Origin of the sequence: Pontibacter pamirensis, from assembly GCF_010015475.1 — a bacterium.
GTDB classification, from domain to species: Bacteria; Bacteroidota; Bacteroidia; order Cytophagales; family Hymenobacteraceae; genus Pontibacter; species Pontibacter pamirensis.
This window is the reverse complement of sequence record NZ_ML974110.1, coordinates 1-51,817: the sequence shown is the minus strand read 5'-3', so window position 1 is coordinate 51,817 and position 51,817 is coordinate 1. Positions and strand designations below refer to the sequence as shown.

At 49.6% G+C, this 51,817-nt stretch carries 37 protein-coding genes, 1 tRNA gene and 1 riboswitch; of the genes, 10 read left to right on the top strand and 28 right to left on the bottom strand.

What is annotated here, in order from left to right:
* Window positions 1-363 precede the first annotated feature (363 nt).
* Entirely contained in the window at window positions 364-555 is a 192-nt protein-coding gene (locus E1919_RS00670; protein ID WP_237143931.1) for a hypothetical protein, read from the bottom strand.
* 67 nt (window positions 556-622) lie between these two features.
* On the opposite strand from E1919_RS00670, the gene E1919_RS00665 reads away from it, so the two are divergent.
* Genes E1919_RS00665 through E1919_RS00655 form a run of 3 tightly spaced genes read left to right on the top strand, consistent with a single transcriptional unit; the run spans window position 623 to window position 4,238 of the window.
* Window positions 623-1,678: a hypothetical protein gene (locus E1919_RS00665; protein WP_237143930.1), complete on the top strand. Its 1,056-nt coding sequence runs from the start codon at window positions 623-625 to the stop codon at window positions 1,676-1,678.
* A gap of 17 nt (window positions 1,679-1,695) precedes the next feature.
* Complete coding sequence (locus tag E1919_RS00660) at window positions 1,696-3,366, top strand: BCCT family transporter (protein ID WP_202915825.1); 1,671 nt, start codon at window positions 1,696-1,698, stop codon at window positions 3,364-3,366.
* Window positions 3,363-4,238, top strand: a complete 876-nt coding sequence (locus E1919_RS00655) for a universal stress protein (protein WP_162051425.1) — start codon at window positions 3,363-3,365, stop codon at window positions 4,236-4,238. Before E1919_RS00660 ends, E1919_RS00655 begins: the two co-directional genes overlap by 4 nt.
* A 29-nt stretch (window positions 4,239-4,267) precedes the next feature.
* Here E1919_RS00655 and E1919_RS00650 read toward each other — a convergent pair whose 3' ends face one another.
* From E1919_RS00650 to E1919_RS00630, 5 genes are all read right to left on the bottom strand, one after another.
* Window positions 4,268-4,879 carry a MarC family protein gene (locus E1919_RS00650; RefSeq protein WP_162051424.1) on the bottom strand — a complete coding sequence of 204 codons (612 nt, stop codon included), beginning with the start codon at window positions 4,877-4,879 and terminating at the stop codon, window positions 4,268-4,270.
* Window positions 4,880-5,037: 158 nt separating this feature from the next.
* The gene (locus E1919_RS00645) at window positions 5,038-5,718 is read right to left on the bottom strand and encodes a site-2 protease family protein (RefSeq protein WP_162051423.1); all 681 of its coding nucleotides are present in this window, start codon (window positions 5,716-5,718) and stop codon (window positions 5,038-5,040) included.
* A gap of 109 nt (window positions 5,719-5,827) precedes the next feature.
* Window positions 5,828-7,396 carry an ISL3 family transposase gene (locus tag E1919_RS00640; RefSeq protein WP_202915824.1) on the bottom strand — a complete coding sequence of 523 codons (1,569 nt, stop codon included), beginning with the start codon at window positions 7,394-7,396 and terminating at the stop codon, window positions 5,828-5,830.
* Between the two features lie 189 nt (window positions 7,397-7,585).
* Window positions 7,586-7,661 (bottom strand) — tRNA-Met (locus E1919_RS00635).
* A gap of 83 nt (window positions 7,662-7,744) precedes the next feature.
* Complete coding sequence (locus tag E1919_RS00630; protein ID WP_162051422.1) at window positions 7,745-9,565, bottom strand: BamA/TamA family outer membrane protein; 1,821 nt, start codon at window positions 9,563-9,565, stop codon at window positions 7,745-7,747.
* Window positions 9,566-9,747: 182 nt separating this feature from the next.
* On the opposite strand from E1919_RS00630, the gene hemW reads away from it, so the two are divergent.
* Both hemW and E1919_RS00620 read left to right on the top strand, forming a co-directional pair.
* Window positions 9,748-10,875: a radical SAM family heme chaperone HemW gene (gene hemW / locus E1919_RS00625; RefSeq protein ID WP_162051421.1), complete on the top strand. Its 1,128-nt coding sequence runs from the start codon at window positions 9,748-9,750 to the stop codon at window positions 10,873-10,875.
* A 277-nt stretch (window positions 10,876-11,152) separates the two neighbouring features.
* Window positions 11,153-11,935 carry a DUF3575 domain-containing protein gene (locus tag E1919_RS00620; RefSeq protein ID WP_237143929.1) on the top strand — a complete coding sequence of 261 codons (783 nt, stop codon included), beginning with the start codon at window positions 11,153-11,155 and terminating at the stop codon, window positions 11,933-11,935.
* 232 nt (window positions 11,936-12,167) lie between these two features.
* Here E1919_RS00620 and metF read toward each other — a convergent pair whose 3' ends face one another.
* From metF to rplU, 4 genes are all read right to left on the bottom strand, one after another.
* A complete protein-coding gene (metF, locus tag E1919_RS00615) occupies window positions 12,168-13,121 on the bottom strand; it encodes a methylenetetrahydrofolate reductase [NAD(P)H] (protein ID WP_162051420.1) in 954 nt (317 codons plus the stop codon).
* Between the two features lie 288 nt (window positions 13,122-13,409).
* Window positions 13,410-17,120, bottom strand: coding sequence for a methionine synthase (gene metH, locus E1919_RS00610; protein ID WP_162051419.1), 3,711 nt, complete (start codon window positions 17,118-17,120; stop codon window positions 13,410-13,412).
* Between the two features lie 72 nt (window positions 17,121-17,192).
* Window positions 17,193-17,299, bottom strand: a riboswitch (SAM riboswitch).
* Between the two features lie 147 nt (window positions 17,300-17,446).
* Complete coding sequence (rpmA, locus tag E1919_RS00605; RefSeq protein WP_162051418.1) at window positions 17,447-17,719, bottom strand: 50S ribosomal protein L27; 273 nt, start codon at window positions 17,717-17,719, stop codon at window positions 17,447-17,449.
* A gap of 70 nt (window positions 17,720-17,789) precedes the next feature.
* Complete coding sequence (gene rplU / locus E1919_RS00600) at window positions 17,790-18,101, bottom strand: 50S ribosomal protein L21 (protein ID WP_162051417.1); 312 nt, start codon at window positions 18,099-18,101, stop codon at window positions 17,790-17,792.
* A 634-nt stretch (window positions 18,102-18,735) separates the two neighbouring features.
* Here rplU and E1919_RS00595 point away from each other — a divergent pair.
* The 3 genes from E1919_RS00595 (at window position 18,736) to E1919_RS00585 (ending at window position 24,058) form a co-directional block, all read left to right on the top strand.
* Window positions 18,736-19,704, top strand: a complete 969-nt coding sequence (locus tag E1919_RS00595) for a ribonucleoside-diphosphate reductase small subunit (RefSeq protein ID WP_162051416.1) — start codon at window positions 18,736-18,738, stop codon at window positions 19,702-19,704.
* Between the two features lie 362 nt (window positions 19,705-20,066).
* On the top strand, window positions 20,067-22,448 hold the full coding sequence (locus E1919_RS00590; protein WP_162051415.1) for a ribonucleoside-diphosphate reductase subunit alpha: 2,382 nt from the start codon (window positions 20,067-20,069) through the stop codon (window positions 22,446-22,448).
* 74 nt (window positions 22,449-22,522) lie between these two features.
* Window positions 22,523-24,058 carry a P-loop NTPase fold protein gene (locus E1919_RS00585; protein ID WP_162051414.1) on the top strand — a complete coding sequence of 512 codons (1,536 nt, stop codon included), beginning with the start codon at window positions 22,523-22,525 and terminating at the stop codon, window positions 24,056-24,058.
* A 72-nt stretch (window positions 24,059-24,130) separates the two neighbouring features.
* On the opposite strand, the gene E1919_RS00580 is transcribed toward E1919_RS00585, so the two are convergent.
* From E1919_RS00580 to E1919_RS00535, 10 genes are all read right to left on the bottom strand, one after another.
* Window positions 24,131-25,933, bottom strand: a complete 1,803-nt coding sequence (locus tag E1919_RS00580) for a hypothetical protein (protein ID WP_237143928.1) — start codon at window positions 25,931-25,933, stop codon at window positions 24,131-24,133.
* Between the two features lie 14 nt (window positions 25,934-25,947).
* Entirely contained in the window at window positions 25,948-28,140 is a 2,193-nt protein-coding gene (locus E1919_RS00575; protein WP_162051412.1) for a DUF4175 family protein, read from the bottom strand.
* 2 nt (window positions 28,141-28,142) lie between these two features.
* Window positions 28,143-29,645: a BatA domain-containing protein gene (locus tag E1919_RS00570; RefSeq protein ID WP_162051411.1), complete on the bottom strand. Its 1,503-nt coding sequence runs from the start codon at window positions 29,643-29,645 to the stop codon at window positions 28,143-28,145.
* Between the two features lie 81 nt (window positions 29,646-29,726).
* The gene (locus E1919_RS00565) at window positions 29,727-30,620 is read right to left on the bottom strand and encodes a DUF58 domain-containing protein (RefSeq protein ID WP_162051410.1); all 894 of its coding nucleotides are present in this window, start codon (window positions 30,618-30,620) and stop codon (window positions 29,727-29,729) included.
* Complete coding sequence (locus E1919_RS00560) at window positions 30,613-31,167, bottom strand: hypothetical protein (RefSeq protein WP_162051409.1); 555 nt, start codon at window positions 31,165-31,167, stop codon at window positions 30,613-30,615. The genes E1919_RS00565 and E1919_RS00560 overlap by 8 nt, the downstream gene beginning before the upstream one ends.
* A 25-nt stretch (window positions 31,168-31,192) precedes the next feature.
* Window positions 31,193-32,188: an AAA family ATPase gene (locus tag E1919_RS00555; RefSeq protein WP_162051408.1), complete on the bottom strand. Its 996-nt coding sequence runs from the start codon at window positions 32,186-32,188 to the stop codon at window positions 31,193-31,195.
* 73 nt (window positions 32,189-32,261) lie between these two features.
* The gene (locus E1919_RS00550; protein ID WP_162051407.1) at window positions 32,262-32,879 is read right to left on the bottom strand and encodes a DUF4159 domain-containing protein; all 618 of its coding nucleotides are present in this window, start codon (window positions 32,877-32,879) and stop codon (window positions 32,262-32,264) included.
* Between the two features lie 128 nt (window positions 32,880-33,007).
* Window positions 33,008-34,324: a TldD/PmbA family protein gene (locus E1919_RS00545; protein ID WP_162051406.1), complete on the bottom strand. Its 1,317-nt coding sequence runs from the start codon at window positions 34,322-34,324 to the stop codon at window positions 33,008-33,010.
* A 32-nt stretch (window positions 34,325-34,356) separates the two neighbouring features.
* Window positions 34,357-36,003: a TldD/PmbA family protein gene (locus tag E1919_RS00540; RefSeq protein ID WP_162051405.1), complete on the bottom strand. Its 1,647-nt coding sequence runs from the start codon at window positions 36,001-36,003 to the stop codon at window positions 34,357-34,359.
* A 238-nt stretch (window positions 36,004-36,241) separates the two neighbouring features.
* Complete coding sequence (locus E1919_RS00535; RefSeq protein WP_162051404.1) at window positions 36,242-36,880, bottom strand: septal ring lytic transglycosylase RlpA family protein; 639 nt, start codon at window positions 36,878-36,880, stop codon at window positions 36,242-36,244.
* 348 nt (window positions 36,881-37,228) lie between these two features.
* Between E1919_RS00535 and E1919_RS00530 the strand changes: the two genes are divergently transcribed.
* Window positions 37,229-38,137 carry a DUF72 domain-containing protein gene (locus tag E1919_RS00530; RefSeq protein ID WP_162051403.1) on the top strand — a complete coding sequence of 303 codons (909 nt, stop codon included), beginning with the start codon at window positions 37,229-37,231 and terminating at the stop codon, window positions 38,135-38,137.
* 258 nt (window positions 38,138-38,395) lie between these two features.
* Here the strand turns inward: E1919_RS00530 and E1919_RS00525 are convergent, their stop codons facing one another.
* The 8 genes from E1919_RS00525 to E1919_RS00490 all read right to left on the bottom strand — a co-directional run bounded on the left by E1919_RS00525 (window position 38,396) and on the right by E1919_RS00490 (window position 50,830).
* Window positions 38,396-40,480, bottom strand: a complete 2,085-nt coding sequence (locus tag E1919_RS00525) for a M16 family metallopeptidase (RefSeq protein WP_162051402.1) — start codon at window positions 40,478-40,480, stop codon at window positions 38,396-38,398.
* A 14-nt stretch (window positions 40,481-40,494) separates the two neighbouring features.
* Window positions 40,495-41,832 (bottom strand): M16 family metallopeptidase, encoded by a 1,338-nt coding sequence (locus E1919_RS00520; RefSeq protein ID WP_162051401.1) that lies wholly within the window; start codon window positions 41,830-41,832, stop codon window positions 40,495-40,497.
* Window positions 41,833-42,023: 191 nt separating this feature from the next.
* Window positions 42,024-43,235 (bottom strand): hypothetical protein, encoded by a 1,212-nt coding sequence (locus E1919_RS00515; RefSeq protein WP_162051400.1) that lies wholly within the window; start codon window positions 43,233-43,235, stop codon window positions 42,024-42,026.
* 11 nt (window positions 43,236-43,246) lie between these two features.
* Complete coding sequence (dgt, locus tag E1919_RS00510) at window positions 43,247-44,617, bottom strand: dGTP triphosphohydrolase (RefSeq protein ID WP_162051399.1); 1,371 nt, start codon at window positions 44,615-44,617, stop codon at window positions 43,247-43,249.
* A 22-nt stretch (window positions 44,618-44,639) separates the two neighbouring features.
* Window positions 44,640-45,560 (bottom strand): DUF3667 domain-containing protein, encoded by a 921-nt coding sequence (locus E1919_RS00505; RefSeq protein WP_162051398.1) that lies wholly within the window; start codon window positions 45,558-45,560, stop codon window positions 44,640-44,642.
* Window positions 45,561-46,334: 774 nt separating this feature from the next.
* On the bottom strand, window positions 46,335-48,167 hold the full coding sequence (locus E1919_RS00500; protein ID WP_162051397.1) for a T9SS type A sorting domain-containing protein: 1,833 nt from the start codon (window positions 48,165-48,167) through the stop codon (window positions 46,335-46,337).
* 207 nt (window positions 48,168-48,374) lie between these two features.
* On the bottom strand, window positions 48,375-50,435 hold the full coding sequence (locus E1919_RS27250; protein ID WP_202915823.1) for a M56 family metallopeptidase: 2,061 nt from the start codon (window positions 50,433-50,435) through the stop codon (window positions 48,375-48,377).
* A gap of 5 nt (window positions 50,436-50,440) precedes the next feature.
* On the bottom strand, window positions 50,441-50,830 hold the full coding sequence (locus E1919_RS00490) for a BlaI/MecI/CopY family transcriptional regulator (protein WP_162051396.1): 390 nt from the start codon (window positions 50,828-50,830) through the stop codon (window positions 50,441-50,443).
* A 469-nt stretch (window positions 50,831-51,299) separates the two neighbouring features.
* On the opposite strand from E1919_RS00490, the gene E1919_RS00485 reads away from it, so the two are divergent.
* Entirely contained in the window at window positions 51,300-51,611 is a 312-nt protein-coding gene (locus E1919_RS00485) for a hypothetical protein (RefSeq protein ID WP_162051395.1), read from the top strand.
* Window positions 51,612-51,817 lie beyond the last annotated feature (206 nt).

Here is a 51,817-nt window from a genome sequence, read left to right as displayed (position 1 = left end):
ATACCCTTCGTCCTCACATGAGCTGTGGTTACCTGACTCCCTCACAGGCCCACCAGGTGGAAGAGCCTTTAGTGAAGCAGTGGAAGAATAAGTCATTGGTCGGTAAAGCTGATGGCATATGAGCCAGAAAGCTGTGGATTTATGGATAACTCCTGCAGAGTTAACCACAAGTCAGTAGTAGTAGTAGTAGTAGTAATTAAATGAAAAAGAAACAGCGCTAGCGTCAAGCTAATTCCGTATTCAACTAGACAATCGAAGAGTAAATGAATACAGTTGACAAGCTATAGCCGGTATTGCTTTATTGATTTTATCATTCATTCAAAATCGTCAATTTTTTCCAGGACGAGACCAGCGTCAACCTATTTATGGACGAGGCACACAAGGTGCAGCGGGTTTACAACCATAAACTGCTTTTTCATAAATACCTACAACAGATATAAAAAGCACTTCTCGCACTCCTAACAACATTTCCGTTTTAAAACCGTCCAACTCATGAGGGATTTCTTTAGGTTCTAACATACCCTTACGAATGAGTAGAATACTTTTACTGTTCATTACTTGCTTCATCAGCACCTTATGCTACGCACAATACCCTGCAGAAAAGGTCGAGGAGAAACCGACTTTGAAAATAGGCGGGGCCCTGCGCTTTAACTACAACCTTTCCACCTGGAAAGAAGACCAGCTGGAGCGGGGCGGCGACTTTGGCTATGATGTATTCCGTATCAATGTGGAGTCAGAGTACAAAGGCATTAAGTTGAACGCTGAGTTCAGACATTACTCACAGGCCTTTGGCGGCGCTTTCCTGAAGCAGGGCTGGTTTCAGCATGACTTCTCCGAAAGGTCGCAGATACAGGTCGGGCTGAACCAGGTGCCTTTCGGTATTCAGCAGTACAACTCCAACAACTGGTTCTTTAACATCACCTACTATGTGGGTTTCGAGGATGACCATGACATGGGCGTAAAATACATACACGACAACGGCAGGTGGCAATGGCAGGCAGCCTATTATAAAAGCGCTGAGGAGTTTGTGTTTGGCTTGGCGGAGCCCAGCCCCAACCGCTACTCCTACGATATCACCGGGCGCAACAAAGAGAACAACCAACTGGACTTCAAGCTGGTGCGGCGCCTGGGCGACAGCCTTGCCCATGAACTGGGGGCTTCCCTTCAGGGCGGGCTCCTTTATAACCTGGACACAGAGCGAAACGGCACCAGGTACGCTGCCGCCGTACATTATGAGTACAAACCTGCCTACAGCCCCTGGAATGTAAAGCTACAGGCAATGCTCTACCGCATGAACCCACAATACGCAGCCGGGGAGGACCTGAATTTTGTAGAAATGGGGGCCTACGGCGCGAACTACAACGTGGCCTCCAAAGGTGAGATGTACACCGCCAGTTTAGCCTATCACCTGCCCCTCGACACGCGCCTGCTGCAGGGCATCACCTTCTACAACAACTATGGCTACTACAACAAGCGTGTAAGTGGCTTTGAGAACACCCATATGAACGTGCTGGGTGCCTTGTTCACCGCCGGTCCGATGTACATCTATACCGATGCAGCATTCGGGTATAACCAACCCTGGCTCGGCCCCGAGTGGACAAACGCCCTTGCCTTCGGCACACCCGGAGACACAGACTGGCACTTGCGCTTTAACATAAACATGGGGTATTATTTCTGATTTAAAATTTCTGATTGATGAGTAAAGTAACTAGAAGCGATACAAAGAAGTCACTGGGCCTGGAGGTAAATGGCCCTGTATTTTGGTCATCCATTGTTTTTCTGGTGATCAGCATCGCTTTGGTGCTTATTTTCCGGGAGAGTGCCGAGGCGATATTCAGCGATGTACAGACGGCTGTAACGGCTAACATGGGTTGGCTATTTATACTCAGCGTGAACGTATTTGTAGCTTTCTGCCTGTTTTTGGCCTTCAGCCGATTTGGTGGGATAAGATTAGGCGGCAAGGACGCCAAACCTGAGTTTACCACCTCCGCCTGGTTTGCCATGCTCTTCAGTGCGGGCATGGGTATCGGCTTACTTTTCTGGAGCATTGCTGAGCCAATCAACCATTTCCAGACACCCCCACTTGGGGAGCCTGGCACACCCGCCGCCGCCCGGCAAGCCATGAACTATACGTTCCTGCACTGGGGACTGCACGCCTGGGCTATTTATGCACTGGTAGCGCTAGCGCTAGCATACTTTACTTACAACCGGCAACTACCGCTAACAGTGCGCTCTGCCTTCTATCCTTTTCTGGGCGAGCGGATTCATGGTGTAGCAGGGCACATTATCGATACGCTGGCTGTAATTGCAACTCTTTTCGGTCTGGCAACCTCGTTGGGACTAGGTGTGCAGCAGGTGGCTGCAGGACTTAGCCATGTATTTCCAGCCATTGTAAACAACATCACCACCCAGATTATACTTATTGCTGTGATCACCGGTATTGCCACTGTATCTGTGGCAACCGGGGTCGATAAGGGTGTGCGCATCCTGAGTGAGTGGAATATACGCATTGCATTGTTAATACTGGTGGCGGTGCTGGTACTGGGGCCAACTGTTTTTATACTGGGCTCTTACGTGCAGAACATTGGCTCCTACATGGGTAACTTTATGCAGCTCTCGTTCTGGAATGAAGCTTTCTCCTCTAACAACTGGCAGGGCACCTGGACAGTTTTCTACTGGGCCTGGTGGATTTCATGGGCACCATTTGTGGGTATTTTCATTGCGCGGGTATCTAAGGGCAGAACCATCAAGGAGTTTATACTGGGTGTACTCATAGCCCCCTCCCTCCTCTCTTTCCTGTGGATGACCGCTTTCGGCAGCACGGCGCTGCGCGAAACACTGGCCGGCAACACGGCTATTGCCGATGCTGTGGCAGCAGATATTTCCACGGCCTTGTTCATATTCTTTGAACAGCTGCCCTTCTCCACCATATTATCTGTGATTGGAGTGCTGCTGATAGCCGGCTTTTTTGTTACCTCCTCCGACTCCGGTTCGTTGGTGGTGGTAAGCCTTACCTCGGGCGGTAATCCAAATCCTTCAGTGGGCTTGCGTATTTTTTGGGCATTGGCAGGTGGCGCTGTGGCCGCAGTACTCTTGCTTGGCGGGGGCTTACAGGCCCTGCAAACGGCTGTAATCATCACAGGTTTGCCCTTTGCGCTTATTCTGCTCTCGATGTGCTATAGCCTGTACAAGGGGCTAAGCGAAGAGATGGAAGAAGAAAACAAGCTGAATACAGCACAGCAACGGAAAGACTACCAGCAGTTAATGGCTGAGATGCTGGCGAAGCGAGCGACAAAGCAGGAGCACAGCGCATCTGAAAGGAAAAGAGATGTACCACCACCTTCAAAAACTGAACAAAACCTATGATTGCAATAGATGCCATGATGGTCTGCCTGGACCTAAGTGATATAGATGAAAAGCTGGTGGCCTTCACCCGCTCGGTATGTGAGCGCCTGCCGGTGAAAAAGGTCTATTTTGTTCATAATATCAAGACATCTGAGCTGAGCGAGGATTTCCGGGAAACTTTCGGTGATGTGGATCTGAGTCAAGAGGTGGAGGCTAATATAGCCGACATCGTCGCGGAGCATTTTGCCGGGGGCTGCGACCATGAGATACTGGTGAGCGAAGAGCCGAACACCGAGGTGATGATGGCTGACCTGGTAAAGCGGTATGATGTAAAACTGACACTGCTTGGCAAACGGATGAGCAATAAAAGCACAGGTGCCCTGGGTACTAAGCTGCTGCGCATCCTGCCCTGCAGCATTCTTGTTTTCCCGGAAACAGCCAGGTTCAATATAGAGCGGGTCCTGACACCGATAGACTTCTCTGACGCTTCAGTGCACGCGCTGCGGCTTAGCAAAAGCCTTTCAGACCAGCTCGGGCTGAACCTGGAGATTATGCACGTGTATAAACTGCCCACGCAGTACTTCCCGCTGATATCAGAGGAGAAGGCCGTTAAGAAAGCGGAAGAGGTGGTAAACGGAAGGTTCAGGGAGCTTCAGAAACGGCACAAGGAAGTAACCGGTGTTCCTTATACCCTGGTTCGTGCCGCCGGGAAAAGCACGGCCGAGCGGATTTCCCTGCAGCTGCGCAAAGGAAAGTACGATTTGCTGGTGCTCGGCCTGAAGGGAAGCAACCCCATACCGTCACTCAGCCTGGGCAGCGTGCCAACAAAGATATACAACATGGACATCGACACCCCGCTCTGGCTGGTGTATTCTGAGGCGGTGATCAAGTAGCGCAGTAGGAAGGCTTTAACAGGCCGTTCCTAGGCCTGCGCAGCAGTGATGAGGTTGCTGATGCCGGCTACCACCATGTCTACCCCGATGGCGCCGAGGAAAAAGCCGTTGATGCGCAAGAGCAGCTCCATGTTCTTGTCAAAGGCAGTCTGCACACTTTTGGAGCGCATCCCGCGGCGGATTTGCTTAAGGCCCATAATAATGATGAAGTTGGTAAGCATGATAAGTACCAGCGACACCACACCCTGCCACAGCTCCAGCTGCTCCGACATCAGGATAGTAAGGGAGATGGTGCCTGCGCCCACCATAAAAGGCAAGGCAATCTCAGAGGCCAGATCATGCAGGTCACCTTTGATCTGGATAAAGGCTTTTTTCCCCTGCACGATAAAAACATAGGCAAAGGAGAAGAGCACGATGCCGCCAAAGATCCGAAAGGATTCAAAGTTGATGCGGAACACCTTCTGAAACACGATGTCGCCGAAAAGCAAAAACACCAGGAAGATAAAAAAGGAGATAGTCGTTGCCTTCAGAAACACCGTCCGGAAATCTGTGTCCGACAAATCGTTCATCACAGGCTTCAGGTACAGAAAAAGCGCAAATGGGTTGAGCATAACGAGAAAACTGAAGATGGCTGCAATCATAAATCAAGTATAAGTTAGATATCTAATCCCTGTGGGACAGTACGAAGATAGAATTTTAGAAAGGTAAATTTTGTATAGCCTAGGCAAAGCCGTTATAGCCAGGAGGGCAAAAGCTTAACGTAAAGCAGTTGCTAGGGCCGTTGGCTTAAACTAAACGGTTACAGCGGTACTCTCGGATAGTTCTGCACCTCCACCTCCTTGCCGTTTTGGCTGTTAACCAGGCGGCTGGGCCGGTTGCCTTGTGCTACTTCATGTGCTTTGGCAAGCGCCTGCTCCTCATCATCGAACGCCTGTACCAGTTCCCCATCATGGTTCAGCACACACCATTGCTTCTTTTCCTCGTGCCACTGCACCCGAAATGTTTTCTCCTCTAAATTTTTTTTATTTCGGATTAGGTCAAGGATAATCTTTCCGTCGCTGTAGTTCCCGCCGGGATAAGGCATCGGCAGCAGCGCAAAGAAGATGTAGTACAGCGAAAAGTAGGTGAACTGGTAAGTAGCCATATTCGGCTCCATAGCGTTGTTCTCTATAAGGTAAATCACCACCACCGCCGCTATGGCATTGAAAAGTGCTCCCCCGGCAAAGATCAGGATGGTAGCAAGACGGTGATTGCGCTTCAGGTTATCAAAAGAACAGAGGCCGTACCAGAAATAGTACTTGCGCACCTCCAGCATCCCAACCCTAAACAGCACATCACCGGAGCCAATGGTTACTTTGATGTTCCTGCCCCCCATCAGCCAGGCGAAAAACACGTGCCCTGCCTCATGCACAAAAGAGATGACAGGAAGCACCAGAAAAAAGGCAAGAAAGAACTTCGGTATATCGCTTACTCCAAACATAACCCTACCTGTTACGAGATTTATGAAAGTAGCTTTGTGTTATTACTGTTCTTTTTTAGTCTAAGTGTATATTCCGGAGAAGATGGTTCAGCGTCAGATTTGGTGATTACTATGGTGAATTAGCCAGAACGCGCAGGCGCAGCAGTGCAAAGCTGGCCCTGCCATACATCTGGCGCTTTATATTTTTGAGTCGGTTAACCTGGCCTTCCGTTTGCCCGTTACTCCAACAGGAGGTCATCGCCTGATAGACTGCCTCATAGTCTTGGCGGATTCCCTGTACAAAGCTTTTGAATGGAGCATGTTGAACAGCTTTTTCGCACCAAGTCTCCAGATTATCTCCTCTCTTCTGCGCCATTATGCTTTTGAATTCCAGGTTCAGCTCCCACAGCTGTTTTAGTAAGGAGCTTTTCTCCAGTAGTTTCACCAAGAACGGCTTTTGCTTTTCAGCCCATTCTTGCTCTGTTTTGCAAAAGGCGACGCTTAAGCTACGAGTAGAGTAGTTCTCGATTTTTTGAGCAGGGGGCAATGAAGATGCTTCTCCTGTTCTGGGGTAGTGCGACAAAAAACCAGCCAAAATGGTGTAGGAGCCGTTATAGCCTCTTTCTTTGATTTCCTGCAGGAGCGCCTTTGCACACTGCTGGCCTTCCTGCCAACGCTGGCGCAGATAAGCTTCGTAGGCTAACAGGTTGGAGAGCCGTGGATGGCGTTTAGGCACAAAGCTCTGCTGAAGAAAATACTTTTTTACCGTATTTCTGGAAATGCCCAGGTGACGAGCTATGGCTTTGATAGAGTGGTGCTGACTTTGCAGTTGCTTGACCTGCTCATAGAGGGCATACCTTTTTTCCACACGTACACTGGTTATTTTCTCTGGCAGTGCTGGAGCAGCTTCAGGGCTTGCCTGCTCAAAAACTTCCTGGGCTGTTTCCCTGATCAAGGACCTTTGCCTATCCAGAAACTGGGTGGTGTTCTCTCCCAGGTTTTTGAGCAAATGCCAGCGATCGGCTACCTGTATAGCATCCGGACAGGCTCTGGTGATGGCATGGGCGTACACAGAAGAACGATCTCTGCTGACAACACTAACACCAGGATGCGCCAGCAGCCAGGCTTCTAAAGTTTTGCCTTCCCTATCCGGCAACAGGTCGATAGGCTTTCTTTTTTCCAGGTCCACCAGGATGGTGCCGTAGGTACCCCGCTTGCGAAAAGCAAAATCATCTACACCCAGAATAGTGGGAGTGTCTGGTTCACTTGCGGGGCACCCTTTGATGTTTCTTAGCACAGTAGAAGCACTCAATGGTAACCCGATAAGCCTGCAAATCCGAGCCCCCGGCTTAGCGCCCATTTCATATCCAATAGAGACCACCTGCTCACATACCCGAAGCAGTCTTCTGCCATAGCGCTTTAGGCAGCTTTCCTGCTGTTGAGCAAAGATTTTCCTGGGGCAACCCTGCTGTTGGCAGAAAAACTTGCGGGTGCAGAGTCGCAGCTCTACTACTTTACCACTGATGGGCAGATCCTGCAACTTCCGCTCATAACAACTGTGGATGCGAGTGCTTAAGCTGTGGCAGAGGGGACAGTAAGCGGTAGAAGCGGTAAACTGAAGCTGGAGGGTAATTTTCGCTTCGGTAACGGAAGTAGCTAATACTTCAAACTCAGGTGGTATAAGCAAGCTGGTTTCCATTCTTGCTTAACGTTATTCAACAGATTTTTGGCCATCTTCACCAAACCTGACGCTGAACCAATATGGATTCTCCACATTAATGATGAACAACACTAAAAAATAAAGGAGATTGAATTCTGTCCGGTATTTGTCCGGAGCTAAAAACAAAAAATCGCAAATCGTTAGAGATTAACGATTTGCGATTCTATTTGGTAGCGGGGACAGGACTCGAACCTGTGACCTTTGGGTTATGAGCCCAACGAGCTACCAACTGCTCCACCCCGCACTGTTATTATGATGCAAAAGTATACTAAAGAATTTTATGATGCAAGCGATGCGTCTAAAAAACCTCCAAAAATATGCTGATCCCTAAAATTTACTTGTTATCCCAAAATGTATCTTCGAATATTTAAATGATAGCGGCTGCTGATCTGATTTTCCTAAGGAGTACACCAATTGAAAAATACCGGCCCCGGTGCTAAAGCTAATACCGCCACCCACACCAAATGGCATGTCGCTTGTTGCAGACTGCTCCAAATCGCTGCGGTAGTAGCCCTGGTCATAGAATAGGAGCACATAGGAGTCGGCGGCGGTGAAGAGGCGGTACTCTAGTGTGCTGACGGCGTAGGAGGAGGCGTAAAAGAAATAATCGTCGAAGCCACGCAAAGAGGAGAGGCCGCCGATGCGGTACATGTCGTTCAGGAAGAGTTGGTCGTTGAGCAACGCCTGGCCCTGCAGGCGCGCGAGCAGGGCGCTGTTCTTGCCGAGCCGGAAAAAGTTCTCCAGGCGCAAGGCCAGGCCAAGTTGGGTTGTTTTCACATCCAGTGTATCGTAGAAGCTTTTCTCCATGCTTGGGTTGCGGAGCAGCTTCTTTGCTCCTGCTGATAACTGCATCTCTATTAAGCGGCCCCGCCTCGGAAAGTAGAAGTCATCCAAGTTGTTCCAGAGGTAGTTCAGCCCATAAGTGGTAGTCTGTGCATCGGCCAGGTCAAACTGCTGCAGGCTTTGCGGGCTGGCATCGGAGAGTATGCGTGAGTTGCGCCATTCTGTGAACACACTAAACTTACCGTACTTCAGTGTATAATAAGACAGCTGCATACGTGGCTGCACTGTAATGAAGGAGGAGTCTTGCTTGAGGAGGTTGAACTTGGCGCCCACCTCAAAAGGTGTTCCCAGCAGGTTCGGGTGCAGGTACTCGCCGTTCAGGATAACGGAACCTTTGTTGACGCGCCGCCACTGCAGCCCCAGCTGTTTGCCGGAGCCTTTTATGTTCCGGATGTTCAGGTTTGCTTCGCCCGTAATCAGCAGCTTATCTTTCCGCACCGGATCCGGCAGAAAGCCCACCACGCCATCTATCTGGTTTGCCTGCCTGTCGTCTATAAAATAATGAACTTGTGCCTTGTCGCGTGCGAAGCGCACCTGCGGTGGCCTTGCTACTTTAATATAAGGCAACGCGGACAGCATGCGCTGTGAGGCGTTGATCTGGTCCTGGTTGTAAGGCTGGCCGGGGAGCAGTTGCAGGTAGCGCATCAGGAACTTCGGCTGCGTACGCGTATCGCCAACTATCTGCAGCGAATCATAGGTGACCACAAAGGCTTTTTCCACCATCAGCGCCGCCTCTATTTTGTTGCCTTTAATCCGGATGGAGTCGAGCCAGACAGAGGCAAAAGGGTAGCCGCTGCGCTCGGCATAGTCCAGAATGCGCTGCTGCAGCTTTACATATTCGGCAGGTTTGAACGGTGCTTCATGGTAAAACTTCTCCCGAAACCCAGACTCCACCAGAATACCTTCGCTCAGGTTGCCGTTGCGTAATTGTGCCCATTCCAAAGGCTGCCCCACATGGAGTTTCACGTGAAGCGTATCATTGCGGAGGAAGGCCGTATCGGCAGATGCCATGAGATAAGAATCCTGCTGCAGCCGGTATACCAGCGCCTTTAGTTCTTTATGCGCTTCTGCGGAGTCGGCAAGGGCACTGCGGTAATTGTAGCGCCTGAGCACCTGCTTTCCCTGCTCTTCTGTGGCTCTCACAGATAACATAACTTTAGGCAGCGGCTTTTCAGTTTGCTGGTTCTGTGGTTGGGTCTGAGGCTGTACTTTTGACTGCTCTTTCAGGGGCGTCTGCTGGCTCTGGGCCTGCGCCAGGGGCAGCCACAGTAGAAAGCAGAAGAGAGAGACAGCTATTTTGTACATTTGCAGTGTAAACTGTTAAATGGTTTTATTGTTAAATGGTTATGGTGGCGTTTATCAAGCCTTACTTGCAGGCTGCATACTCGAACAGCAAATATCTGCCTCTGAGGTGGAAATAACTCAAAAAATCATAGCGAATAAACTCTTTAGCAATTTTAACCACCCAACAATTTAACAATTAATCTTTGTCCGGAATATACCTTCACATACCTTTCTGCAAGCAGGCCTGCCACTACTGCGATTTCCACTTCAGCACCTCTATGGGGCTAAAGGAGCAGACAGTGCAAGCCATTGCCCGCGAACTGGAGTTGCGGCAGGAGTACCTGCAGGGGCAACCGGTACACACTATCTACTTTGGCGGCGGCACGCCTTCACTGCTGAACCAGCAGGAGCTCCAACTGCTGTTGGCAACAATAAAGCAGTTGTTTATAGTTTCGGAGAATGCTGAAATTACGCTGGAGGCGAACCCCGATGACCTGACACCGGCCAAGCTGCAGGAGTTACGCGCGGCAGGAATCAACCGCCTGAGCATCGGCCTGCAGTCGTTCCATGCCCCGCACCTGCGCATGATGAACCGCGCCCACAGTGCCGCCGAGAGCCTGCAATGTGTAAAAGACGCCCAGGCAGCCGGCTTCGACAATATTACCGTAGATCTAATTTATGGTATTCCAGCCCCGGACCACAGCATCTGGCACCGCGATTTAGAAACACTGTTTTCGCTGGGCGTGCCGCATGTTTCCTGCTATGGGCTTACTATTGAGCCCGACACAGCCCTCGGCCGCTGGAGCAAGAAAGGCAAGTTTACCCCTGCAGAGGATGAGTATACGGCCCAGCAGTTCGAGATCCTGCTCGAGCAGATGAACAGGCACGGCTATGTGCAGTACGAAATATCTAACTTCAGTTTGCCCGGCCATGAGTCGAAGCACAACAGCAACTACTGGCGTGGCGTGCATTACTTGGGAGTAGGGCCAAGTGCCCACTCTTTTAACGGCCCTTCACGACAGTATAATGTATCGCACAACAAAAAGTATGTAGACGCTATTGCGCAGGGCCAGGTGCCTTTTGAGCTGGAAGAACTTACTCCGGCAGACCAGGCCAATGATTACCTGCTTACCAGCCTCCGCACCATCTGGGGCTGCGACCTCCATAAAATCAGCCAGGACTATGGCTATGATTTCAGGTTGAGCTATGCGCCATACTTGCAGGAACTGCAGGATAAGGACCTGGCAAGAATAGAGGAGGAGGTACTCTACCTCACGGACAAAGGCAAACTCCTAGCTGACCAGATAACGCTGGAGTTGTTTGTGGAGTAGCTGATGTTGAGTATAAAAGGCTTCAGCAGAAGGCTCCTTCTGCTGAAGTTTAGAAGGTATCCTGTGCTTTTATACTCAATGTCTGTAAACCTCTTGATAACATAAGAAATACTCAGAAGTAGGTATTTTTTATGTTATCAAGAATATTCATTATTGCAGAAATAATTATACTATAATGAAAATACTTTCTACTCTTATTATCACCCTGTTTGTACTACAATCTTTCGCGCAGACAAGTCCTGCAACTGGAGACGCAGCATCAGGTACGCTGCAATCTTTGCCAGCAATAACCGAAAAACAGAATACCCCGTTACCAGACACTACCAGAAAGGAGGTTTTCAGGAAGAATATTGTTAAGATTAATCTTACGTCGCTGGCCCTCTTCAATAACTACAGTTTCAGCTATGAGCGCTCTCTAACCCGTAAAATCACTTTTGTTGCCGGGTATAGCTCTGTGCCGGAAGCTAGCCTAGCCTCTAAATACTTAGTAGAAAAACATACTCCATCAATAGAACAGGCAGTAGAATCCTACATAGGTGAAGCGGTTGATATTACTAATTATCTGAACCTTGCCAATGTAGGAAGCAACAGTATTACTGGCGAGATTAGATTTTACGGCGGCACAAAGCCAGGAGCACGCGGCTTTTACTTGTCTTTGTACGGGCGCTACATGAATTTTAAGGCAAACTATCCTTATGAATACAAAACCACAGAAAACAGAACCTATACCCTTCCTTTTGATGGAACAATAAAAGGGTACGGGGGCGGAGCAATGCTCGGGTACCAGTTAATGATAGCTAATAGAGTAACAATGGATTTGTTCATACTTGGCGGCCATTATGGTAAAATGAAGATTGACATGCCAGCCATGGCGGACCTGAGCACCATGACACCAGGTGAAAAGAGCGGATTGCAGGAAGATGTTGAATCTGTGAATGAATCCACAAACGGAAAAATAGATGTTAAGGCAAGTGTTTCGGATCAGGGAGTAATTCTAGAAGGTAATGCGCCTTTTGTAGGTATCAGGAGTCTTGGCTTTAGCTTAGGCCTTGCTTTTTGATTTCCATTACTTTAATACACCAGAAAAGAGTAGAATCTTTACTATTCATGCTGGTGCTACTATTACTGCTGTACCTGCATTAGCTTTTAAGTATTTTCCTCCTTGTACTTGCCTAATCTTCAGGTCATGAGCCTATAATTGAAACAAGCGAAGACCAATGCAAGTGAATTCGTAGAAACAACAAAGCCGTGACCTAAACAGTCACGGCTTTGTTGTTATGGATCAGGTCTTTCTAAAACAGCGCCTCTGCTACCTTGCGCACGGATCCTGATTTGCCCATAGAGTAGTAGTGCAGGCACGGCACACCAAATTCCATCAGTTCTTTTGATTGCTGAATAGCCCACTCTACGCCTACCTGCGCGGCGGCTTTGTTGTCAGCGCAGGCCTCTACAGCATCCGCTAAATCGCAGGGAATGTCGATGTGGAAAATACCTGGCAGAATGGTAAGCTGAGATTTTGTTGTCAGTGGCTTCAAACCCGGTATAATCGGCACGTTGATACCTTCTGAACGACATAGCCGCACAAAGTCAAAGTACTTCTGGTTATCGAAGAACATCTGCGTGACCACATAGTCTGCTCCCATTTCTATCTTCTTCTTTAGCCAGCGCAGGTCAGCCTTCAAATTCGGAGCATCAGAGTGTTTTTCCGGGTAACCGGCTACGCCAATGCAGAAATCAGTTCCGTTGGTGTTGATTTGTTCATCGTCGAGGTAGCAGCCGTTGTTCATGCCTACTACCTGCTGCAGTAGTTCGGTGGCATAACTGTGGCCGCCCGGCTCGGGAACAAAGCGGGATTCAGTTTTCACGCAGTCGCCGCGCAGCACCAGTACATTGTGTATTCCCAAAAAGTGCAGATCGATGAGGGCGTTTTCTGTTTCTTCTTTGTTAAAGCCGCCGCAGATCAGGTGCGGCACCGTGTCTACTTTGTAATGGTTTTGAATAGCAGCACATATGCCAACCGTACCCGGGCGCTTGCGTGTGCTTATCTTCTCCAGCAGCCCGTTGTCGCGGTGTTTGTACACATACTCCTCCCGGTGATAGGTCACGTCGATAAACGGCGGTTTGAATTCCATCAGTGGGTCGATGTGCTCGTAGAGTACCTGCAGGTTCTCCCCCTTCAGAGGAGGCAGTATTTCGAATGTAAACTGTGTTTTATCAGCGTTCTGGAAGTGTTCCGTTACTTTCATCTATTTTTCGGGTGATGCTATTTTAATTGTTAAATGGTTGGATTGTTACATTGTTGGTTCACAACACCGGGTCCAACCACCCCTAGCCCCTCCTTGTCTAAGGCGGGGGATTTACCTCTCCCCAACCCTCTCCTAAAAACAGGAGAGGGAGGTCTGCTTTACCACTGCAAGACAGCTAAGAGTTATTCTTGGCTGTTTCGCAGTAAGGGCTAACAACAGATATATAACTTTACATATAGTTAGAAAGCCCCCTCTCCTGTTTTTAGGAGAGGGTTGGGGAGAGGTCATTTATACTACCTGCTGCGCCAGTGGCTGCGGCTCATAGTTGAGGTTAGGCGAGAGCCAGCGTTCGAGTTCCTCCAGTGACATACCCTTGCGACGGGCTATGTCAGCTACCTGGTCTTCTCCTATCTTGCCTAAGCCAAAGTAGCGCGACTCCGGATGCGAGAAGTACAAGCCACTTACCGCTGCTGTCGGGTACATGGCCAGGTTCTCCGTCAGGATAACGCTTGTTTCCTCTTCGGCCTTCAGCAGGTTGAACAGCGTGATTTTCTCGGTGTGGTCCGGGCAGCCAGGGTAACCTGGCGCAGGGCGTATACCCTGGTACTGCTCCTTTATCAGCGCATCATTGTCCAGGCTTTCCTGCGGCGCGTAACCCCACAGCTCCTTGCGGACTTTGGCGTGCATGAGTTCAGCAAAGGCTTCCGCTAAACGATCGGCTAGGGCTTTTACCATAATAGAGAGGTAGTCGTTATGGTCTGCCTCGTACTTCTCGATTAGCTTTTCGATGCCGAAACCAGTGGAAACAACAAAGCCACCAATATAGTCATGTATGCCTGTTTCTTTCGGCGCTACAAAATCTGAGAAAGCCATGTTCGGCACATTGCCGCCTTTCTTGCCCTGCTGCCGCAGCGTGTGGAACTCCGTCAGTACGTTTTCACGTGCATCATCGGTATATACTTCTATGGTGTCATCGGCTTCCACGTTGGCAGGGTAGAAACCTACCACCGCACGTGCCTCCAGCAACTGGTTGTCCACAATCTCCTGTAGCAGTTGCTGCGCATCGGCGAACAATTTGCGGGCCTCTGCTCCATATTCGGCATCGTCCAGAATTTTTGGATACTGGCGCTTCAGCTCCCAGGTATGGAAGAAGGGTGTCCAGTCGATGTAAGGCACGAGCTCCGACAGCGGATAGTTCTTAAACACTTTGGTACCCAGGAAGCTTGGCGTGGTTGGTTGTGTAGCCTCCCAGTCTACCTTGAACTTATTGGCTCGTGCTTCTCCGATGGTGGCAAAAGCACGGTCTTTGGTGCGGCTCAGGTGGTCTTCGCGTAGTTTCTGATACTCTGCTTTGATTTCAGCTACATATTCTTCCTTGTTGCTGCCCAACAGGCTGCCCACCACCGTCACACTACGGGAGGCGTCGTGCACGTGCACCACCGGCCCACTGTACTGCGGCGCAATTTTAACAGCTGTGTGTACGCGTGAGGTAGTGGCCCCGCCGATCAACAGCGGAATCTTCATGCCTCTTCGCTCCATTTCCTGCGCCACATACACCATCTCGTCCAGCGAAGGCGTAATTAAACCACTCAGGCCGATGATGTCTACCTGCTGCGCCTCGGCCTCTGATAGGATCTTGTCCAGCGACACCATTACACCCAGGTCGATTACCTCGTAGTTGTTACAGGCCAGCACCACGCCCACAATATTTTTGCCGATGTCGTGCACATCGCCTTTCACAGTAGCCATCAGAATAGTGCCTGCCGTTGATTTGGATGTGTCGGACGCAAGCTTCTCCTTCTCCATAAACGGCAGCAGGTATGCCACAGACTTCTTCATTACACGGGCGCTCTTCACTACCTGCGGCAGGAACATTTTACCGGCACCAAACAAATCACCTACCACCGTCATACCCGCCATCAGCGGGCCTTCAATCACATCAAGCGTTCGGGTGGCTTTCTGTCGTGCTTCTTCGGTGTCTTCTTCTATAAACTCTACAATACCTTTTACCAGGGCATGCTTCAGGCGCTCTTCCACAGGAGCTTCGCGCCAGGCAGTATCTGCTCCTGCGGCTGTTTTGCCTTTGCCTTTTATTGTATCCGCGTAAGTTACCAGCTTCTCAGTCGCATCCGGGTTACGGTTGAAGATCACATCTTCAATCAGGTCGCGCAGGTCCTTCGGAATCTCATCGTATACGCCCATCATACCGGCATTTACAATACCCATGTCCATACCTGCCTGCACCGCATAGTACAGGAAGACAGTATGCATGGCCTCACGCACTAAATCGTTGCCCCGGAACGAGAACGACAGGTTACTTACCCCACCACTCACCAAGGCATGCGGCAGGTTGGCCTTTATCCATTTTACCGACTCCAGGTACTCTACAGCATAATTATTATGCTCTTCTATACCGGTGGCAATGGCTAATATATTCGGGTCGAAAATGATATCCTGTGGCGGGAAACCTACTTCTTCTGTCAGGATGCGGTAGGCGCGCCCGCAGATTTCGATTCTTCGCTCCAGCGTATCGGCTTGTCCTTCCTCATCAAATGCCATGATAACAGCAGCGGCACCATACTGGCGCACCTTGCGGGCCTGCGCTTTGAAGTTTTCTTCGCCTTCTTTTAAGGAGATGGAGTTAACGATGGATTTTCCCTGCACACACTTCAGGCCCGCTTCCAGTACCGTCCACTTAGAGGAATCGATCATGATTGGCAGCTTAGAGATGTCCGGCTCGGAGGCAATCAGGTTCAGGAAGTTTGTCATTGCCTCCTCAGAGTCCAGCATGCCCTCGTCCATGTTCACATCGATGATCTGGGCACCACCTTCTACCTGTTGCTGCGCTACCGAAAGTGCTTCTTCAAACTCTCCGTTTACAATTAATCGAGCAAATTTCTTGGAACCAGTTACGTTCGTGCGTTCTCCCACATTCACAAACAGCAATTCTGGTGTGATGGTAAGGGGTTCCAATCCGCTGAAGCGCGAGTATGAAGGAAGCTCAGGAACTACACGCGGCTTGTGTTTGGCAGAAAGTTCCGCTATACGGCGGATGTGATCCGGTGTGGTACCACAGCAGCCACCTAATATGTTTATCAGGCCCTCTTTCAGGTACTCTTCTACAATAGCCCCCATCTCATCTGCCGTCTCATCGTAGCCACCAAAAGCATTCGGCAGACCGGCATTGGGATAAGCGCTGATGTGCACGTCCGCAATGCGGGACAGTTCCTGGATGTGTGTTTTCAGCTGGCGTGCTCCTAGGGCACAGTTAAAACCAATGCTAATAATAGGGGCATGAGAAATGGAATTCCAGAAAGCTTCCACGGTTTGGCCAGACAAAGTACGTCCGCTGGCATCCGTAATAGTACCAGACACCATGATCGGTAATTCTTTACCGCCATCCTGCACATACTGCTCTGCGGCAAAAAGGGCAGCTTTACAGTTTAGCGTGTCAAACACCGTCTCTATCAGCAGCACATCGCAGCCACCGTCAACCAAACCACGCACCTGCTCATAATATGCTTCCACCAACTGGTCGAAGGTGATGGCGCGGTAGCCGGGGTTGTTTACATCCGGAGAAAGAGAGGCGGTACGGTTGGTAGGGCCAATGGCGCCGGCTACAAAGCGCGGCTTATCCGGGTTCTGAGCTGTTACTTCGTCTGCTGCCTCACGGGCCAATCTTGCCGATTCATAGTTCAGCTCATACACCAGGTCCTCCATGTGGTAATCGGCCATGGCGATGCGGGTGCCACTGAAGGTGTTTGTCTCCACAATGTCGGCACCGGCGTTCAGGTACTCCACGTGTATGGCCTTGATGATATCCGGACGGGTAATAGAGAGCAGGTCGTTGTTGCCTTTCAGGTCGCTGGGGTGGTTAGCAAAACGCTCGCCACGGAAATCTGCCTCTGAAAGCTGGTAACGTTGAATCATAGTGCCCATCGCGCCATCCAGCACGAGCACACGCTCCTTCAGTATTCTATGAATGGGGTATTTTGTCATTTTCGGTGTTTTCTTTCTTCTCTAAGTCTGCTGTATTCGGCTTATCAAGAAAGACACCTGGGGAGGAGTACATTCTTATCTTTTCCTGCTATGTGGTGCAGGAAGGGAGTTAGCACCAAGCTTTTACATGGTTGCTAAGACGTCATGGGGCCCTGTCCCTCGGTCTTTCTTGATAAGAAGCTGCAAGTTAAGCATATATATGCTTAAAAACGAAACAAGTTGTTTAAAATATAGCAATGCAGCTTTAACAGGTATAAAAAAGAGAGGGTTGCCGTATGGCAACCCTCTCCCGCTAACGCTACTGCCGAAGCAGCCTGTCGTTTTGCTTACGCCTCAGCTTCTGTTGTTTTAGGAACTACAGAAACGTAAGAACGGTTCTTCTTTCCTTTTCTGAACTGCACGATGCCGTCAGTTAAAGCGAAAAGTGTATGGTCTTTGCCAATACCCACGTTTACGCTTGGGTGGTGTGCAGTACCTCTTTGTCTTACAATGATGTTACCAGCGATGATATCCTGACCACCGTAAATTTTAACACCAAGTCGCTTGGAATGCGACTCGCGGCCGTTATTAGAACTACCTGCTCCTTTTTTGTGTGCCATGTTTTTTTACTTTACTTCAGGTTGGGGGACCAAGCCTGAAAAGATTTTACGATTAATTTCTTCTTACTGCTTAACCAATGCTCTCGATAAGGACCTTCGTGAAGTGCTGGCGGTGACCATTCTTCTTGCGGTATCCTTTTCTTCTCTTCTTTTTGAAAACGATTACTTTGTCGCCTTTCACAGTGCTGGTCAGGATTTTACCTGTTACCTTAACACCGCTAACGAAAGGTGCACCTAAAGTAACAGTGCCGTTATCATCAGTAAGAAGAACATTGGTGAACTCAACGGCGTCACCCTCATTGCCGGAAAGCTTGTTAGCGTAGATGAACTTGCCGCTCTCTACTTTGGTCTGTTGACCTGCGATTTCTACAATTGCGTACATCAGCTTCAATGTATATTTAAAAGATTTAGTCCGCAAAGGTACGGGTCTTATTTTAAATTTGCAACGGCTTGTGCTACAATTTGTTTACTTACTGTACACGGTTACTCACATTTTTGTGGATAACTGTGTTTATATCTCCACTTGGATTTGGACGACTTGTTAAAAACCCACTTAATCTACTGAACACTAATCAATTGCACACATTTGTCCGCCCTCAGGTTTTCCACAAATTGCACTTAAAATACGATGGATTACCTCCATACATCTGGCAAACCACCTGCTGTTATCCTCTTTTCCACATTTATACACAAAATAGGGGATAAAAAGCTGTTTTTGTAGCCCTTATAAGCCAACAACAGGTCATATATGCATACATTTCAATATTTTAGCTAACCTATGTATGTTATCCACGGTGTGGATAACTATGTGCATTAACCCCTAAATATTGCCTTAATCACCTTCTGGGAGGGTGTGTATAAATTGAACAACTTTCGCCCTGACTTTCAAGTTCAATTCTATATATTTGAACTCCTGATGCTATGGTCGCCGCTGCATAGTCAGCCGCTGAACAAATACAGCGATCAGGAGTTTTTAGAGCAAAATGTTCTAAAGCTAACCCTTTAACTTTAAAATTATGCATGATATGGAGCCCATACTGAAAGAGAATCCAAACCGCTTCGTCTTGTTTCCGATTCAGAACGATGCTGTGTGGCAGATGTATAAGCAGGCGGAAGCCAGCTTCTGGACGGCTGAGGAGATTGATTTGAGCCAGGACCTGAAAGATTGGGAAAACCTAAACGACGGCGAGCGCCACTTCATCAGCCACGTGTTGGCTTTCTTCGCAGCCTCAGACGGCATTGTGAATGAGAACCTGGCCGTAAACTTCATGAACGAGGTGCAGATACCGGAGGCGCGCTGTTTCTATGGCTTCCAGATCATGATGGAGAACATCCACTCTGAAACGTATTCGCTCCTTATAGATACTTATGTAAAGAAGCAGAGTGAGAAAGACCATCTGTTCAACGCGCTGGAAACGGTGCCGGCTGTGGGTCGCAAAGGAGAGTGGGCACTGAAGTGGATCGAGAGTGAGAATTTTGCAGAGCGCTTAATTGCCTTTGCCGCTGTAGAGGGTATTTTCTTCTCAGGCTCTTTCTGCTCTATTTTCTGGCTGAAGAAGCGTGGTCTGATGCCAGGGCTTACCTTCTCTAACGAGCTTATCAGCCGTGACGAAGGTCTGCACTGCGACTTTGCCTGCCTCTTATATAATATGCTGAACAACAAACTGCCGGAAGAGCGCGTGCACGAAATTATCCGTGATGCGGTAACCATTGAGCAGGAGTTTGTAACAGATGCCTTGCCGGTAGACCTGATTGGTATGAACTCTAAACTGATGAGCCAGTACATCGAGTTTGTGGCCGACCGCCTTTTAGGAGAACTGGGCTGCAGCAAGCTTTACAACTCAACCAATCCATTTGACTTTATGGAGATGATCTCGCTGCAGGGCAAGACGAACTTCTTTGAGAAGCGCGTGGCGGAGTATCAGAAAGCAGGTGTTGGCGGCGACAAAGACAAAAAAGTTTTCTCGCTAGACGAAGACTTTTAGAATATATCTGAATTTTATTATATTTAAGGAGCCAAAGGGAAAAAGTACTTCTTTTTCCCCTCCTTATATTATGCTTACCAATAATTTACCGGGCAGCCGCAGACGCGCGTAGTAGCAGCCCCAACCAATTCATAGATGGCCGTAGCCATCTATCAGGGTATCTCTACCCTACTATATAGAAAAAGCATTTGGCTTAACTCATAATCGTTTGTACTACAACGGCTTATGTCTCTAAATGCGTATGGGCTGAAAGAGTACCGCACTTTAGCACAACCTGCGGCTGCAATGGCAGCGCTTGAACATATATACCTTACCTATTTTAATAACCCGGGCCTTTAGAACCCGCTAATTGTATAACGCCTATGTTAGTAGTTAAACGAGACGGCAGACGTGAATCCGTTAAATTCGATAAGATTACGGCACGCATTGAGAAGCTGTGCTACGGTTTGCACATGGATTATGTGTCGCCGATTGAGGTAGCCAAAAAAGTGATTGACGGCATTTACGATGGGGTAACCACCGTGGAGTTGGACAACCTTGCTGCCGAAACAGCGGCCTCCCTCACAACAAAGCACCCGGATTACGCGGTGTTGGCGGCACGTATTGCCATTTCTAACCTGCACAAGGTTACGAGCAAGTCGTTCTCCAACACCATGAAGCGCCTGTATACTTACGAAGACCCTAAAACAGGTGAAAACGCTTCGCTGATTGCCAAGGACGTGTACGAAATCATCCGGAAGAACGCAGCGCTGCTGGATTCCACCATCATCTACGACCGCGATTATAACTACGATTTCTTTGGATACAAAACTTTGGAGCGCTCTTACCTGCTTCGCCTGGACGGCAAGATTGTAGAGCGCCCGCAGCATATGTTAATGCGTGTCGCCGTGGGTATCCACAAGGAGGACATCGAATCTGCCATTGAGACTTATAACCTCATGTCTGAGAAGTGGTTCACCCACGCCACGCCAACATTATTCAACGCCGCCACACCAAAGCCACAGCTATCTTCATGCTTCCTGCTGACGATGAAAGACGACAGCATACCGGGCATTTATGATACGCTGAAGCAGTGCGCGCAGATCTCTCAAAGTGCCGGCGGTATCGGCCTGAGCATCCACAATGTGCGTGCGACCGGTTCTTACATTAAAGGCACCAACGGTACTTCTAACGGTATCATCCCAATGCTGAAGGTGTTTAACGACACAGCCCGCTACGTAGACCAGGGTGGTGGCAAGCGCAAAGGAGCCTTTGCTATTTACCTGGAGCCATGGCACGCCGATATCTTCGACTTCCTGGATCTGAAGAAAAACCACGGCAAGGAAGAGAATCGCGCCCGCGACCTGTTCTACGCCCTCTGGACGCCAGACCTGTTCATGAAGCGCGTGGAAGAGAACGGCGACTGGAGCCTGTTCTGCCCGCATGAGGCCCCTGGCCTGGCTGATTGCTGGGGTAAGGACTTTGAGCGCCTCTACGAGAAGTATGAGCGTGAGGGCCGTGCCCGCAAGACAGTGAAAGCACAGGAGCTTTGGTTTGCTGTGCTGGAGTCGCAGGTAGAGACGGGTACACCGTACATGTTGTACAAAGATGCCGCAAACGGCAAGAGCAATCAGCAGAACCTGGGCACTATCAAGAGCTCCAACCTGTGCACCGAGATCATGGAGTACACTGCTGAAGACGAGGTAGCGGTTTGTAACCTGGCATCGCTGGCCCTGCCGCGTTTCGTGAAAGAGGAGAACGGCCACAAAACGTTCGACCACCAGAAGCTTTTTGATGTAACTTACCATGTTACGAAGAACCTGAACAAGGTCATCGATATTAATTATTACCCGGTGCCTGAGGCACGCAACTCCAACTTGCGCCACCGCCCAATTGGCTTAGGAGTGCAGGGTATGGCCGACACGTTCATTCACCTGCGCATGCCGTTCGAGAGCGACGAGGCAAAAGGTCTGAACAAAGACATTTTTGAGACCATTTATTTTGCAGCCATGACGGCTTCCAAAGACCTGGCCAAGAAGCAGGGAGCGTACGAGACCTTCAAAGGCTCTCCGCTGTCTGAAGGCAAGTTCCAGTTCGACCTGTGGAACGTAACACCGGAGAGCGGCCGCTGGGATTGGGAAGAATTGCGCCGCGAGGTAGTGGAGCACGGTGTGCGCAACTCGCTGCTGTTAGCCCCTATGCCTACAGCTTCTACAGCGCAAATTTTGGGTAACAACGAGTCGTTTGAGCCTTATACGTCTAACATTTACCTGCGCCGCGTACTGTCCGGTGAGTTTATGGTAGTGAACAAGCACCTGCTCAAAGACCTGATCGCGCTGGGTATCTGGAACGACAAGATGAAGAACGACATCATCGCGGCCAACGGTTCTGTTCAGGACATCCCGAACATTCCGCAAAACATCAAAGACCTGTACAAAACGGTTTGGGAAATCAGCCAGCGTACGGTTATTGACATGAGTGCCGACCGTGGTGCCTACATCTGCCAGAGCCAGTCACTGAACCTGCACGTGATGAACGTGAACTTCGGTAAGCTGACCTCGATGCACTTCCACGCCTGGAAGCGCGGCCTGAAAACAGGTATGTACTACCTTCGCACCAAAGCCGCTGTAGACGCCATTAAGTTTACAGTAGAGAAACAAGCCGCCGAAACGCTGTCGCCGGTTTACAGCCAACAGGATCAAAACCGCAGCGACATGAGCTGCTCGTTAGATGACCCAGAGGGTTGCGAAGCTTGCGGATCGTAAGGTTAAAAATTTGAATAATATCTTAACATCAAAGGCCACTATGTAATGTAGTGGCCTTTTCTATTTTTTGTAGTATGACAACAGGAGATCGATTTGAAGTTCCTTTAGATAATCAAATGTCTCTTTTCAAGAGACACATTGACGATAATCTTAATGAGAGAATCATTTTCTCAGGTATTTTTGGAATAGGTAAAAGCTACTTCCTCGAAAAATTCTTTGAAAAGAATACAGATAAATATTTGGCGGTAAACCTTGCTCCTATAAACTACTCTATTTCTAATAATGATGACATCTTTAGATTGATAAAGTATGATATAATTTATGAACTCATACTCACACACAAACTTGAGCTCGAACAAGAAGTTATCAGCAGGCATATTGCATATGGCACTGTTTTCTCTAACAAAGCACACTCTCTTCTAGAAGGACTTCTAAGTACTGCTCCTTTACTAAACAAAGCTTTAGGAGGTAGCAATGAATTACCTGATCCTGCTCCGTTAGTTAATTTTCTGAAAAAAATCACTCCTGAAATAGAAAAGATAGAAAAACAAAGAAAGGACCCAAACTTGCATGAAAGAGTACTCGAGTTTATAAGAGATTTAGAAAAAACACCTGTTTTTGAATCAGATTTTGTAACAGGTTTCATTACAGAATCTCTTGATAAACTAGCTCCCCCAGATAATCAGAAAAAGAAAAAGGTACTGATCATTGATGACCTAGATAGAATAGACCCTGAACATATATTTAGGCTTTTTAACATATTTAGCTCACACCTTAGTTATAAAAGATCTGCAGGTAATAAGTTTGGGTTTGATAAGGTGATTTTCGTTTGTGATATTGAAAATATTAGAAATATCTTTTCAGCTAGATATGGAGCAAGCGTAGATTTTAGCGGGTACATTGACAAGTTCTACAATACAGAAATTTTTCACTTTGATAACATTGAGGAAGTTGCTGCAGTGACAAGCCAAATAATAGAAAGCATTAACTTCGGCAAGCATAATTTATTTATTAGAGAAAGCCTCTCCACAGAAAATGAACTTGGTCTTTTAGGTTTTCTTTTGAAACACTTTATATACAGTGGTTCATTGAATCTGCGACGCCTCAAATCTATATATAATAGAGATTATACCTTCACAGAAAAATACATAGTTATAAAAGGCGCTAAAGGCTCTATACCAAATTGGAATGTACCAGCTGCCATCGCACTTGAGTTATTAGTTTGGATTTTTGGCGACACAAGCTCTTTAGAAAAGGCTTTAACAAAAATAACTCTGTATGAAAATAGTAGAGAGCAAGAAGCGTTAAGAGACACAAGAAAAAGAATCAGAATAGCTGGATATTTTGTCACTATAACAGACGCTCCCATACATAACTTTGAAAATAAAATGAGTAACGGGAATGGTTCTAGTGGTTCAGAGTATGAGTTTAAGTTGGGAGGAAAAAATATATCTTATGATTTAATAAGGTGGGGTAGACGTAGAGATGAATATTATGCAGAAATCAAGCCCAAATCTGACATAGAATCTAGCATCATAAGCAACAATGTCTTCAAAATAATTAATGATGCATTGAAAACTCTTCAAGCTTCTGCATATTTTGGAAGATAAATTTCTTACAAGCAAAGACCTCGCAGCGTGCGCAGCTCCTGCGAGCGTCTGCACCAAAGGCTGCTATAAACCTCAGAACTTCTCCTCCAGCCACAGAAAACCGCTACTCAACACAAACAGCAGGAAGAACCAGATAAGCGGCACCGGCTCCTCATTATAAGCAACGGCTGCCTCAGCAACAGGAGCCGCGTTTTGCTGTGCGACAAAGTCCTGGGTTGCCTGCTGCCTTGCCTGTATGGTTGTAAAAGCCCAAACTGCGGAATCCTGTACAAAAAAACTGTAAGGCGCAGCGCCCGACACCTGTACCTGGTGCCAGCCGCTACGGCGGGGCCAGAAGGTGCCGCTGAACTGCGTGGGCTGTAACGGATGCTGCGCCAGGGGCAGGTCTACGCTGGAAGAATCTGCCATATGGGTTACGGTAGCGGAAGGCACATCAGCGCCAGCAGCGGCATAATCTGTGAAAGTAAGGGTGAGCGGCTGGTTTGGTCTGGGTACTTGCGGCGAAGCAAGCTGCCAGAATGTTTCCTGCACCTCCTGCTTCGCTACTGCCGACAGTAAGTTTGCCCAATAGCTGGCGTAAACTTCCTCTTTCCCCTCCAGCTGCCACGGAAACGTCTGCGGCACCAAGCTCATGGCTACTTTGCCCCACCCGGCACGCTTTGCACCTGCTAAAAACTGATCGTTCTGCTCTGCTACCAAACCTGCTACAGCCGTTGTATACACTAAAGTATAAGGGGCAGCGGTAGCGATGGCAGTGGTATTATCTGCCCAGGAGGCGCGGGTGCTGCGGGTATCCTGCTGCGAGAGCCGCCTTGTTTGGAAGGAGGTGAAGAAGCTCGTGCTGCGGCTATTGGCTGGTGCGTTTGTGATAGTGAGCACTCCTACTCCCTCTTCTCTTACAGCGCGTTCTAAAGTGGCCCGCTCTCCGGCGCTTAAATTCTGCAGTGCCTGCGGTTCCGTAATCACCACATCAAACTGCTGCAGAAGCTTTGGCGTAAGGCGATTGAGGTTGTGGCGGGGCATGTTGAGCCATTCGCTCTGGCTCATTCCCTTGCTGATGGTGGTACGCAAAGCTACCCGGTGCTGTAGTTCGGCCAGGTGGTTCTTCAGGAAACGGAATTCGAACAGCGGCGAAGACGCCAGCAGCAGGACACCCAAACGCTGCACCGGCTGCACCTGTACCGACACCTGCCCCACCGTGTCTGCCTCCTCCCCTGAATTTTCCACCACATGATGAACAAATTGTCCCGCCTGCTTTGGCGTATAGCGTAACTTGAAACCAGCAGTAGTATCCGCTGTCACTTCCACAGAGTCCCGCACCTGGCCCGAGGCCATAAGGTATAGCCAGGTACTTGCCTCTCCTTCCCGATTATACTGACCACTTACCGCTACTGTTTCTCCTAACTTTACCTTTTCAGGCCAATGTATAGCGGCCATGCCAACAGATTTGGGGGAAAGATACAGTTGTACCTGCACGTCTTCCAGCGCATTCAGCTCCTCTTTCTTTAAACCGTATCCCAGTAAATGCACTTTCCTGAGACCCGGTTGCTCCTGCCGCAAGCGGTACAGGCTCCTGATAGGCGTGGCATCATCTGCCGTAGTACCATAGGTATAAACTTGCGGTTCAGCAGCTGACCTTTGAATCAGGCGCTGTAGCGTGTCGACATTATAACCTTCGGTTAAGAGAATGGCGGTGCTGGGGCTAATGGCCTGTTGCGTGGTGGGTTGAAAAACCAGCAACACGAGGCTCACGCCTGCCACTACACTGGCCAGCAGTCGCCACACCAGCCGCTGCTTGTTGGGGCGTTGCCAGGCCAGCCACAGCAGGAGCAGCACAACAAAGGCAGCAACGGCCCAAATGATGTATGGAGGCAAGTTTGGTAGCAAGTTCAGTTAGTGCTTAGCTGTTTCAGGTATTGCCGGGATAGAGGGCTGCGGCGAACGGTTTCCTGCTGCGGTGTCAGCGCTGCAGGTGGCAACAGCGCCACCCAGGCCTGCTCGACTGTGCGCAGGCAGGACGGGCAGAGGACTTCCCCGCTGTTCATGTCTGCGATAAGCGTGCCTAGGTCCTGCAGGGCACGCAGATAGTTCCCTGGCCTGTTCAAGGCCTGTTGTGCCAATTCCTGCCCCGCCTGCTCCAGCACCTGCACATCCCGCTGCTTATACTTTTCTTGTCTTTTATAGCGTTCCAGCCAATCCAGGGCTGCACGGGTATGGGGCAGCTTTGTCTCCGCTTTAATAATCTGCCTTTCGGACAGTGGCGTAATTTTGTTCAGTTCTCCTGACAGACGCAGTTCCGGTTCTTTCAGGGGTGGCGCCTCAAAACCCGTTTTGGCCACATAGGCCCGCTGCGACTGCTGCACCTCCTTCAGCATGCGCAGCGCCTTGTATTCGAAGGGCAGTGCCTCTTTGGGTTTGTGCGTACGAAGGCGCAACTCTGATTCCCACATCTGCGCCAGTGCCCCTTTCAGTTTAGCTTTTACGGCAGGCTCAAAAATAGTGGCCTCGCCTTCCTGGTCGTGCTTGTGCAGGTAAGGCTCGAGCAGCGCCTGCGGGTCGTTCTGGTTCTCAAGCTCCGGGTGGTCGTGCCCGTCGTCAGCGTAATGCTCCGCCTCCTCATGTCCTTCAGCACCTTCCGGTATGCCGCCTCCCGGACCGATGCCTGATTCAGACTCCTCGCCTAAAAACTTACCGTAGCGCAGGCGCAGCAGCTTCTGGTCTACTCCTATGTTGTTAGAGCGCTCCTCAAAGGTGGCGCGGGAGATGCTTTTCTGCTCCTCCAGTAGTTTCTCGGTATCGATGATGATCTGGCGCTGACTGCGGAAATACTCCGGCACCGGGTTCACGCCCATCGACATGTCGAAGGCAGCCTCTACAATGGTGGTGTCCTCTATCTGCACAAAGTAGGTTTCGGACCGGGTATAGCCACGGTGGTTGTCCCAGGCCTGCACGTAAAAGTACAGCTCGTCTCCATACGTCATACCCAGTTGCTGCAGGTCCAGCGTTTTGTTCACGGTAAAGCTGCGGCGGGTACCGCTCAGGCCCAGGCTGATTTTCTCTTCCCGGAATTTCACCGCCTCACCTGTACCCTTGGCCACGGTGGCAATCATATTAGCTTCCCGTATTCCGTAGTCGTCAGAGAGCTGCGCCTGCAGATTCACCCGCTGCGGCTCGCCAAACAGAATCTCAGTATACTGCTTCGGTTGCTGCACCTGGACAACCGGAGGCTCGTCCGGAGTAATCTCTATTGTATAGAAAGCAGACTTCTGCCCGTTGAGATTGAGTTGGTACACAGCAGGGTCTGAAAAGCGGCGCGACAGAACATAAGCATTCTCCTCCCCGGCTGCTAAATCAGCCGCATCCTCCTTATTTAGTACCAGTTGTAACGTTTTAGCAGCTTTGTTTGTGCGGATGCGCCAGCTGACAGTAGCACCTTCTTCCACACGTATGTTCGGACTTTCAGCCTGGTACGTGCTTTTACCGGTATAGGCCGGAGGCGTGATGGTGATGTCAATATTCTCTATAACAGTGGCGGTGTCTGTTGCCGTGACGGGGGCATCCGGAAATTCTACTTGTATCTCCTTTGGTGCATCAGTTGCTGCAAGCGGAGCCGCTGGTAAGTATAGAATACCTGCTGATAACACCAGGGCCAGACCCAGCGCCCCATAGGTAGCGGTACTGCGCAGGCTGAAAGTTTTCTCTTTCTCCGGATGAAGTTCCTGGAGTATGACGGCTGTCCTCTGCTGCTGCAGCCTTTCCAGTAAGTTGAGATTGCCTGTTTCGCGGAGGAGCAGCCCTGTGCTGTCTTCCAGTTGCGGGTACTGCCGGTTAAGGTGCCGCGCCACCTGCACTAAATCTGTTTCCCGGATACTGCTCCAGCGCATCCCGAAATAAACTACTGCCGCCAGCATGAGAGCAATAGCTGTAGCAGCAAACACAGGTACTTCAAACTGCCACTTATAAAGTACCGCAGCGCCCACAGCCAAGGCTGCCAGCGCCTGCAGGGCATACAGCAGCGCCTTCGCCTGCACATACTGCCTGCGAATGCGGTGGAGAATCTGAATGCTACTGTCTGAAGCCATACCTATACTATCGCGCGCCTCCCGGCGATTACTCTTTCAATCAAAAATAACACAAAAGCCGCTAACACAAGCCACGGTAGCAGGGATATACGCTGCCCCTCCGGGGCTTCCGGCGCAAAGACTGCTACTTTTTGTGCGGGCATCAGCTGCTGTTCGTCCAGCGCCCGCACATCATACATGGCTGCTTCCTGCTGCGGAAACAGCAGGGGCAGGAGCAACTCCGGCAGCTGTGCGCTCTGGCCTAAACTACTCCGGTCCGGACTAAAACCGCTCCGGAAACGGTATAAGTGGCCTTTACCAACTGACTGCACCGTCAGCAGTGCCTCACCACTTTGAGTTGACCAGATAGCCTGCTGTGCATTATTTCCTGTGATGCTACTTAGTTGGTGCACCGCCACCTCTTCCCCGGCTGTAGCCATACTTGCTTTTATGGCGCTGAACTCAGTATCAGGCTGCACCCACAGTTTTAGCCCCTGCTCCGCGACCTGTTCCTGTAGTAGTGGCGGCACCTCATCGCTCCGTAACCAGAAAACCCATTCTACCGCAGTATCTTGTGCTGAGGTGATGTGGATGGGTAACTCAGTATAGCTACTGATGGCGCTGATAGCAGCCTGCAGGTAACGCACTTCTGGCTGCTGCGCCTCGTCGGCAAGAATGGCTATCTGCAGCGGCTCCGTCTGCACCTCTACTTTGCTGATGCTTTTGTCTGGGAAAATAGCTTGTAAAGTATCTGCCTGCCTTTGTAGTTGGAGCTGCTGGTTATTTACCGTAATACTTTGCGCAGCGGCAGGGGTATAGTAACGGTTGTAGGTGATGCCATCGCGGGTGCCATTCCCGATAAACAGCAGCAGGCTATCAGGAGATGTCTGCACTGCCGCCTGCAGCCAGGTAGCAGTGGCTTCGGAGGCAACCGGAATCCAGCGGATATTTTCCGGTATACCATCAGGACGCGTGCCTGCAAAATGCCGCTGTTGGTCAGAAGTAAAGAGCCAGATGCTATCCTGCGGCTGTTGGTGCCGCTCCCCTAGGGCTGCTAGCAAGTCCCAATAGTTGGCGCTGTGCTGAATGGCTGAGTCTGCGGTAGTGCTAAGCTGTTGCCACTGCTCCTGTGAAATAGCGGCAAAGTCTGGTGTATAGGTATGCAAACGGTAGCCGCGCTGTAGCAGCGAGTCAATAGTAGGCTGCAGCTGCTGCCGTGTGGCGGAGGTATGTAGCAGCTCCTGCCCCACGTACACGGCTTTCTGGCTTTCCGGCGTTTGCGGCGGTCGCGTTATGACCGGCTGCGCCAACGCTACGGCTAATAAAAGCAGGATAAGGCAGCGCAGCAACAGCAGCCCCACATCATGTAGCTTTATGCTGCTCCAGCGATTACTGGCAGAGGCCTCCAGCCAGCGTAAACTGCCCATCTTCACCGTCTTTCCCTGCCGTTTGTTCCAGAGATGGATGGCGATGGGAATCAGAATGGCAGATGCTGCAAAAAGCCAGTATGAAGCGAGGAAAAACACTATTGAGTTAGAAAGTTAAAAAGTTAGAGAGTTGTGAGGGACTAAAGTGTTGGCACAGTTCACTCATCTGCATACTCAGCATTAACCATACAGTAAACGTTTCTGCAGAAAGGTGCGGAGGGCTTTGTCCAGGGGCTCATCTGTCGTAAACCGGTCGTAGGCAATCTGACGGCTGCGCATATCGCGTTCAGTTTGCTGCAGCCACTCCTGTAGCCTTTCGAGGTAGCTTTTGCGCTGTTCGGAAGTGCTTACCTGTAGCGTGCGGCCAGTCTCCAGGTCTTCGAAGGTGAGGGTGCCGCTGTAGCTGAAGTCTAGTTCGTTCCGGGCCATCAGGTGAAACAGCAATAGCTCGTGCCGCTGTGCTCCCAACTTATAAAGCAGGTTTGTTATTTCATCCTCCTGCTCGTACAGGTCTGTCAGAAATACGGTTAGTTCTTTCTGTCGCCTGTCGGAGAGCAGGTTGTTTGCTGCCTGCGTGTCGGGGAATTTGCCCTGCGGCTCTACCTCACTTAACTGATGCCAGAAGCGCTGCAGGTGCATGTTATCGGAGCGGGGCGTGAGGTTAATCAGTTGCTCCTCGTGCAGCACATATAAACCCACGGCATCACCCTGCAGCGAGGCCAGGTACGCCAGTGAGGCGACTAGGAAACGGGCATAGTCCATCTTGCGCAGGCCGTTAGTATCTTCATGCGCCATGGAGGCACTGCCATCTACTACAAACCGCACTGTGATGTTCGTATCTACCTCCGCCTCCCGGATGTAATAGCGGTCAGAGCGGGCAAACATTTTCCAGTCGAGCTGCCGCAGATCGTCACCAGGTTGGTAGCTGCGGTACTGGCTGAACTCCAAACCGGCCCCGCGCCGCAAACTTTGGTTTTGCCCGGCCAGAAAGCCTTCTACCACTGTGCGGGCAAGCAGCGGCAAATCTTTGATGGTGGCCAGTACGCTGGGGTCTATAAATTTTTCTTTAGACAAGGGTGTGGCGCAGTTTCAAGTCCTTAATTCGGGCTTCGATGAGGGCATCGTGCAGCATAATGTTCACGCCACCCACCAGTTCCTGCCTTGCCTGCAGCATGTACTTATTGCTCTGCGAGTAGAAGACCAAGGCACAGTCATGCAGCCGCCCTTTCTCGCCTGCCTTGTTGCAGTTCTGGTAAATCTCTATCATCAGAATAGGGTCAGAGAATATCTTTAAGCTGGAGAGCTTGCCAAATTGCAGGGAGCCCTCCTGCCATAAAGGCGCATTGCTCACATTCACCTCAAACTCATAGTACGTACTTGCCTCTTTCGGGCAGGTCCTGTAATCAGCACTTATGTTGATGTAGGTCCTGAGCTTGCCGGGTGCTTGGGTAATGGTAGAAAGCGCAAGTGAAAAACCGTTGGACCAGAACACGTAGCTGTCCTCTACACGCTCCACCTGTAGCTTGTCTGAGTAAAAAAAGTAAATCCTTTCTCCCAGCACGTTCCTCAGAATCCTTATCTGGTCATCTGGTATCTTAACTATATCTACTTCTTCCTGCATATGCTCAAACTTAACATTGTTTATGCTATAGCAATACGGCTTTTGGTAACTTTATGTGCTGCAGCAGCTCCTCCACCACCCGGTCAGGAGTAATGCGTTCTGCTTCTGCCGTAAAGTTCACCAGTACACGGTGGCGGAGTACAGGGTATGCCATGGTTTGTATGTCGGCAGCCGTCACGGCAAAGCGGTTGTGCAGCAGCGCACGTGCCTTGGCTGTCAGGATAAGCGCTTGCCCGGCTCTCGGCCCGGCTCCCCAGCGGCAGTAGTTTTTCACAAAATCCACCGTAGTGGTATCAGGGCGGGTGGCACGCACGACGTGGTTTACGTATTGCAGCAACTCTTCACTGATACTTACTTCGCGCACTAACTGCCGTAACTGCAGTACCTCCTCACCGGAAATGCTGGATTGCACCTGTACCTGCCGGGTGCCTGTGGTGTTGGAGAGTATATTCAGTTCTTCCTGCTCTGTCGGGTATTTAATCTTGATATAGAGCAGGAAACGGTCTAACTGCGCTTCGGGCAGCGGGTAGGTTCCTGCCTGCTCTATCGGATTCTGAGTAGCCAGCAGGAAGAAAGGGCGCGGCAATTCATATGTTTTGCCGGCATACGTTACTTCATATTCCTGCATTGCCTCCAGTAGGGCGGCCTGCGTTTTGGGCGGTGTCCGGTTTATTTCGTCGGCCAGCACGATGTTAGAGAAGATTGGGCCTTCGTTGAATTTGAAAAAGCGCTTGCCGGTCGCATGGTCCTCCTCCAGCACCTCGGTGCCCAGTATATCCGTCGGCATCAGATCTGGCGTGAACTGTATACGCCGGAAGCCAAGATCCATGGCATTGGCTAAGGTACGTACCAGTAAAGTTTTGGCAAGGCCCGGCACACCTTCCAGCAGGCAGTGCCCGCCGGCCAGCAAGGTAATCAGCACCTCGTCCAGTACCTCCTCCTGGCCTACAATTACTTTCTGTATCTCCTGCTTCAGGCGTGGAAGCTTGTTTAGCAGGTAGTTTATGTCTTGTTCGGTCATTTTGTGTTTGCTTAGTTCAAGACACTCGCAGGAGCTGCGCACGCTGCGAGGTCAAAGCATTTGCTACTGCGCTTTAGTTGGTTAGTGCGTACATGATGATGTTGACGCCGAACTTGGTATTATCCTCAGCGAGCCAACGCTTATTCCGGAAGTCGTAGTCCCATTCGCAGCCGTAGTCTTTGTTGCTGTAGAGCACTGCTATTTTTCCGTCCACTTCAATTGCCTTCAGGTAATCATGCACCAGGTCGTCGCCCCAACCGTTGAGCTCGAACGAAGTGGTGGGTGGGCCTTCCTCGAAGGTGAAGAAGCTGCGATAAAGCTTGTGGTTGTTTGGGATTTTCTTAAGGGCGCTCTGCCCGAATATCTGCCGCATCTGCTCTTCAAAAGAACGGGCAAAGAGGCCGTCGATGTCGTGGTTGCAGTCGTCTACAAACACAAAACCGCCATTGCGCACATAGGTTTCGAAGTTCTGCCGCTCCTTCTGGTTAAACTGCACCAGCTTGTGGCCGCTCAAGTAGCTGAATGGGTAATTGAACAACTCCGCACTTTCCAGCGACACCACCTTCTCCTGCTCCTCAACTTTCACCGTTGTGTACTGGATAAGCGAGTGCAGCAGGTTACTCGGCATACGCGGGTCCGTATCCCAGTTGCCGGAGCGGTATTGTAAGCGCACAAAGGTGAAGGGTTGCAAGAGTAATCAGGTTTAAACTAACTGTCATCTCGACGATAGGAGAGATCTATCTGGAATACTAAAAAGATCTCTCCTATCGTCGAGATGACAGGAAAAAATACACATATATAATATAATCTCAGCAGGTCTTATACCGCATCAGAAAGACTGGTGAACGTAAAGTCACGGATCTTCATCGGTGGAATCAGGCTGCCGTTGATGCGCTGTGGTTTACCTAGCGCCTCCAGGTTGTTCAGCATGATAACCGGGCTCTCGTTGAAGCGAAAGTTCTTCACCGGGTACATGATTTTGCCGTTCTCGATGTAGAATGTACCGTCGCGGGTAAGGCCGGTATAAAGCAGCGTCTGCGGGTCTACTGCGCGGATGTACCACAGGCGTGTTACCAGAATACCGCGGCTCGTGCTCTTGATCATATCTTCCAGCGACTGGTTGCCTCCTTCCATGATCACATTGCCCGGAGGCGGAATTGAAGCAGCACCTTTGTTGGAAGCCCAGTAGCGGGTGTTGTACAGGTTCTTTACCATGCCTTTATCTATCCAGGTAACTTTCTGCTGTGGGCGGCCATCGCCTGCAAAAGGAGCAGCGGGCACTTCCAGGTTAGACGGATCTGAATATACGTTAATGCGCTCATCTACTAGTTTCTCGCCCTTCTTTGTCTGTCCCCCTGTTTTGCTCAGAAAGCTACGGCCTTCTTCGGCAGCGCGCTGGTCCATGTTGCTGAACATGTTGCGGAGCAGGTCGATAGAGGCGGCAGGCTCTAAGATAACGGTATACTTGCCCGGTTCCAGTGCCCTGGCATTACGGGAGGTAGCAGCCTTTTCGGCAGCGACCTGAGAGGCCTTTCCTGTATCCAGTTTGCTGATGTCGCTATAGTCTTGGGTTACGTAACCGGAGCCAGTGCCATCTTCGGTGCGCACAGTCACCGAGAAATCCACCACCGTAGATGGATGGTAAGCAAACAGGCCTTTCGAGTTCATCTTAGCAGTGAAGTTGCTATAATGCTCCAGGAAGCCAGCCGCTGTTAAGCCCTTGGCAGCAGCAGCGGCAATGCTTTTAGCAGCGGCATCGGCACGATAAGCCGGGTCAACATTGTTGGTGCTATCAAAAAATTCTTTGGTGATGGTATACTTTTGTGGGCCTAAAAATGCTATATACTCCGGGCTTTCAGGAGCCAGACGCGCTGTTTCTTCTGATCGCCTGATGACCTTCTCCAGCGATTTATCGTCGAATTCGTTGATAGTGGCTACACCCGACCGCTTCCCGAAACGCGACTCCACCGACATGGAAACGTTTTCTTCTGCGCCGCTCGTAGATACCTCGTTTCTGGCATAGCGGATGTTGCCGCCTGTGTTGCCGTTAAGTGTAATTTCACACTCATCAGCCTTTGAGTAAGCCAAGGCCTTTTTAAGTACTGCCTGTGCTTCTGCTTGTGTTAATATTGCCATTTTAGTTGATGCTAATTTTGAAGGTGAAAAGACTAAATCTTACGCGCCGTATTGATCACATTCACACCATTGAAGCGGGTGTGGGCAGAGCCATGTGACACGGCACTGATTTGGCTGGGCTGTCCCTTTCCGTCGAAGAAGGAGCCGAACAGGCGATAGTCACTCTCGTCACACATATCGGCGCAGGAGTTCCAGAATTCTTGGGTGTTGCTCTGATACGCCACGTCCTCCAGTGGACCTACAATCTTGCCGTTTTTAATTTCGTGGAAGGTGGTGCCACCAAACTGGAAGTTGTAACGTTGCTGGTCGATAGAGTACGAGCCACGGCCGGCGATGTAAATGCCTTTGTCTACGCCTGCAATCAGCTGGTCTACGTTCTTTTTCTCCTTGCCCGGTGCCAGCGAAACGTTCGGCATGCGCTGGAACTGCACAGAGCTCCAACTGTCGGCGTAGCAGCAACCGTGAGACTCTTTTTCGTTGATAATGTGCGCCTGATCACGGATGGCCTGATAGTTTACCAGTGTACCGTCCTTAATCAAGTCCCACTTCTTCGTCTTCACACCTTCGTCATCCCAGCCTACATAGCCCAATGAGCCCGGCTGAATTTTATCTGCAAAGATGTTCACCTTGTCAGAGCCATACTTAAAGTCCTTGCCCTTCCATTTATCCAGGGTGGCAAAGGAGGTACCGGCATAGTTTGCCTCGTAACCCAATACACGGTCCAGCTCCAGCGGGTGGCCTACTGATTCGTGAATGGTGAGGCCCAAATGGTTCGGGTCAAGTACGAGGTCATACTTGCCTGCCATCACCGATTTAGCTGTCAGCTTCTCTTTTGCCTGTTTGGCTGCCAGCGCAGCATCTTCCAGCATGTCATAGGCATAGCGGTAACCCACCAGGCCAGTGCCTGCCGGGCCATTGATTTTCTCCGATGCCTTTGGGTTCATGTACTCATAGCCCATACCCATTGGGGCGCTCAGCGCCTCGCGGGTTTTAAACTTACCGGAAGCCTTGTCTACTGCCGTCACGGTGAAGTTTGGCCAGATACGGTGAATGTCCTGGTCTATATAAGAACCGTCAGTTGAGGCGAAGTACTTCTGCTCGTTCACCTGGAATAGGGCAGAGTTTACGAAGTTAGCGCCATTGTCCATAGCGGCAGCATTAGCGGCTAAAAGCAAATCGGCCTTCTCGCCTACAGGCACTTCAAAAGCGTTCTTCTCAATAGGAGTTCTCCAGCTTACCTCCCCATAACCGGGCACCGGAGCCAGTTGTACCGGCTCTTTTTGTAGCTTGGCATTTGCCTTGGCAATGGACACAGCTTGTTCAGCGGCTTTGGCCACGCCTTTATCCGACACATCGGAAGTGGCGGCAAAGCCCCATGTTCCGTTGGCCAACACGCGTACACCTACGCCAAAAGACTCTGCATTCACAATGTTCTGCACCTGCTTTTCGCGGGTAAAAATATATTGCTGTAAATAGCGGCCAATGCGCACATCTGCATAATTGGCACCTTTTGATTTCGCTGTATTCAGCGCCACATCGGCCAGACGCTTTTTCAGCGCAGGGTCTACCTGCTCCAGCATGCGCTCCGGCGAAACAATATCGCCGAACACAGGGATAGAAGGCAGCATTAAGCCACCAAAACCCAGTGCCGATAGTTCAAGGAAATTTCTTCTTTTCAAGGTAATGTTTGTTAGTTACGGGTTAGTGCATTCGTTTCGGTAGCTAAGTATAATTAAATGGCGCTGCATTTCAAAAATACCCTTCTGATTATCTGCCAACAGTATCATTTCATAGATGAATATGGTGAAGAACTTCATACATGGTGGCATAACAACAGCCTTTATTTAAAAGCAGAAAGCGCAGGATATAGTTTCCTGCGCTTTCTGCTTTTAAATAAAGAAAATTCGACTGTGTTGTTTACGCTTCTTTCACGAGACCTGAAAGCCCCTCTTCTTTTAACAGCTCGTTAAAAGCTTCTGCTTGCTGGCGGCTCTCGAAACGCCCCGCTTTGATGCGGTGTATTTTCTTGCCTCTAAATTGCTCATTTGTCAGTTCCACATCCAGGTGCCTGTCAAAGGCTTTTAGTTTATGGCTAAGCTGCTCAGCGTTTCTGATGCTGGTGTACGTTCCCGTTTGAATGGTGAAGACACCTGCGTTCTTAGGGTTGTAGTCGTCTGGCAGTTCCAGCACTTCTACTTTCACGTTCCCGATGCCAGCCTTGTGGAATTCGAGTTCGCGGGCTGCCACTTCTGACACATCAATGATGCGGTCTCCTACAAATGGCCCCCTGTCGTTGATGCGAACAATCACCGATTCGTTGTTCTCAAGGTTGGTCACTTTCACCTTCGTGCCGAAGGGAAGTGTTTTATGCGCGGCGGTCATTTTGTTCTTGTTGTAAAGCTCACCGCTGCTGGTTTTTTTACCGTGGTATTTGCTTCCGTACCACGAAGCCTGCCCCTTTTGGGTGTCGGGGGTTTGTGCAAGTATGGGCTGGCTGATACCGATAAATAGAAAAATGATTACTGATAAAATGTAGCACTTTCTACTATTAATCATATAGCTAACTAGTTGGTGAAGCTGTAAAGGTAGACAAAATTTCTCAAATTGAGCCTTATACGGCGTTCATAGCCCTGGGATGTAGAGGGATACGGCTTCAATGGCTACCGATGCTGTAAGTCATTATTTAGAAAAATGTGCGATTTTGATACGTATGGCCATTTTTTCATGTGTCAAAAGCATAGAATATACACTATAAAAAATAATGAAAAAAAATCTGAAATAAAAATTGAACCGGCAGAAAGAATGGCTAATTTTTACCTTTTTCGGGAGCAGAAGAGGCTGGCATGGATTGCTTTTTCCCGCCTTCATCTAACCTAAAACGTATAGGAAAATAAACCTGAAACGATGGACTTTGGAAAGCTACAAGACATTAGCAGCGTAGACTTTACACTGCCCCCCAACCACCCCAGTACACTGCCTTTGCTACAGCAAGCTGGCTCCTATATCAAGCCCACCGTACACGTTGGCCTACCGGTATGGGTGAACAAGGCATGGAAGGGTGACATATACCCCAGCAGCATGCACGACAAAGACTCCTTATTGTGGTACGGGAAGCAGTTCAGTACTATCGAACTTAACAGCACCCACTACCACATTCCCAGCCCCGACACCATCGACCGCTGGCGGCAGACAGTACCGCAGGGGTTTACCTTTTGCCCTAAATTTCCGCAGCTCATCAGCCACGAAGCCGCCCTGCGCAGCACCCAAGATATAACGGCTGCCTTCTGTGCCGCCATTGCAGGCCTGGAGGACAGGCTAGGGGATGCCTTTCTGCAACTACCACCTACTTTCAGTCCGCGCCAACTCCCCGACCTGGAGGCATTCCTACAGTTTGTACCGGAAAGCATACCGATTACGGTAGAGTTGCGCCACCCTGCCTGGTTTGCGGATAGTGGAGCATCGCGGGAGCTGTTTGAGGTGCTGGGGAAGTACAAAGCAGGCACCGTGCTCACCGATGTGGCCGGTCGCCGCGATGTGCTGCACATGCGCCTCACCACGCCTTCGGCCATGGTCCGGTTTGTAGGCAATGGCCTGCACCCGACAGACTATACCCGCATCGACGCCTGGGTGGAGCGCCTGAAACAGTGGTTTGACAACGGACTGCGCCAGCTCTACTTTTTTGTACATGAACCGGACAACGTGCTGGCTCCGGAACTGGCCACTTACCTCATGCAGCAGTTGAACAAAGTATGTGGCTTTGACTTGAAGCCTCCGAAGAAGTATGTGCAGCCGGTGCAGGGGGAGCTGTTTTGATGCATTGTTCTTTAAGAGACTGGTTTATAATCTATAACGCGGGAGTTACTTCACTTTTCTGACTCACAGCAGTGCCATCATACAATACCACTTCTTTCAAAGGCACCGTCGAGTTCAGTACTGCTGTAGAGTTGTTAGATACACAACGTAATTTCAAACCATAAAAAAAGAGGCTAACCATATGCAGCTAGCCTCTTTCCCTATTACAAGAACTCCAGTCTTACGTCTTTTGTCCTTTGTCTTTTATTTAATTAAAAACTACATCTTAAACGTATCGTCGCTCAGGTTCTTGTTTACCTCGATGTTCTGCACCTCAGCTTTAATGGCCTGAGGGCCTACCACTGTTTCAATTACGTAAGGGAACTTCACGCCGTTCACTTCTTTGTAGTCGCTGTAGCTTTTGGTTTGCGTCAGCACGCCTTGCGGGGTCTGCAGGTTGTTTACTTCTTTCAGGCGCAGACCCGTGTTTTTATCGAAGTAATGCGTGGCCTTCTGATTGTTTGGCAGCGTTACTTCTACCGCATACGCGTCTTTGCCTTCTACTTTCTCCATACCCGTTAACTTGGTTTTGATACCTAGTTTCGAGTACTGCAGCACCGGGAACTGGCTTACTTCCAGCTTTTGCGTAGTGAGCTCCTCTTTGGTAAACTCCTTGTTCACACCCTGCATCGGGGCTTCCATTTTACCTTTTTCTCCGTTGATAACCACGCGCTGCAGCGGGTTGTTGTTCATCGTGATTTGTGTGGCAAACTTATCATTTCCTTTCTGCTGCTGCACCAGTGTAAGCGCCATACCCTGTACCGTAGCATTACTGGTGATGGTGATATCCTTCAGCTTATTGATATTTGCCTGGCCACCAATGGCTTTGATGTAATCTGCCAGCACCTGATCGGCTGTTAAACCGGCTGGCACACCCATTGCCGCACGGTCAACTTTTTCGCCAGTCGTGCTGTAGTAGGCGATGCTGTTATCGTCTTTGTCGAACGGTTGCAATTTGCCCGCTACCTCAGCGGCGTTACCAACTGCTATAATGTACATCTTGTCCGGGTTGATGTATTTCTGCGCTACACGCTGCACATCTTCTGCTGTTACAGCTTCCACTTTCTTCAGGTAGTTCGCATAGTAGTCTTCCGGCAAGCCATAACGCGCAGTGTTGATAGCATAAACTGCTACGGTGGCAGGATTCTCCAGCCCACGGCCAAAGCTACCCATGATGTAAGCTTTGGCATCGCGCAGTTCCTCGTCGCTCACGCGCTGGCTGCGGATTTTGTTTAGCTCGTTCATGAACTCTGTCACGGCACTGTCTGTCACAGCATTCCGCACGTTGGCGTTGGCGTTAAAACGCCCGAGAATTTCATCGCTATTTACCGACGAATAGGCTCCATAGGTATACCCATGCGTTTCGCGCAGGTTCTGGAACAAACGAGAGTCCATGCCGCCACCCAGGATGTTGTTCATCAGAGAGGCCGCAACGGCATCCTCGGCACCGGGCTTCAGGTCAGCTGGGTTTGTCAGCACCAAAGAGCTTTGTACTGAGCTTGGGCGATCTACCACCACGACCTGCGTCTGCTCAGGGCGCTGCGGCAGTGGGTACTCAACCTGCTGCACATCGCCTTTCTGCCATTTCTGAAGCGGCTTCTTCAGGAGCTTTTTCATCTCCTTCGGCGTCACGTCGCCTACCACCGCCAGGTACCCGATGTTCGGCTTATAGTAAGTGTTGTAATAATTCTGGATGTCCTGCAGGGTAATATTATCCACTGTCTCCTCCGTCATCAGCTCCCCGTAAGGATGGTCTTTGCCATACATGACCATGTTTCGTGTGCGGCTGGCAATGGCATCCGGGTTGTCTTTCGACTGAGCAAGATTGGCCTTCATCTGCTTCTTCACCTTGTCCAGCTCCTCCTGTGTGAACTTTGGGTTCAGCAGGGCATCGGTGGTCAGGTCGAGCAGCGTTGGCAGGTGCTTCTTAAGCGCGGAAGCGTTGAAGCCAGTAGAAGAGAAGCCTAAATCAGCGCCTATAAAGTCTACCTGCTCATCAAACTGGTCTTTGCTGCGGGTCGTGGTGCCTGTACGCATCATCTGGCCGGCCGCCTGCACGTAACCGGCTTTGTCGCCTTCCAGAATCGGGTCCCGGTCTAACACCAAAGACATCGACACCACAGGCTGCTTGTGGTTCTCCACCACGTATACCTTTAAGCCGTTCTTCAGGGTGAAATGCTCATACTTGCCCAGCTCAATTTTGGGCGCAGGGCCCGGAGGTGGCGGTGTTTGTGTGGTCTGTGCCGGTGCTACATACACCAGCGCCAGCGCCAGAAATACGGTACTATAGAATTTCTTTATCATGATCAGGATGATTCTTAGTTGTTCTGTTGAGCTGATTTAGGAAGGTAGTGCAGCACGACACGGTTGTTCTTGGTCAGGTATTCCTTCGCAACGCGCTGAATGTCTTCCTTCGTCACGTTCAGGTAACGCTGCAGTTCTGTGTTAATCAGGTTGGCATCACCAAAATATACAGCGTAGTTGGCAAGGCTCTCGGCACGGCCGGCCACCGTGCTGTTCTGCTGCACAAAGTTGCTTTCTACCTGATTGCGTAGTTTCTGAAACTCACGGTCTGTCAGAGGCTCCGTTTTCACGCGCTCAATCTCAGCATTCATCGCCTGCTCCAGGTCATCCACCTCCACGCCCATATTGGCGATGGCGAACGTCAGGAACAACCCTGGGTCTTCTGTTGGAAAAGGAATGGAGGCCGCGGCAACAGCTTTCTGCTGCTTGTCTACCAGCGCTTTTGGCAAGCGGGCACTTTCACCGCCAGACAGCAGCGTCGTCAGCATAGACAGGGCGTAGAAATCATCCGTTCCTTGCTCCGGCACATGGTATGCTTGGATAACAGCAGGAAGCTGGATGTTGTCGTACACCGTTTTGCGGCGCTCTTCCGTCTGCTTTGGCTCTACTACATTAGGGCGCGGTATCTCTTTAGTTCCTTTCGGAATGTCAGCGAAATACTTCTCAATTAGTTGCTTAGTTTCTTCTATGTTAATGTCGCCCGCTATAGAAAGCGTTGCGTTGTTCGGCACATAGAACGTCTTGTAAAAATCGCGGAACTCCTCAATGCTGGCTGCGTTCAGGTCCTCGAAAGAACCGATTGGCATGGATTTGTAAGGGTGTTCTTTAAATGCCAGGGAAAACACATTCTCGCCCATAGACCCATAAGGCTGGTTGTCGATGCGCTCCCGCTTCTCTTCCTGCACTACTTTACGCTGCGTCTCCACACCCACCTCGTCTACTTTAGCATGCTTCATACGCTCCGCTTCCAGCCACAGGCCCAGCGCTACCTGGTTTGACGGCAGCAGCTCATAATAATACGTGCGGTCGAAGGAGGTATTGGCATTCAGGGCACCGCCTGCTTTTTGCACCAGGGAGCTGTACTCGCCACGGCCAATGTTCTCCGTTCCTTCAAACATCAGGTGCTCAAAAAAGTGTGCAAAACCAGAACGGCCAGGTACTTCATTTTTAGAACCTACATGGTATAGCACCGACACTGCCACGTTGGGCGTCGACTTGTCCTGGTGCAGGATCACGTGCAGGCCATTCGGGAGGTCGTACTCCGTGAACTCAATCTTGTTGCCTTTGGTTTGAGCCAGCGCAGCAAAGCCGGTAGCGCACCACAAAAGGCAGGCAATGAACTTGTGTTTCATATAGTGAATTTGTTGTTTTGAGAATGTCTGCAACAAGCTTGCCGAAGGCAAACCTGCTGTTATAAAGGTTATAAAATTAATTCTAATTAAGGGGAGATGCCAGTCTAAACGCGCCGTCATGGCCAAGACTCGGCCAAAATGGTATGCAAGCAGATGAAGCAGGCTTTTTTATAGACGAATGAGTTGTGAAGTTATGATAGCAGCTGTATTACTTTTTCGAGTATGTACTGCTTGGGGAGGTTCAGCAACAGAGAAATCATAAAGAAGGCAAAGACTGCTTTTTTAGCCTGAACAGTGTTTCTGGTGTTATCAGGTAAAGAAACCAGCGCATTTACTAAACCAATCCAGAACAAAAAGCTGAAAGGCGCGAGCAAGCGGTAGTCCAAATCGTCGAAGTGGGAGAAGCTCCTCAAAAATACAATTGCGGCAAGATATAGCAACGCTACAAAAAAACAGACAAGAGAAAAGGTATTGCCTTTTACCCCCTGCAGCAGATGATAATGCCTTTTAACTTTCACTACAATAAAAACTGTTACCCCCAGTTGGAGAAGTGCTGTAAAATAAAGGAGGTAATCTGGCTGGTTGCCCATCCGGAATTTCCGGATGATGAGTAGCTCATTGAGTAATCCTCCTGCCATCATACCTGCAAAAGCCCCGGCTGACTCTGTTTCTGCCTCGAAGCGTTTGCCGCCTGTTGCATGGCCACTGAGGGAGTAGTTCATGTACAGGTACAGCCCCGCAATAGTTGTAAGCAAAAAGAACACGACAAGCAACTCTGTAGCTGTTCTGCGCCTCTGCTTATAGTAGAAAAAGCAGGCTAAAAGGGCGGGAACACTAAACGAGAAGGCTCCTATATAGCGCAACAAGAACAGGTAGGTGCAGGTCAGGAATAAGAGAAGTACGTTTTTAGTTGTATCATCCCCTAGTATGGCTTTGTTAATCAGATAACACAGGCACAGTAGCCCCAGGAGAAACGGCGCTTCAGACCAGGTAAAGCTGTAAACCTCCAGCAGCGTATAGGCGCAGTAAGCAGAAGCAAGTATATAGGAGTACTTCATGTTAATTTGGCGCAGCAGAAGAAAGCCAAATCCCACCAGCAACAGGTTCAACACCTTTGAAGCCCAGAAGACATCAAGCCTGGTTACTGCCGAAACAATATAAATGAGCACAGGGTAGCCAACTGGCCAAACGGAGAAAAACGTTTCCTCAGTAGCAGACGCGTTATACAGGTAAAAGCCTTTACCATCCTTCAGGTTCTGAGCTAACTGCAGGTAACTTTCTGAATCCGGGGTCAGGTAACCAGTTGACTCTACGTTTACCCTAAACAGAATAACCACACAAACCGCTATGTACAACAACAGCAGCGCAGTTTCCGCAAAACGATAATCCTGTTTTATCTGCAACGCTGCCTAAATCAATACATCCGTGGCAGCTCAATGCCTTTTATTTTACGGTACAGGCCCAGTGCTGCCTGGTCTGTGAGGCTGGCCACGAAATCGGTAATGTGGATGATGCGCTGGTAATCAGTGGCTGTATCGGGCAACTCGAGGTAATGGGACGGGATGAGCGCCGCCAGCTTGCGGTGGTGCTTCGACTCCGGCCTGAAGACAGCTTTTACGCAGGCATCCAACAGCCCTCCGAGCACCTCAAAACCAGCAGCCTCAATCTCCAGCACTGGGCGGTTCTGGTAAATCAGCCTGATGGACAGGTCTTTTATCTTGTCTAATACCGGTTTACAGCTGAGCTCGTTAATGAGCGGGGTATCGTAAGCGCCTTGCAATATTTCCTGTTCGTGCTGCAAAAAGATGGTAGTCGTCTCCTCTATCAGCTTACCGATAATGCGCGCACGCAAATAGCCGATTTCCTCGCGCCAGTCATAAAAAGTGAGACTGGATTTACGGTTCGGGTTATCGTCCAATATCTGGCGCAGCAGGTCCAGCCCTTGTTCCTGCGGCACCAGGCCCAGTTTCAGGCCATCCTCGAAGTCGATGATGCGGTAGCAGATATCGTCGGCCGCCTCTACTAAAAAGGCCAGCGGATGGCGGTGGTAGAACACCTCTCCGTCCACTCCTTTTTTCAGAAGGCCCAGTTCCTGAGCTATGGTATTGAACCACGTCTTCTCTGTCTGAAAGAAGCCATACTTCTTTTCGCTGGTGTTTCTGGTATTTTTAACAAGAGGCAGCGACTCCTTCGGGTATTTTGTGAAGGTGGCTAGTGTAGTATAGGTCAGGCTAAGGCCACCCGGCAGGCTGCAGTGCGCCGGGTAAGTATAGGTGAGGACCCGGAAGCCAGCGGCGTTGCCCTCAAAACGCTGTAAGTCTGCTTTCTCCGCTTCTGTTAAAGTTGCCAGGTATGGCTGTGCCGTTTCGCTTTCAAAAAAAGCCGAGATGGCATCTTCGCCGGAGTGCCCGAAAGGAGGATTGCCAATGTCGTGCGCCAGGCAGGCGGCAGCCACCACATCACCAAAATCAGCTTCCTGTATATGCTTCTCCTGCGCCAGGTCCGGGTAGCGCTCTAATATGCTCTTGCCCACAATGCGGCCCAGCGATCGCCCCACCACCGAAGCTTCCAGGCTGTGCGTCAGGCGGGTGTGCACAAAATCGCTCTCAGGCATGGGCATTACCTGTGTCTTGTTCTGCAGTCTTCTGAAGGCCGAGGAAAAAACAATCCGGTCGTAGTCGCGCTGAAACTCGCCCCGCACCGATTCGTCGGTGCTGTACTTCGGGTCCGTTGTTTCAAAGCGTTTCTTTGAGATTAGTTTGTCCCAGGTAGTGGTGTGCTGCATAAGGGTAAAGTAAAGAGAAAGTTTAGCTCATCATAACACTGAAAGCCAATGTGCCTAACAGGAAAATCACGAGAGTAAGGCAATATAAGATACTTATTGGAATAAGCTTCAGCAATGTTCGCCCATACGACTGCTTGTATACCTGCTTTAGGGCAAAGAACAGGTACACCAGCATAAGCGCTACAACCCACCCCTCCAGATCAAGGCCAGAGAAAACAAGTCCCAGACTCGTCGCTATAATGATAACGACAAAAAAGAAAGTGTGTAGGTGAACTGAAAACATCAGGTGCTCCACATAATTACGTCGCTTTTTGTAATAAAAAAGATAGAGCAGGTATGCGAAAAAGGGCATCAGGATAAACATCATGAAGGAGGTATTTTTCAGCAGTTTCTGCTTTGCCTGTTCGCCATCCTTTGAGAAGGAGACTAATTTGGTGATGGCTGTCTTGAAGGTAGGATTTTCGATGGCCTGCACGGCAGAGTCAGAAACTGCAATTGCCTGTGCCTCCGATGTTGCAGCAGTTGGTTTACTGGAGTAGAGCAAGGAGTCTGTTAAAGGGTCGTTTACTTGTACCACCGGCACCTTAGCCTGCGCTTCTGCTTTATCTACATTTATACCGGGATTATTAGTGCTTAGCGCCAGCACAAAAAAGAAAACGATGCTGACAAACACGTACAACCGAAATGGCGGAACATAGGATGCACGCTGGCCAATGTTAAACTTCTCGGTGAGCAGTCCCGGACGAATGAGCAGGTACTTCATGGTGCGCCAGGCCTTTGTGTCGTAATGTATGGTACCTTCCAGGAATTCCCACACCAGGTGCTTTACAGGCACGTTCAGGTCGTGGTTTTCCTGACCGCAGTTCGGGCAGTAGTTGTTTACTTCCTCAAAGGTATAGCCACAGTTAGGGCACTGGGTAAACTTGCGTCTGTTTTTTCTCATATCTCTTTGTATAAAAGAGGTAATCTTTCCCAAATATAGCTTTATACAGATAATAATGCTACGCAAATCGGCCCACGTGTGACCTGAGGGCAACTAAAATTCGATGGCACAACAATAAGATTCAGAAAACATCATGTTACATAACCCTGATTCTTTGCATACATTTTACAGAAATCAGAGCTATAATCGCACATTAACACATTTTAAGGCTGTTTATCATGCCTGAATTCCATGTTGCAAACAGGCATTACAATACCTTGTGTTATGAAGAAAAGAGGGGGACTTTTGAATCATAACGTCAGTCCCTTTTCAAGCTAAAGAAAACAAACTGTTCCAAAACCTATTCCCCTGCAACGGGAGGCAAGCTGTTTCCATGTGCAGCCTGAGTCCTGATTTGCAGATTCTGTTCACAAGCAGTCGAAAATCCATCTTCCCCAGGTGTTTTTCGCCTGCTTTTGTGTTTAAACAGTATTTTTTAAAGATGAGGTTTGTAACAACTGCTGCTGTAACCCAGATGTTACAAACACAGGCTTTGTTCACCATTTACTTGCCACCTGTACAAGTTGGTATTACACTTAGGTGGCAGGCGCAAAATCCCCTCTTAAACTTTTATCAGGCCAATTTAGTATAGCCAAAACCTGATTTAAAGTGTAGTGCATTGATCGCAAAGACAATACGGAGACAAACAAAAATTGGAAGGTATACTAGTAGCGCAAGAGGCGGAGCCACTCGTGCAGTTCCGCCTCTTGCTGTAGATAAAGACTTAATGTTACGTTACCGTTTCAGGAGCTTTACCTGCCCGCCTCTGTCACGCTCCTGCCACTTCAGAATATAGATACCTGCGGCCAGTTCGGATACATCCAACACTACAGGCAGGTTGGTATCACTAAAGGTGATGTCATACGCACGGACTAATCTGCCGGCCATGTCGTACAGCTGCGCCTGAAGCGTTGTGTTACCGATCGTAACAGTGTAAATAAGCGTAATAGTGTTGTTATCTACTGGGTTAGGGAAAACGGTTAGCGCACGTATGCTACATCCCGTATCCTCGTTTAGCTCCATGGGCGGTTCACAAATGTTTTCTCCAACACTGTTCTCTACCACCAGGTTAGCTCCTACAATATCGGCGGTGCTCAAGTCACGGATAACTCTCCGAAACTCAATAGCATAGTGCATAATAGCACTTGGCATGATAACGTGGCTCAGCTGATGGGCATGGCCTAACTCATGCAGCATCACCGTCTCAAAGTCGAACTGCCGGCCAACAGGCGAACCAGGGCCATACTGCCAGGCAATGTCGCTGTTGATCTCCATATCAAACTCAGTTAAATACCACACCGTATCCTGGTTTGCTCCTCCAATACAGCCTTCATAATAACTGATGGTTCTTGCCAGCACACTGTCACCTACAACATTGTTTGGGGCAAACCGAACAACAATTTCCCCATCGTCTTCGGCGCTTTCTATTGTGGTGGGTGCCCCGACTTCCCAATTAACTCCCGACACACAAGACCAGGTGGCCATGGCGCGCTGGAAGCCTTCCTGTGCAGCCGGCCTGTTTTGCATGCTCGGCGCAAATCGTACGCTGTACCCTCCTTTCCCGTTTCTGTTAACAAGCCTGGGCCTGAACGTTTTCCCGTCGAACGCTACGTTAGAGTAAGCAAACTCTATGAAGAGTTGTGTATCGCTGGTAAAGGTGTCGCCGTCGTCTGTTACAACCTGAATAGGGCCGGAACCGGGAGTGCCTCCGTCCAGAGAGGCAGAGGGAACATTCAAGACAATTTGGTTATCGGACCACAAGATGTAGGCCGAGGGCAATGGCCGGACGTATCTGGTGCCACCAAAATCTGCGTCCCTAAATTCTACAGCACCATCGCCACGCGTAGCCCCGAAACCTGAACCATTAATAGTGATGGTAGTTCCTGTTCCAGCACTGATAGTAGTAGGCTCGAAACCGGTGATAATGGGTGCGCGCTTCGTGCTTAGTGTTTGCTGTTGCCGCTGCTCTACGTCAGGTTTAGTATCCAGCGCCTCATTTTCTGAGATGCGGTGGTAGCTTTGCCCTGTCTGCGCAGTTATGTTCTGGTACAGTTCCCGCACACTGTTATAACTGTCGAAGGCTCCGAAGGCTTTATTGCTCGTAATGTCATACTTCACAAAGCCCTGCTGGCTGCCATAAGCCATTGTACTGATGTGCTGATTGCCCGGAGACTGCGGCAATTGCTGTTGCCGCTTTAAGAAGAATACTCCCTGCTGCCCCGGGCGTAGCTGCAGCGCCGTAGACACGGCATGTATCTTTAAGCCTATAGTCCCTCCCTCCGTAATCAGTTCTACCTGCTCGCTTCTTACCTCTCCTTTAAAGACTTTATACACCCGGATGATGTTGGAGGTGTAGATGTTTTTGTGTTGCGCATCCCAGAACGATTGCTTTGATACGACTTCGCCCTCCACTACCATCTCTGCTGCCCTAATACGGCCTTGCAGTGTTAGCGGAATCATATGTTGGTTATCGGAAGCGAAGGTGCAGAAAAACGAGAGTAACAGCACGAAGAGCAGCAGCATTGGCTTTATGCGGGGTGCAGCAGACAATCTGTAAAATTTATCCATGGAAACAGGTACAATTCATAATTTATATAACAAAAAGGGGCTTTTTTGTTTTGAAAAAGTTCAACGACTCATACTTACGGAAAACACCTCCCATAGGGATATGAAGTTTAAAGATAGCGATACTACCCACCCTGAAAGTTCAAAATAAAAGAATGCCCGCCAGCAAAAAAAGCTGACGGGCATAATGTGTGTTATTAAGCTATAAAATTAGTTGCTGTTGTACTGGAAGTTGAACCTGGAAGAGTCGCTTACATCTATATTCATTAGCTCTTTGTACTTCTCGTAAACTTCCTGCGGCTGTTTTTTGCCGTTGATGTAAAATTCCCCGTTATTGAGCTGGATGTTCAGGTTATCTTCTCCTTTTTTGATGATGCCGTCTTTTACCAGCTCATCCTTTACCTTCTGCAGGTTTTCCTGATGCTGCCTGGCCATCACCTGGTGCTCCTGCGCTAACTTCTGCTGCTGCTTCGACATTTCCGCCTGGTGTTTGGTCATTTCCAGCATGTGTGCTGTTTGACGCTTCGCTTCCTTTATCTGCCTTTCAGCTAATTCCTGATGATGCTGTCCGTTCAGCTGCCCGTTTGCACTGAGTTCTTCAACATACCCTTTCATTTCCTGCTCAAAGCCCTTAATTTCTTCCTCATAGGCTTTTACTTCTGCTTCATAAGCTTTCAGCTCTTGGTCATATTCTTTCAATGTTTCACTGTCTTCGTTTAAGGGAGCTACAGGTGGCACGGGAGGCACAGGCGGTACAGGGGCTACGGCAGGAGCAGGAGGCGCTGGTGGAACTGGTGGGGCAGGAGGCGGAGGCACTAATAAGCTATCGCCGTTGGAGTAGCTGTATTGGAAGGTATAATTGCCCTGGCTGTTTTGCCGTGTTTCCGCCACAGCGGCACGCGCCTGCTCCATTTGCAGCGCCACTTCTTTGCGGTTTGCCCTTGGCGCATTTTCTACTGCCTGCAGCCGCTGGTCTACCAGATCCTTGTAGTCATCTATATACCTGTTCGGGATGCGCTTGCCGTCTACATACAGTTGCTTCACTTTCCCTTTTTTGTTTTTGATGATGACAATGTCACGTGCTCTTCCGGTTGAGTCCTGCACGGTATAGGTAAAAGCACCTGCGGGATCGTTGGTGATCGTGTTCTCCTCTTCCATTGTCTCCGTAGCTTCTTCGTAGGCTGTGTTAGTCTGAAGCAGCGTGGAATCCTGGTCCGCCTGTGGCTTCAGCCCGGCTATAGCTCCAAAAGAAAGCACCAGCAGCCCCACCACCAGCACCAGGCCTGCGGCAAAACCCTCGGTAAAAGTCGGCTTCAGCGACTGCTGCCCCACCAGGCGCTTGATGCGGCTCATGAGCGTGCCCCGCTTGCCTGATAAAGCAACAGCCATAGCAGGTGCAGCCGGTAAGCGCATGGCCTCGATTGCTGCCAGTGCACGGGCATACGTCAGTGTATCGCCGCAAGCAGCCACAGCCATGTCGTCGCAGCAGTTCTCGCGCTCTGCCCGCACCACCCCCGACATCCACCATACCGCCGGATGATAGAAGAACAGCATATCCACCACCGATTGCAGCAGGTTCACAAGGTAATCGCGGCGCAGGATGTGCGCCAGTTCGTGGGCTAGTATAGCCTCCACCTGTGCCTGCGACAAACCGGTGACAGCACCTACCGGCAAAAGTATAACAGGCTTGGCAAAACCAACAACCATTGGCACCTGCACCAGCGCAGATTCCACTAAGCGTACGGCCCTATCCACACCCATTGCCTCGCGCATAGCATCCATTTTCTGCTTCCAGCTGGTCCCTAAGGGGGTGGCTCTGTAGTGGCACAGGCGTTGGGTATAGGCCATACCTCCTATAAAACGAATCGCCATTACCACCATACCCAAAAGCCAGAGCGTTACCAGCAGGGGCATGTGCTGCTCGAAGTATAGCTGTGCCACCGCAAACTGTTCAGACCAGAAAGGCGCTTGAACAGGAGCCACAGCTAGTTCTGCTGCATAAGTAGTTGAAACTGTACTTTTGAAAGAGGCCGTCGCGGATAAAGAAGCCTGTTCTGGTTGGCTGTGGTAATAGAGGAATGTACCTGCAGCCAGTAACAGTTGCGACAGCATGGCCCCACCTGCAACGGCATACCGTACTTTAGCACTTTGCCTGTGCAACAGCACCAACAGCAGGCTCAGGAGCAGGGCTATAAAAGCACCTTGCCACAGCGAGTGCAGCAGCGTCCAGCCAAGGGCGTTTACCAGTAATTCCGGGAATAAGCTTGTCATCTGATTCATTTTTTGCCTCCTTCCAGTTTGTCTAATAGGTTTCTGATTTCGTTGAGTTCTTCTTTGGATGTGTTGCTGTTACCGAGTGCCTGCATCACCAGTTTGCTTGCCGAACCCCTGAAAGCCGCATCCATAAACCGGTCCAGCAACTGCTGTTGGGTTTTCTCTTCTTCCAGTAAGGGGCGGTAGATGTGGGAACGGCTTGTTTTATCAGCTTCCAGCATGCCTTTCTCTGCCATAATCTGCATCAGTTTCAGGGTAGTCGTGTAGCCCACTTCCTTGCCATTACTCAGCTCCTCGTGCACCAGGCGCACTGTGCTTGCCCCATGCTGCCAGAGCACCTGCAGTATCTCCAATTCCGACTCTGTGGGTTTAGGTGTTTTTTCTAATGTCATAGCTTGTAGATGATTAAGTTCTGCGGAAGCTGCATTACAAGTATATACGAATGATTTCGTAAAATGAAATTTAAATACGATTATTTTCGTACTTATAAGTAAAGGATATGAATTATGGAGGGAGAGGGCCTGTAAAAGAAGGATAGGAAACAGGGCCTTAGTAGATAAGACTACGGTTAATAGATAAGACTACAGTAAGGATCTATGACAGAAGAGTTTTAGCAGAAGAACCGGGCAATACCGGCCTTTTTGTTTATACAGCTTTATATATAGGAGAATTACATATTATTAGCTTACTTAGGAGTCATAATCCATGTTTTTAACCAAACGGATTGGCTTACCTGTGGATATGGTTTCTAACCTAAGCAAGTACTACAAAACGATAGAAGAACAGGCAAAACCACTTCCACACATAATGCAGATAAGCCGAATAACTCCGTTTAGCTGCTAGTTGTAGGATATTGAAATTATGAAGAAATTATACTGTTGGCGGTGCAAAGTGGAAGTCCCGATGTTAGATGAGTCGGAATTTGAAATAGCGAATCGGCTTTATAGTGAAGGCATTAAAAATACTACTCCAGGTTTAACCAGAGAAGCCCGCTATAAACCATTGCTTGATTACTACAAAGAAGTAACAGGAATGGAAGAGACTGAGCCTAATGCTATCATGCATCACAGAATCGCTCAGTATGGACCTCCTTGTGAAAACTGTGGCAAACCATATAGAACATCGAAAGCATCTTTTTGTGCTGCCTGTAGACATAAAAGAGAGTCAAAATAAAGAAAACAACAACCTACAACACAATGCATGCTCAACCTTCGCTACGCTTCAGGCTCCGCATGCACCCGTCCGTCAGACTGTCTAATAACTTCCAGTCTTTTGCAACTTTCGTTCTGGTAAGTAGCTAAACACTAGAGTACTAGTTTGCTTACTGCTATGAAATTCAAACAAGCCTTGCGTCGGGACGAGCCTCCCTGCGGCGGGGA

Bases quoted from the DNA above. Each gene is read 5' to 3' on its own strand.
- E1919_RS00670 (WP_237143931.1), bottom strand. From the start codon at position 555: ATGAACAGTAAAAGTATTCTACTCATTCGTAAGGGTATGTTAGAACCT.
- E1919_RS00660 (WP_202915825.1), top strand. From the start codon at position 1,696: ATGAGTAAAGTAACTAGAAGCGATACAAAGAAGTCACTGGGCCTGGAG.
- E1919_RS00655 (WP_162051425.1), top strand. From the start codon at position 3,363: ATGATTGCAATAGATGCCATGATGGTCTGCCTGGACCTAAGTGATATA.
- E1919_RS00650 (WP_162051424.1), bottom strand. From the start codon at position 4,879: ATGATTGCAGCCATCTTCAGTTTTCTCGTTATGCTCAACCCATTTGCG.
- E1919_RS00645 (WP_162051423.1), bottom strand. From the start codon at position 5,718: ATGTTTGGAGTAAGCGATATACCGAAGTTCTTTCTTGCCTTTTTTCTG.
- E1919_RS00640 (WP_202915824.1), bottom strand. From the start codon at position 7,396: ATGGAAACCAGCTTGCTTATACCACCTGAGTTTGAAGTATTAGCTACT.
- E1919_RS00630 (WP_162051422.1), bottom strand. From the start codon at position 9,565: ATGTACAAAATAGCTGTCTCTCTCTTCTGCTTTCTACTGTGGCTGCCC.
- metF (WP_162051420.1), bottom strand. From the start codon at position 13,121: ATGAAAGTAACGGAACACTTCCAGAACGCTGATAAAACACAGTTTACA.
- metH (WP_162051419.1), bottom strand. From the start codon at position 17,120: ATGACAAAATACCCCATTCATAGAATACTGAAGGAGCGTGTGCTCGTG.
- rpmA (WP_162051418.1), bottom strand. From the start codon at position 17,719: ATGGCACACAAAAAAGGAGCAGGTAGTTCTAATAACGGCCGCGAGTCG.
- rplU (WP_162051417.1), bottom strand. From the start codon at position 18,101: ATGTACGCAATTGTAGAAATCGCAGGTCAACAGACCAAAGTAGAGAGC.
- E1919_RS00595 (WP_162051416.1), top strand. From the start codon at position 18,736: ATGCATGATATGGAGCCCATACTGAAAGAGAATCCAAACCGCTTCGTC.
- E1919_RS00590 (WP_162051415.1), top strand. From the start codon at position 20,067: ATGTTAGTAGTTAAACGAGACGGCAGACGTGAATCCGTTAAATTCGAT.
- E1919_RS00585 (WP_162051414.1), top strand. From the start codon at position 22,523: ATGACAACAGGAGATCGATTTGAAGTTCCTTTAGATAATCAAATGTCT.
- E1919_RS00575 (WP_162051412.1), bottom strand. From the start codon at position 28,140: ATGGCTTCAGACAGTAGCATTCAGATTCTCCACCGCATTCGCAGGCAG.
- E1919_RS00560 (WP_162051409.1), bottom strand. From the start codon at position 31,167: ATGCAGGAAGAAGTAGATATAGTTAAGATACCAGATGACCAGATAAGG.
- E1919_RS00555 (WP_162051408.1), bottom strand. From the start codon at position 32,188: ATGACCGAACAAGACATAAACTACCTGCTAAACAAGCTTCCACGCCTG.
- E1919_RS00545 (WP_162051406.1), bottom strand. From the start codon at position 34,324: ATGGCAATATTAACACAAGCAGAAGCACAGGCAGTACTTAAAAAGGCC.
- E1919_RS00535 (WP_162051404.1), bottom strand. From the start codon at position 36,880: ATGATTAATAGTAGAAAGTGCTACATTTTATCAGTAATCATTTTTCTA.
- E1919_RS00530 (WP_162051403.1), top strand. From the start codon at position 37,229: ATGGACTTTGGAAAGCTACAAGACATTAGCAGCGTAGACTTTACACTG.
- E1919_RS00525 (WP_162051402.1), bottom strand. From the start codon at position 40,480: ATGATAAAGAAATTCTATAGTACCGTATTTCTGGCGCTGGCGCTGGTG.
- E1919_RS00520 (WP_162051401.1), bottom strand. From the start codon at position 41,832: ATGAAACACAAGTTCATTGCCTGCCTTTTGTGGTGCGCTACCGGCTTT.
- dgt (WP_162051399.1), bottom strand. From the start codon at position 44,617: ATGCAGCACACCACTACCTGGGACAAACTAATCTCAAAGAAACGCTTT.
- E1919_RS00505 (WP_162051398.1), bottom strand. From the start codon at position 45,560: ATGAGAAAAAACAGACGCAAGTTTACCCAGTGCCCTAACTGTGGCTAT.
- E1919_RS00500 (WP_162051397.1), bottom strand. From the start codon at position 48,167: ATGGATAAATTTTACAGATTGTCTGCTGCACCCCGCATAAAGCCAATG.
- E1919_RS27250 (WP_202915823.1), bottom strand. From the start codon at position 50,435: ATGACAAGCTTATTCCCGGAATTACTGGTAAACGCCCTTGGCTGGACG.
- E1919_RS00490 (WP_162051396.1), bottom strand. From the start codon at position 50,830: ATGACATTAGAAAAAACACCTAAACCCACAGAGTCGGAATTGGAGATA.
- E1919_RS00485 (WP_162051395.1), top strand. From the start codon at position 51,300: ATGAAGAAATTATACTGTTGGCGGTGCAAAGTGGAAGTCCCGATGTTA.